Below are 56,592 nucleotides of genomic sequence, written 5' to 3' on the forward strand. Positions count from 1 at the left end.
TGTCGCCGCCCGTGCCGGCCGGTCAGCCGCGCATCGCCGCGTACCGCGACGTGCTCGATAACTGGCGGTGCGACGTCGATGGGTTTCGGCGCTTCGGGCTGTGCTGCGTGCTGCGCCTGCATCCCGAGATCATCGGCACGGCGGGGCGGATCGACCTGCTGCGTGCGTTGCTGGCCCACCTGCGTGATGCCGGTGACGTCTGGTTTGCGACCGGACGCGACGTCGCACGCTGGTGGCGCGAGCACGTGAGCGCCAACGAGCCGGACCATCCGGTCGACGTGTTTGCACGTTGCGTGGCAGAGGAGTCGGCGCGATGACGATGGATAGCGAAACGCGCGCCACGCGGCTCGCGACGTTCGTCGCGCAGACGCCCGCTGCCGCGGTGCCTGACGATGTCGTCGCGAAAACCACGCGGCACGTGCTCGATACGTTCGGTGCCGCACTGGCTGGCACGTCGGCCGTCGAGGGGTATGAACAAGGTAAGCGTAAATTCCTATCATAAGCCTTATAGTTATAAAGATGGCTCTGATTATTACGATCTCGCGCAGTAACGTCTGATTTTTCTTGCGCTAATCTGAGCGGCCCTCTGCGATCCGGACGATCCGCAATGGCTACCCTCGAACGCACCGCGTATCCGCGCTTCCCCGAGGTTCTGGCACCCCGGGAACTGCAAACCTGCTACACCCCACTGCCCGACGAACTCGAATGGGCTCGCCGCTCAACGCGCGGTGAGCGACCGCGATTGGGTCTGCTGGTGCTGCTGAAGGTCTTCGAGCAACTGCACTATTTCCCGCCACTCGATACCATTCCGGCCGCCGTCGTCGAACACATTCGGGCAGCCACCGATATCGGCGACACCGTGCAATTTGGCTACGACACGGCGTCGTCTCCAACGCTCTTCCGGCATTACACCGCGGTACGCACGTGGCTCGACGTGAAGCCCTATTACGGCACCGACGCGAACGCGATCGCGACACGGGCGGCGCACACCGCGTCGCTGACGATGGATCAGCCGGTGGACATCATCAACGCGACGATTGACGAGCTGATCGCGCGCGATATCGAGCTGCCGGCGTTCTCGACGCTCGACCGTCTGACCGAACAGATCCACGCCCGGGCGCAGTCCCGGCTCTTCAAGCGCGTCACGCGACGCTTGACCGATGAACAGAAACTCGCGCTCGACCGGTTGCTCGCGCGCGATCTGTCGAACCGGCAAACTGCCTACAATCGGATCAAGCGTCATGCGAAACGCCCATCGCGCCAGCATCTGGAGCTGCTGATCGACCAGATTTCTTGGCTCGACGAGCTCGGCGATTTCTCACTGGCCATCGCCGGGATTCCGGCCTCGAAGCTGCGCTCGCTCGCCAACCAGGCGATGGCGCTCGACGCGTCGGCGCTCAGGAACGACACACTGCCCGAGAAGCGCTACACATTGATCGTCGCGCTGCTCAACCGCATGCGCGTGCGCGCCCGCGACGATCTTGCTGACATGTTCGTACGGCGCATGGGTGCCATCCACAAGCGTGCAAGCGACGAGCTGGACGCAATTCAGCGCAAACAGCGCGATCAGGTCGAGGATCTCGTCGGTTTGCTTGACGGTGTAGTCGACATCCTTGCCGACGAATCCGACGAGACGGCCATCGCCCGGGCGGTAAGGAAGCTGCTCGCGCCGAAAGGCGATCTGGAGCCATTGCGCGAGAGTTGTGCGGCGATCCGCGCGTTCAGCGGCCGCAACTATCTACCGTTGCTCTGGAAGCACTTCAAGGCGCACCGTTCGGTCATGATGCGTGTCGTCCGTACGCTCGAATGGGATTCGACCAGCCCGGTCCGCTCGCTGCTGAATGCACTCGATGCCGTGCTGGAGAACGAATCGCTGCATCGGGAGTGGATCGGTGCGGACGTCGACATGAGCTTCGCCGCGCCGCGATGGCGCAAGCTCGTGCGGCGCTCGCACGGCGAGGGGCCTCCGACTAATCGTCGGTATCTCGAGCTTTGCGTGTTCTCGTACATGGCCGAGGAACTACGGGTCGGCGATCTATGCGTATCGGGCTCCGACGCATACGCCGATTATCGCGATCACCTGTTGCCATGGCGGCAATGCGAGCAGCAGTTGCCGGACTACTGCGACAAGCTCGGCATGCCCACGACCAGCAGCCACTTCGTGCGCCATCTGCGCCAATGGCTCACAGACGCTTCCCACAAGCTCGACGCCGAATTGCCGCGCAAGCGCGAGCATGTCGTGATCGACCGTCATGGCGAGCCGATTTTGCGCAAGACCGTCGCCAAAGAAATCCCCGCGAGCGCGATCGCCTTGCAGGAGCGGCTGAACGCCCGCCTGCCGACGCGGAACATGCTGGACATCCTCGCGAACATCGAGCACTGGACCCATTTCACGCGGCACTTCGGGCCGTTGTCCGGGAGCGATCCGCAGATTCGCAAGGCCGCCGAGCGCTACTTGTTGACCATTTTCGCGATGGGCTGCAATCTCGGCCCGACCCAGGCGGCCCGCCATCTCGACTCCGATGTCACCGCGCACATGCTGTCGTTCGTCAACCGTCGGCATATGAGCCTGGACAAGCTCGAGACCGCGCAACGCGAGTTGATCGAACTGTACCTGCGACTGGACCTGCCGAAACACTGGGGCGATGGCAAAACCGTGGCGGCCGACGGCACGCAGTACGACTTCTACGACAACAACTTGCTGGCCGGCTATCACTTCCGCTACCGAAAAATGGGCGCGGTCGCGTACCGGCACGTCGCCGACAACTATATCGCGGTGTTCCAGCACTTCATTCCGCCGGGCGTGTGGGAAGCGATCTACGTGATCGAGGGCCTGCTGAAGGCTGGGCTGTCGGTCAAGGCGGACACCGTTCATGCCGACACGCAGGGCCAGTCGGCCGCCGTTTTCGCGTTCACATACCTGCTCGGCATCAACCTGATGCCACGAATTCGCAACTGGAAGGACCTCGTGCTGTACCGGCCGGACAGCAAAGCCAAGTACAAGCACATCGACAAGCTGTTCACGGCGACCATCGACTGGGCGCTGATCGAGCAGCACTGGCAGGAGCTGATGCAGGTCGCGCTGTCGATTCAGGCAGGCACGATCTCGTCGCCGCTGCTGCTGCGGCGGCTCGGCTCCGAAAGCCGCAAGAACCGGCTGTACCTGGCCGCCCGCGAGCTCGGCAACGTCGTTCGCACGGTATTCCTGCTCGAGTGGATCGGCAGTCTCGAACTGCGGCAGGAAGTCACCGCGAACACAAACAAGATCGAGTCGTACAATGGCTTCTCGAAGTGGCTGTCGTTTGGCGGGGACGTGATCGCCGAGAACGAGCCAGAGGAACAGCAGAAGCGGCTACGCTACAACGACCTGGTCGCGTCGGCCGTGATCCTGCAAAACACGGTGGACATGATGCAGGCGCTACGCGAGATGGCGGCAAACGGCGAGAAAATGCGGGCCGAAGACATCGAGTTTCTGAGCCCATATCCGACTCACAACATCCGGCGCTTCGGCCACTACAAACTGCACCTGGATCGTCGGCCGGAAGCCTGGATCCGGGACCCGCTGTTCGGTCAAGCTGCCCGCACCTACGCATCCCGTTCATGACTGCACGCCCGGCCACCACTACGACCTATTTCGGCGATGTCGACACAGCAGCGCTCGAGCGGCTCGAATCGAGCTACGACACAACACGCCTGCTGGCCGCCGTCGATATCGTCGATCGCATCCGCACTCAACTTCATGACCCCGAGGGGCTACGTGACGATCTCCTGGAGATCCACAGCATGGCGCACTCGGTGTTGAACGGCGCACCATCGGTGCCGGCGCGAGGCGAAGGCACACTGCCCGAGCGGGTGCTGGACGCGCTTGACCGGATTGACGAATTCGTCATGGAACTCACACGGGTGAGGACGATCCTCGAGCCGCTCGAAGCGTTGTGCCCGGACGAGGCGTTCGGCGAAGATTGAGTGTGCGTGGGCGAAACGTCTGCAGGGGTGATCGCGGGACTCAAATGACACCGAGCGCCTCGGGCGAGTAAGAGCCGCGTTTGCTGTGGCTCTCAGAATGTGCCCACACTTCCTGGGGTCGTTTCAGGCCGATGCAGGTGACAGAATCAGCCAAGTCGATTCCTTAGCGAAAAAGTCCGTTTCTTGACGGCCCCCCGGCTGGCGGCCGAAGCTGGGCCGCCTGCCGTGACCGGTGAGCCGAAACGGGAGACGACGGCGCGGCTGCCGTGCCGCCTGCGCTGCTCGCAGCTGGAATTTGCCGAGCGCTTTGCAAATAACCGCGCACGCAGCGCCGCCGCCTGCGCCGTCGCCGTACCTGATGCCGCCGTGGGACCAGACGAACCGTGTTGTTAGCTGGTTGTCTTCGTTCCACTCACGTCTGACTCCCTCCTTTCGAGACGCAGATAGGTGTCTGCGGCCACCAGACCGAACACGATGTGAGCAATGAGGGTCATCCAGCTCCTGGCGTCTGCGAACCACGGAAACAACCGGGTCATGCCGTAGAAGTTGACCAGGTACACGGCGACACCGAATAACGCCCCCACCAGCGAGGCCATTCCGATGCTCGAATCGAAGCTGAACGGCGCCATGATCACCGCCAGAATGAGCGCGAAGATGATCGATAGCGCAAAGTGGACGACGAGCGCCACCAGCATGATGCCCGGGTCAAACGTGGCAGGCTGGACAAGCGCATCACGTCCCAAGGCGATTGCCGCGATCATTCGCGGTGGTCCCCATGGACTCTGCCCCGTGACCCACATGGCAAGGAGTTCGAGCACCAGGAAAACCACGCCAGCGACACAGCCGCCGATCACGGCCGCGCGCCAGTCAGGCGTACGGCGAGTGAAATGGTGCGAATGCATGTGAAGTTCCATAGCGACCTCCTTACAATGAAGCGGCTCCCCTGTGCCGCCTGCGCGAGCCATCTTGGACGACAATTTGCGCGCCTGCTCCCCGATTGGACGACAACCTACTGCGGCTGCTCGATCATCAGATAGCGAACGACCAGCGCCGGATCGACGATTTCCAAAATGAGACGGCGAAGAATGCGAGTGCGCATGTGGTCCTCATCCAGCAGCCATGGACCGCCGACGTCGCTCAGATGACGGGAAATCGCATCGCGCATGGCGTCGCCTTCCGAAGGCGCGTCCAGCCGCACCGCCAGCAGCCCGGCGATTACGTCATCAAGCTCAATGCTCAAAGGCATGGAATCAATCGTCAGGTTCAGCTTCATGGTCAACAAAAATGGAAATCGTGTCCGTCGCAACAGCGAACGGCGCGGACTGACTATTACGAGATGTCCGTGCCGTGTATCGGTTCGTCCAAGCCTAGAATCGAGCCGAAGCATGACTTTGCTGCGGCTTACCGCTTTGTCTTCACCTCCTTGAACTCCGCATCGACCACGTCCTCCTCCCTTGTTCCACCACCGGCCTCTTGACTGGCCGAGCCTTCTGAGCCACTGGCTGCCTGCGACTGCACGTCGGCATACAGCTTTTCGCCGAGTTTCTGCGAGGCCGTGGCGAGCGCATGCACCCGGGCGTCGATCTCGGCCTTGTCGGATTCCTTGAGCGCCCCCTCAAGCTCCTTGATCGCGGCTTCGATCTTTTCCTTCTCACCCGCCTCCAGCTTGTCGCCGTACTCGGTGAGTGCCTTCTTCGTGCTATGCACCAGGGCATCGCCATGGTTACGCGCGTCAACCAGCTCACGCATCCGGTGATCTTCAGCGGAGTGAGCCTCGGCATCCCTCACCATCTTCTGTATTTCCTCCTCGGACAGCCCTGAATTTGCCTTGATGGTGATGCGGCTTTCCTTGCCGGTCGCCTTGTCTTTGGCCGACACGTGCAGGATGCCATTCGCGTCGATGTCGAACGTCACCTCGATCTGTGGCACGCCACGCGGTGCAGGCGGAATGCCTTCGAGGCTGAACTCGCCCAGCAGCTTGTTGCCGGTGACCATCTCGCGCTCGCCCTGATAAACCTTGATCGTCACGGCAGGCTGGTTGTCGTCGGCGGTGGAGAAAGTCTCCGAGAACTTGGTCGGGATGGTGGTGTTCTTCTCGATCATTCTGGTCATCACCCCGCCCTGTGTTTCGACGCCGAGCGACAGCGGGGTGACGTCGAGCAGCAGCACGTCTTTGCGTTCGCCTGTAAGCACCGCGCCCTGGATGGCCGCGCCCACCGCCACGGCTTCGTCCGGGTTGACGTCCTTGCGCGGCTCGCGGCCGAAGAACGCCCTGACCTTGTCCTGCACCCGTGGCATGCGGGTCATCCCACCCACTAGAATCACGTCATCGATCCGGTCCACCGCCACGCCGGCATCCTTGATAGCGACGCGGCACGGCTCCATCGTGCGCTCGATCAGATCTTCGACCAGTGCTTCGAGCTTGGCGCGCGTGAGCTTCAGCGTCAGATGCTTTGGCCCACTGGCGTCGGCCGTGACATACGGCAGGTTGATTTCGGTCTGCTGGGTCGACGAAAGTTCGATCTTGGCCTTCTCCGCGGCTTCCTTCAGGCGTTGTAGCGCCAGCACGTCCCTGGACAGATCGACACCCTGGTCTTTCCTGAACTCGCCGATGATGTAGTCGATAACGCGCTGGTCGAAGTCCTCACCGCCCAGAAACGTATCGCCATTGGTCGAGAGCACTTCGAATTGCTTTTCGCCCTGCACGTCGGCGATCTCGATGATGGAGATATCAAAGGTGCCGCCGCCGAGATCGAACACGGCGATCTTGCGGTCACGGTTTTCCTTCTTGTCCAGACCGAACGCGAGCGCCGCCGCGGTCGGCTCGTTGATGATCCGCCGCACTTCAAGGCCGGCGATGCGACCGGCGTCCTTGGTGGCCTGGCGCTGGCTGTCATTGAAATAGGCGGGCACCGTGATGACGGCTTCGGTGACGGGTTCGCCCAGGTAATCCTCGGCGGTCTTCTTCATCTTGCGCAGCACCTCCGCCGAAACCTGCGGCGGGGCAAGCTTCTTGTCCTGCGCCTCGACCCATGCGTCGCCGTTGTCAGCCTTGAAAATTCTGAAGGGCATCAGGCCGATGTCCTTCTGCACCTCTTTTTCCTCGTAGCGGCGGCCGATCAGCCGCTTGACGGCAAACAGGGTGTTCTTTGGATTGGTCACGGCCTGGCGCTTCGCCGGCGCACCGACGAGCACTTCGTCCTCGTCCATGTAGGCGACGATCGATGGCGTGGTGCGCGCGCCTTCCGAATTTTCGATCACCTTGACCTGATTGCCGTCCATCAGCGCCACGCACGAGTTTGTGGTGCCGAGGTCGATGCCGATGATCTTGCCCATGGTGTTCACTCGCTCGATCCGGTTCGGGGAATGCCCTCTTGAATTCCGCTCTGTTGCAACGTGTCCGTACGCCGTGCGTGTCCGGTCAATACTCCATCTCATGTGATGGTACGGCGGCTTGGGTCTCTTCCTTCGGCAACTCCGCCACCACCGCGTCAGTGGTGAGGATCAGCCCGGCGACTGACGCAGCATTCTGCAGGGTCGTACGCGTCACTTTCGTCGGATCGACCACGCCCATCTCCATCAAGTCCCCATAGGTATCGGAAGCCGCGTTCCAGCCGAAGTTGCCGGACTGTTCCAGCACCCGGTTCAGCACAACCGAAGGCTCTTCGCCCGCGTTCGACGCGATCTGGCGCAGCGGTTCCTCCAGCGCGCGCAGCACGATTCTGATGCCGGCATCCTGATCGGTGTTGGCACCTCGCAGCGCCTTGAGCGCCGTGCGAGCGCGCAGCAGCGCGACGCCGCCGCCCGGTACGATACCTTCCTCGACGGCCGCACGCGTCGCGTGCAGCGCATCCTCCACACGCGCCTTCCTCTCCTTCATTTCGACTTCGGTGGCCGCTCCAACCTTGATGACCGCGACGCCCCCCGACAGCTTCGCGATGCGCTCCTGCAACTTCTCCCTGTCAAAGTCGCTCGTCGTCTCTTCAATCTGACGCCGGATCGCCTGAATGCGTCCGTCGATCGTCTTGCGCTCACCCGCGCCGTCGATGATCGTGGTGGCCTCCTTCTCAACCTCCACCCGCTTGGCGCGCCCGAGGTCTTCCAGCGCGACCTTCTCGAGCTGCTTGCCGGTCTCCTCCGAAATCACTATGCCGCCGGTCAGCGTCGCAATGTCTTCCAGCATTGCCTTACGGCGATCGCCGAAGCCCGGTGCCTTCACCGCCACTGTCTTGAGAATGCCGCGCAGCGAGTTCACCACGAGCGTGGTCAGGGCCTCACCCTCGACGTCCTCTGCGATGATCAGCAACGGCTTGCCCGCCTTGGCGACGGCTTCCAGCACGGGCAGCAGGTCATGAATGCTCGAGATCTTCCTGTCATGCACGAGAATGTACGGTTCCTCGAGCACGGCGAGCTGCTTCTCGGGATCGGTGATGAAATAAGGCGAGAGCCAGCCGCGATCGAACTGCATGCCTTCGACCACCTCCAGCTCGCTCTGCAGCGATTTCCCCTCTTCAAGGGTAATCGCTCCGTCCTTGCCGACCTTTTCCATCGCTTCGGCGATGATCCGGCCAATCTCCTCATCGGCATTCGCGGAGATGGCGCCGACCTGGCTGATTTCCTTGCTGGTCGTCACGGCTCTCGAGAGCTTCTTGAGCTCGTCGACGACGACCGCCGTGGCCTGGTCGATACCACGCTTCAGGTCCATCGGATTTAGGCCGGAGGCGACGTACTTCATGCCTTCTCGCACGATGACCTGGGCCAACACGGTGGCGGTGGTCGTGCCATCACCGGCGACATCGGAGGTCTTCGCGGCGACCTGCTTGACCATCTGCGCGCCCATGTTCTCGAACCGGTCGTGCAGTTCGATAGCCTTCGCCACGGTCACGCCGTCCTTGGTGACCGTCGGTGCGCCAAACGATCGCTCGAGCACGACATTGCGTCCCCTCGGACCAAGCGTGACCTTGACCGCATCGGCAAGCAGATTGACGCCCGTCAGAATGCGGTGGCGGGCGAGATCGTGAAACTTGACGTCCTTGGCTGCCATTTTCCGGTTCCTCCCGACATGTCAGACAAAACGCAACGCCGTGCAATGGATCCGCCGCGAGGTTTTCACGGAGCAGAATCCGCGGTCACCACCGCCAGCAGGTCGGCTTCACGCATGACCAGCAACTCATCGCCTTCGACCTTGATGGGGGTGCCGGCGTATTTGCCGAACAGCACGCGGTCGCCCACCTTGACGTCCGGTTCGCAACGGCGGCCATCCTCGAGCCGCGTGCCCGGGCCGACGGCAATCACTTCTCCGTGGTCGGGTTTTTCGGCCGCCGTGTCGGGGATGACGATGCCTGCTGCGGTCCTGCGCTCCTGCTCCTGCCGCCGGACAACGACCCGATCATGCAAAGGGCAGATTTTCATGGTTGGCTCCGTATTGTCAGGTACGATGGGGATTCGGTTGCATGCCGAATCGACTTCATGGCGATTCCGTGCGGGGCGCTCAGCCAGTCCCCGAAGTCAACGCGGAGCGCCTGATCGCAGATCTTCCCCGGCTTGATCGGGTCCCCTGGCCGGGGCCAACAGACGCACTCTTTGCACGTCCCGACGCCCGGCGCGTCTGCAGCTCTCTCGCATCAGGCGCCGGCGTGCACGCAATGGGATCGCTAGCCGGAAAGGTTTCCTGCAGCGCCTCGTCGAGCAGCGCGTCGGCGTCAGCGAGGTCCGAATGTGGTGTCATCATGGTTCATCTCCATGCCGAGCCCTACGCGGGCGCATCCCCCCGCATGGCGTCATCGAACTCCCGGGTCAGCCGGGACGCCGGTGGCGGCATCCCCGTCACGATGTAGTCTCCAGCCACGCCGGCGTCCTGCGGCGTGAGGCGCAGCTCGCCGAGTCGGGCCTTTAGAAACCCTTCGGCGTCCCCGAGCCTGCGCTCGAGTTCCTGCTTGCTGATGCCGAGTACCTGAGCGGCGGAGGCTCGGGGCACGGCTTCCATCCGACACAGCACCAGCGCCTGGCGCCACGACGTCGGCATCTCCGCAAGAAGCGCCGTTACGAGTCGACGCGTTTCCTTTGCGCTCAACTCCTCTTCGGGCGTACCGTCGGCCGCCGGCGTCACGTCCTCGAGTCGCAGCACTTCGTCGGGTTGCCAGTATTCAAACAGAATCTCGTCATCGTCTTCGCGCGGCTCGCGCAGTTGAACCGGCGGCCTGCCTTCCAGGGAAACCCAGCGGCCCTCGTCGGTCTGCCGGCGGCTCACTTCCTCGGCGAGCACCTCGAGCACGATCTGGTAGAGCCACTGTCTCGGCTCGAACCTGCGTGGGCGCCGCGCGAGTCTTTCGCAGGCGCGGGCCAGCGTCTCGTCGACAACCTCATCGACAGCGGGATCCCCCGGTGCGAGATCGCCGCGCGCCTGCCGGTAGGCGAGTTCGCGCTCCGCGAAGCGCTTGAGTTCCGGAAGCAGCGGGCGCGCGAGCTCGCTGAACATCGCCAGCCCGGCGCCGGCGGGAACGGCAGCCGCGCCTTTGAGTCGCCGCAACCCGGCGCGGCGCTCCTTGCGGCGCCAATTGTCCTCGTGACGCAGATGGGCGATGTGGTGCTCGAGCTGCCGCTCCAGTTCCGCGAAGGAGAGTTCGAGGGCTTTGCCGAGCTCGGGCGATTCGTCTGAGCAGGTGAGTGTGGTGTTCGGCAATCCGAGCCGGAGCCTTGCCCGGTAGAGACTGCGATGGCCGCTTCGTTCGAGGGTCGCACGCAACCGGATGAGTTCGGCCGGGAAGTGCGACAGGTGCGGCTGAAGATGTCGGTCGAGGAGATTGCCAATCAGGCCCTTCAGGTCGGGGCGGGCAAGCTCCGAAATGTTCCGGTAACTGATCGCCGTTTTCATGACAGCCCTGCACGTCTTCCGCTGGCCGCCGCGTCGGAGGCGGCCGTCACTCCTTCAGGGGCGGGGATCGCCGGTGGGACCATCGGCCCGACGCTTGCGCTGCGAGGCTCACCGTATCCGGTGACGTTCCGCTTCGCGCCCCTGACTCTGCCCGCTCGCTGTGTTTCCCAGACACTCGTTACGCGACGCCACGGGCATACGCCAATTGCCCTTCATCGCAATACGGGCTGGCAACACAAAATATAAAAACCAGTGCGAAAAAATCAAGGGCCTCGACGCTCTGTTGGGCATCGCGTGCGACCCCGACGACAGCCGCCCGAGCGCGCGGATGTCGTCGCGCAGAAAATGGATGCCCCGCATGGTGGTGCGTGCGCCTTCCAAGCTCTCCCGTCGGATCAGTAGATTGGAAACACGAAGTCCGGCATCGGTGCAAACTGGATCCCGGAAGCCGGGCAGGTGATGCGCCCTCTCACGGCGACCCGCTGGTTCAGATAAGGCAACAGCAGCAAGTGTTCGGTGGTGCCGGTCTGACCGAGCAAGATGTCGGTCACGACCTTGTCGCTGCACGGTGACGCGGCCGGGCGATCCAGCTGGATCTTCGTATAGTCCCCCGGGGCGAACTGCCCGTTGCCCCGCTGGATCGTGCCGGTGATCCAAATGTCCTGCTGTACCGGCAATGCCCGCGGCAGCGGCGCCACAGCAACCACCGCCGCAGGGAAGGTGCCCGCGGCCAGGGCCGCCGCGGCGAGTAACCCGTGTGAACGTACTTTCATGATGGTGCTCCCATTCCGCGACCGGCACCGCCATGCCCGCCCCGCGCCGGCATGGCAGGAGGCGGGAACCGGTGCCGGCCGCACGGCGCGGCGCCGGACCGGTCGATCAGCGGATCGGCGGTGTCGTACCCAGCTTCTCTGACAGCATCCGCTCGTACACGCCAAAGTGCAGATCGACCTCCTTTTGCGTGACGGGGGTGACCGTAATGTTGATCTGGTCAGGCAACAGGCCCAGCACAACCGCAACCGCGGCTTCAAGTTGCGGTGCACAAACCTTGTCCTCCGCCATCGTCGTGCCGACCAGCACGTCGTAGGTCTTTTCCTGCCGGCAGACGACCTCGACGAGTCGCGCCCGCGCGCTCATGTTGTTGTCGATCGCGAGCCGGACGACCTCCGCTACGGTGCGCATCGTCTCGGTCGGAAAGCCCTTCGTCGAGCGCAGCCGGATACGATGCCTGCCAAGGGTGAGCCAGTCCGTGTCGAATTCCATGGGGTCCTCCGTAACGCAGTCCGATTCGCCGCGATGATAGGAGCCGGTGCAAGAATTTCAAGTGCAAAAACTGCTGCCGCCTCTTGAAATTTTCCGCAGAGTTCCTATCTTAGGTTTCGCTCAGGCAGACGCGCGGGTCGCTTCAATTCGCGCGCTGCGTGTTTCGATTTGTTTGCCAACAGTCTGGCAGGCGAACTGGAGCGCGTAGGCCCGTTCGCCTTCCGGCTGCACTCAAGGAGGATACGATCGTGAGCGATCTTTACTTCGGAACCGACCTCTTCGGCGAGTTCGACCGCCTGCAGCAGCAGATGGCGCAACTCTTCGGCGGTTTCCCATCCAGCATCCGCGCCGGCCGGTTCGGCGCCTTTCCTCAGATCAACATCGGTGCGACTAACGAGTCGATCGAGATCGTCGCCTTCGCCCCGGGTATCAACGCCACCGAACTCGACGTATCGATCGACAAGGGCCTGCTGACCATCAGCGGCGAACGCAAATCGACACAACCCGAGGCTGGAAGCGAGACGCGCACCTATGCGCAGGAGCGCTTTGTCGGCACCTTCCGGCGGGTCATCGAGCTGCCCGACACCGCTGATCCCGACAAGGTCCAGGCGCACTACGAAAATGGCTGCCTGTCGATCAGTATCGGCAAGCGCGAGTCGTCCAAGCCACGCGCCATCACTGTCCAGTAACCTGAGGAGCCGATCATGACCGACACGACCCAACTGGCTGAACGCGACCAATCCGCCGTAGCGCGTCGCGACACTGAACAGGCCACGCGCCGAATCACGCTCACCCCGGCCGTCGACATATACGAGGACAGCCAGGGTGTCACGTTGTGGGCAGATCTACCCGGCGTGACGAAGGACAAGCTGGACGTCAAAGTTCACGACAGCAGCCTCTCGATCGAGGCCGAGGCGGTGGTGCCAACGCCGGCAAATCTGCGGCTGCAGCATGCCGAGGTCCGCCAACCGCACTTCGCCCGAACGTTCACGCTGTCACCGGACTTCGATACGTCAAAAATCGAGGCGAGCCTTCAGGACGGGGTGCTGAAGCTGACAATCCCACGCCGCGACGAGGCACGCCCACGGCGCATCGAAATCAAGACCAACTGATGCGTCAGCAGCGGCAGGTCGGCAGCGCGAGCGTCTCCGTTGCCGCGAAACAGGAGCAGGGAGCCCGATGCCTGATATGACGCTGGAGTCTTGGAAAGGGCACGCGATCCACATCCGCACGATCCCCGTGCAACAAATCGTGGCACGCGTGTCCGCACCGGACGGCTACATCGCTATTGTGCGGATCGAACGGAGCGGTGAGGTATTGGCCGACTGGCATCTGCCGTGCTTCAGCGAACGTTGGACGAGCGCGGCCGAAGCACAGCGCGACGCGATCGAGTACGCAGTGAAACTGATCGATCGCGGCGTGCTGGGAGCAGTCGGAGTTCAGGGCGCGCTCGCTACTTGATGGGCCGGCCGCCACGCTCATAACAGATTGAAGCTGAATCGGAGGACGCTATGAACACTGATCTAAAAAAGTGGAACCCCTTCAAGTTCCTTCGCGGCGCTGCCCGCAAGTCCGATGCAGAAAGCCCGGAAAGCCCGCCGGCAAGCGAGCAATGGCGGGCCTCGTGGCCTGACATTCCGCGACTGTTCTCACGTGAACCATGGCGTGCAGTGGAGGACTTCTTTCATGACCCGTTTGCGGGCCGTGGCGCGCTCGAACGATGGTTTGGCGACTTCAGTTCATCGCGCTTCCAGCCGCGCATCGACGTCGTCGATGAAGGGCCGGTGCTACGCGTGACGGTCGAACTGCCCGGGATGGAGCGCGAAGATCTGAAGGTGAGCGTCGAGGATGGGGCAATCGTGCTGCGCGGAGAGAAAAGGCAGGATGTGCGCAGCGAGGAAAACGGCTGCTACCGGCTGGAGCGCGCCCATGGAAGCTTCATGCGCACGATCCCGATGCCGGATAACGCCGATCCCGATCACACCTTGGCAAAGTTTGACAACGGTGTACTCACGTTGACCGTGCCGAAATCGGAGCCGGCGCAGACCGTGAGTCGCACGATCGATATCGGCTAGGGCAAGCACGGAAAAATCCCGTGGCGGGCGGATACCAGACGGTACGCGCCATCACCGCAGGCTGTCTCGACGACACAGGTTCGCGGGCGCTTCTTTGCGTGACGGCGTAGCGCTGCATCGCAGCGCGTCCCCTATGCGGCCTGCCCTACGTGTCGTTTTTCTGCAGCGTTCCCCTGCATTCGGGACCATGGTTTACGGGAGACGGAAATGCTCAGTCCACACGAATTTGCGACCTTGATGCTGCTTCGCCAGGCGCCAGACCAGATCGACATGAATCGCGCCGAGCTTGACGCGCTGCTCGAACGCCAGCTGGTAATGCTGGAACATTGCGCCGCAGGCGCACGCCTCGCGTACCTGACCGAGAAGGGCAAGACGTTCCTCGACGCGCTCCACCCGAGCGACAAAACACGCCGAAGCCGGAAGACCGCCGGCAACGGCGGTGGGGAAAGCGCGGAGACTTCTTCCGTGCCGGGTGGCCGCACGACGGATATCGTGGTGCCTGGACGCGAAGGCTGAATGGCTGTAGATCGCAACGACAAGCTTGTCGTCGCCGCCGTGACGCGCGGGCGCGAGGTTACGGGAACGTCCCGGTAACCTCGCGGCGGCGACAGCCGTCGTGGTAGTGTCCTCGCGCATTATCGGTGACGCGGGGCCCGCGGTGCCATGCGGAATGCCGTGCGCGCCCGGTCGAACTGAAAATCCCGCATCGCCGGGCTCGCTTCGGGCGCAACGCTCTTCAGGAGGTGTCATATGCAAACGGACAACGTCATGGAGTATCACGGCTGCGAGGTCCGGCCGGTGGTAACCGCCACCGGAAAGGGCCGCTATGCAGCAGCGGCCATCGTCACCGACCGGGCCGGCGAAACACGCACGCTCGGCGTCGATGGGGACTTCGCCAACGCCCAGGAGGCACGCGATGAAGCGCTGGAGCTTGCCGTTGCATGGATCCAGCAACGCTCAGTCGTTTCAGAGCGGTATGTCCGACGGATCTAGCGTTCCGGCCGGAAACCGCGGGCCGGACGCGAGGTGGACACCTGCGGAATTTATGCCTGCAACACGTTGGCACTATTCGGCGCACCCTATGGCGGGTGTAGGGGCGCTCTCAAGAAGGAGCGGATTTTATCGACGCCAATGTGGAAACGCTAGCGATTGATTGGGTTGATCAGGCGCAGCGGCTTGGGGCGACGACGCTGTCCGCGAGGGCGCTGGATGCTTCGGCCCGGCGATTTCTGAAAGCCCTTGCACGGGATATAAGGGACGCGCAGAGCGACGCCCAGCAGATTGCAAAAGGCCGGGGCGAGCGTCCGCTCAATGCATCGAACGTTACTCGAGAGGCTCGGCGACACGCAGACGACCACCCCGCGCAAGGCTTTTCCCTCAACGACGTAATAACGGAATACCGGGCATTACGTACCAGCGTGGCGCGTCGCTGGCTGAGCATCGATCCGAACGAAGATCCGCGCCGGCTCACCGAACTGGTGCGTTTGGACGAGGCGGTCGACCAAACACTCAGCGAAGCGGTCGAACGTTATGCTGCCGGACTTGAGCTCAATCTTCACCGCCTCGCTGCCACGCATGCCGCCGCAAGACGCCCCGCGTTGACGATCCCGACAGTGGCTGCTGAGAATCGGCGTCGCGTCGGCGTGTACCTACCGGACTGAAACGATATCCCGTATTCACAAAGAAAGCGTAAGCAGCATGGGCAGTGCTGGACAGATAACGCACATTATCTGTCCATGCTTGTTTCTCGTCTAAACTGGCAATCATGAAAACGCGTGAGACCGAACCCATCACCTTTCCTGACGATGCCGAACTGGCCGCGCTGCGTGCCTGGTATGCCGGGCTCGACGCGCGCGCGGCCGTGGCGCGCTATCTGGGCGAGCGCAAGCCGCCCGGGGTCTCCGCGCGCGGGGTGCTCGGCCGCATCCGGCGCGCGCTGGTCGCGTTCGCGACGAGCCGTCACCGGGTCGATCTGGCCGAAGCCTTCGGCGAGCGGTCCGCCGCGTCGGCCGACACCGTTGCGCGCGCGATCGAGACGTTGCGCAGCCTGCCAGCACCCGTGCCGCACATCGCCGACGAGATTGACCAATGGTTGCCGGCACGCGCGGTGGCCGCGCTGCGGGCGCATGGCATCCGGACGCTGGCCGAGCTGACCGTGCGGATTCCTCGCCGGCGCCGCTGGTGGACGGCGATTGCAGGTCTCGGCGTCGCCAGTGCGCGCCGCGTTGAGGCGTTCTTTGCTGCCCATCCGGCGCTGACCGAACGGGCGCGGGCGCTGATCGTCGCGGCACCGGCCGGGGACATCGTGCCGTGGGAGCAGTTGCGTTTGCCGCACGAAGTCGACGGCTCGCACGGACAGTTCCGCGCACCGCGGGCCGCCTGCCTGCTCAATGCACCCAACGACTACGAGGCGATTCAGTCCTGGCTGTCGCTGCACGAATCTGCCGTCACGCAGCGCGCCTACCGCAAGGAAGCGGAGCGCCTGATCTTGTGGGCGATCGTCGAGCGGGGCCGTGCGCTGTCGTCGCTCACCACTGACGACGCGATCGCGTACCGGGCATTCCTGCGCCGGCCCACGCCGCGCGAGCGCTGGGTCGGGCCGTCGCGGCCGCGGCACAGTGTCGAATGGCGGCCGTTCATCGGCGCGCTGTCGCCCCGATCAGCGGCATACGCACTGAATGTCCTGTCCGCGCTGTTCCGATGGCTCGTCGAGCAGCGCTATGTCCTTGCGAATCCGTTCGCCGGCGTCAAGGTCAAGAGCCACGCGCCGCGCGCGGGACTGGACGTGTCGCGTGGCTTCTCCGAGGGCGAGTGGTTGCTGATCCGCACCGTTGCCAACGGCCTCGAATGGTCCTATGGCTGGAGCGTGCCGGCCGCCCAGCGCCTGCGGTTTCTGCTGGACTTCGGCTATGCGACGGGCCTGCGCGCCAGCGAGCTGGTTGGCGCGACGCTCGCCGACATCCGCCGGGACGAACACGGCGATCACTGGCTGCACGTGCTCGGCAAGGGTGGCAAGCAGGGCAAGGTCGCGCTGCCGCCGCTGGCCCGGACGGCGCTCGACCAGTATCTCGTGCAGCGGGGGCTAGCAGTCACCCCCGCGCGCTGGAATCCGGCGACGCCGCTTGTGGCTAGCCTCGAGGGGGACGCCAGCATCGAAAGCACGCGGCTCTGGCGCGTGCTGAGGCGGTTCTTCGTGCTGGTGGCCGATGCGATTCAGAACGAGCGGCCCGGGACGGCCGAGAAGCTGCGCCGGGCGAGCCCGCACTGGATGCGGCACACACACGCGTCGCATGCGCTGGCGCGGGGCGCCGAGCTGATCATGGTGCGTGACAATCTGCGCCATGCGTCGATCTCGACGACGTCAACCTATCTGCACAGCGACGAAGTGCAGCGCGCCCGGCAGTTCGATCAGGCGTTTGCGGCACGGGACTTCAAGCAGTAGGCCGTTTATACGAATTTCCTCATGAGCCCATCGGTTTTCATGACTATCGCGCTTATGATAGGAATTTACGCTTACCTTGTTCGCCCCCCGTCGAGACGCGCAGCGCACGTGCGCTGACCGGTGCCGTCGCGCGCGGCGGCGCGTCGCTGTGGGGCACGCGGTGCAGGGCAGGGGCACGCGACGCGGCGTTCGTCAACGGGATCGCCGCGCACGCGCTCGAGCTCGACGATGCCGGCGGTTGCGATCATTCGGGCGCGGTCGTGCTGCCGGCCGTGCTCGCCGCGCTGTCGTGCACGGACCGTCCTGTGACAGGTCGGGAGTGCGTGGCGGCGATCGCACTCGGCTACGACGTCGGCCGACGCGTGCTGGAAGCGGCCGGCGGCTACTCGGCCCACAACGGTGCGGGCTGGCACTCGACGCTCAGTTGCGGCGTGTTCGGCGCGGCAGCGGCAAGCGCACGCGTGCTCGGACTCGATGCCGCGCGCACGCGCGACGCGCTCGGCCATGCGGCGAGTTTCTCTGGTGGCCTGTGGGGATTCATCCACGACGGATCGCAAACGAAGCGGCTGCATGCCGGGCGTGCGGCGGAAGGCGGCGTGCTCGCGGCGCTGCTGGCACGCGAAGGCGTAAGCGGCCCGGCAAGAGTATTCGACGATGTATGGGGCGGTTTCTTCAACACGTTCGCCGCTCAATCGCATGCGCCCGACGCATTGACCGACGGCCTCGGTGCGCACTGGAAGATGATGCGCTGCTCGATCAAGCCGCACGCGTCGTGCCGCAGCGCGCATGCGGCGGTTGACGCGGCGTTGCAGCTTGCGGACGGCCGCACGTTCGAGGCCGATGAAATCGAACGGGTGATCGTGCGGGCGAGTGCGTTCGTTGCCCGGATGTGCGGCGGCCGCGACCTGTCGACGCTGTCGTCGGCGCAGATGAGCCTGCCGTACGCGGTTGCGGCGGCCTTTGCGTACGGCGACACGGGGATCGGTGTTTATCGGGATGACAGGCGCACCGATTCGCGCATCACGGCGCTGCTTGCGCGCATCGCGATCGAGATCGATCCCGCGTTACGCGATCTCGACGAGCCGACGGTGATCCTGTATCGCGCGGACGGACGGTGGGAATCGTGTCACGTGCCGATCGCGCTCGGCGACCCGCGCAATCCGCTGTCCGATGCAGCACTGTTGGCGAAGTTTCGTGCGCTGGCGGGTATGACGCTCGAGCGAGCACGGGCCGAAGCGTTGAGCGACACGTGCCTGGCGCTGGAGCGGCAAGTGGACGCGCGCGTGTTGAATGAGCTGCTTGTGGGGGATGCGGGAGGTCGTGGAGATGGAGCGACGATGTGTTGAATGGTGCGGGTGTTGCCGCGGAGACTGTGTATGCCGGAGTACGAACATAATTTTACATAATATGTATGATCAATTTTTTACATACGTGTAGATCCCAAGTTCAGATGCCGCGTTTCCGCTAAATAAAAATGTCGTGTTTTTGGTGTGTAGGTTGATCGCCAGCCCCTTCAAGGAGCGCCGGCGATGAACGCGACTGGGACGATCACGATGACGATGCGCGAGCTGGACAGATTCAAGGTCATACAGGACGTGGCGGACGGCAAGCTGAGGCCATGGCGAGCGGCTGAGCGACTCGGGCTGACTGCTGCCCGGGCAAAGAACCGTCAACGTCAATGAGCATCTGGCGATGATCTCCAATGTATAGGCAAGCTGAGCCCGCGAGGGATGCCACGCAACTCGCCCGTGAACGCCTAGTCAGACTTGCGATTGAGTTGGGTCAACGCCTGCGGGCTTCCGACGTGGTGAGATCGCACTCAAGCTCACCATTCAAGCATCCGCGTCAGTTGAACAAATGTCCAATGAGCAGTCGGTGAAGATACTGAGCACTCGTATATGCAGCATACGGTTGCCATTCGTTATTTTTTGTGGGATCAGCGAAGTCACAAACTGATTTCAAAACCAGCGCAACCGGACGATTCGGTCCCATATAGAACGCAGCGCTCATTACGCCATAGGCCTCCATCTCAATACCAATCGTCTTTCGATTTTGTGACCGAATAAGTTCAACAGTCACTGGATCCTCAAGCACCACGGCCCCGGTGGCGACAGGTCCAACTCTAACGGTCAGGTCGTGAGCTGGACGCTTGCCTTTAAAATTTGCGTAGATTTCGTTCAAATATTCACGGGACACCGCTAATGTGCGAATTTTGGCCGCTACCTCAGGATCCAAAGTCATCTGGGCGGGATCACTCAAGAATACTGGTTTCCCCTTCCTAACAGTCAATTTCCCACTACCCCAATCCCATGATGGATCCGCGACAAGTATGTCGCCCAGTTCGGCCTCTCCGCTCACAGCGGCAGCCACACCGGTCATCGATAAGAAAGCGGGCTTGAACTTTAGACACATTTTGGTGGCGAGCGCCGCAGTCGCAGCCATTCCCATACGCGGCGAACTTGCCGCAATGACCGACTTCTTTCGCCCATCTTTGAGCGTGATCGTGCCGATGTGATATGAGCTTATGTCATCATTAAATCTTGTCGCCCTCCACTCGTATGGGAGCGCAAGCACAGCTTCTAACTCGGTATGTTCCAATGCCGTGATAATGGCGACATCAAACGCGGGATTATCCGATGCAGTTCCCATCAATTGGGCGGCTAACAATGTTTCCAATTCATCTTCTGCCGGGTCGAGCAGAAGTGCCCAACCGCGCGAGCCGAAGAAATCTTTGCACTGCACGTAAGAATCCTTATGTGAGGTCAGCCCTATAACTCGCCCTGGTTTTAAGACGTCATCCTTAAGTTCCAAATATTCGAGAAGCTGCTTACCGCCAGCCACGTCCACATCCATGCCCAGTTCAGATGGAATCTGAAGATCGAGGACAAGCAAATCGACGCGTCGGCTTTTCATGAATTTGAGCGCATCACGAGCGCTTGACACATGAGCCAACTCAGTGTTAGCCATGCCCTTTACCACGTTGGCTAGGAGCTTAGCTTTACCATCGTATTGATCATCGACAACAAGGACTAGCATGATTTAAATCCTGTTTATTATTTCAAATAGCTCACGCTTCCAGCTCTCCACGGAAGTACTGTAGTAAATTGCGCCTTGGAAAATTCCAGGAAATTCACGCGCACATTCCGCCGTTAGCTCACGAAGGTCGACGGTGCCCTTTGCAAATGCTTTGTATTGCGTTATTACAACGACGGGCATGCTGATGTCGCGTAGCTTCATTTGAGCAAGAAGTTCCTTCCCAGCGAAGCCCTCGTGTTCCTCGAACGTCGACGCGCTATCGGACGCATCAACTGGCATGCTCATATCCAGCAGTATGAGGTCAAACGATTGGCCTGAAATAATCTCCCTTAGCCCACCTCGTAGCGATTCACACTCCACTATGTCAAGAGGCGCACTGATGCATGTTCTGACGTGCTCGGATATCGCTCGTCGCTTTGACTCTTCGTCCTCAACCAACAGAATTTTCATTGTCTACACACACTTTTTCGCATTCAATTAAAGGAATCTCGATTTCTACCAAAAAACGATCTTCGCTTACGTATCCAAGCTTGACTACATGCCGGACGTTCAAATCTTTGTCGAACAAACGCCACAATTTGAAGAAACCAGATCCACCTTCGCCTTGCGCTACATTCACTGGAGTCTGCGAATTGGCCGGATCGCGATAGCGCTCAAGCCTAGCATTCTCTGCGCTTACGTCGGCAACTACCGAGCAATTGTTTTCAACTGAAATGACAACCGTATCGTGTAGAATCTTTGCCTCTACCTTGACCATTACGTCATCTCGAGGCAAGCCAGACTTTGAGACTGCGTTCTCGAAAAGAATGTAAAGGACATCGACGAAAGGATTCAGAAATGCCCCCCTCCAGCAAAGACCACTGGCATCACCAAAATTCACCTGTAGATCAACAGACATTTTTGCGATCTGAACCGGAATATCGAGGTCAAAACTCAGGATGTTGGTACCTCTGGCACGCGTGAACCAGCCTAAAACGGTATCAAATGCCTGCATGAGACCAACTCTGGCTCGAGCCAAGGCGTCAGGAAAATCACCGAGATTCTCTATTCCACAATTGTGAATCGCGTGCCTCTCCAATTCTTCAAGCATTGAAATTGCCTTTTCCCTCATTTCCTCGTCGATCTTTCTACGTATTTCGATCAGGTTACCTTCCGTGCGCTCCCACAACCATCTCATTGCAACTGATACAAAATCGGTGTAAATCGCCTTTTGACCCAACTCGCTCTGCAGAGAGTACGCCTCAACTGCGGTCACCGAATAATTGAACAACGACTTCGTAGCCTCGCCGTCCTTACCCAGACCAGATATATCCTGATCGATGGTAAATATTCTGAGCCAGTTATCGTTCACCTCGTCCACTAGTTCGTTCAGTTTGATACTGAACTCCACAATGGCTTGCTCAAGTACACCTACAGCGCTCGCTTTTGGATTCACTCTATCCTGCCAATCACGGCTCATCTTGTATCCAGCCGTGTCGGTAGCTTTGGATGCCAGCAGGAAATTGTCGAGCAGAGGCTTTCTGATAGTGTTCGGAAAATGCCCATGCCGAATGCGCGTACTTAGGTAAACGTTAATCCCCCGCTCGCCAAATGCAAACTGATCACGGGCAAGCTTGATCAACTTCATAAAAACGCTATTTTTTTCGTTCAGAACTATATCCTGAACGTGGATTGTGTGAGCGTTCCGAAACAAAAGCTCGTCTTCCTTCATCAACTTGAGAAACTTGCTAAGCGCCAACTCATCTTCAAAACCGGAAAAATCCTGTGTCCGAATGACAGAGAATCGCTCAAACAGTGTTTTGAACGCAACTGACGGTGAACCTGTCAGCAGATTTGCGTCTGAAAAAATTCTACTTCCCTGCACGTGATTGACAGCTTCTCTCAGTACCAATCTGCGCGTGCGATCCTTGACTTCAAAGATTAACTCCTCATCGCCTTCGTAGCGCTCCAGTAACAATTTACACACTTCGACGCGACACATCTCAATGTCTTTGGGCGTATCGAAATACAAATACAGCTTCATCACTTCTGGGGTACATACATGGCGAAGGAAATAATCCATCTTCACCGACGTGAATCTTTCCGAATTTGCTATATCGATCGGATTGGGCTTCTCATTGTTCACCAAGAAACGTTCAAAGCTGTATTTCAGTGCTGCATCGTACTCGTCTCCGATGTACCGAGAGTGAATACTAAATACGATTGGGATTGAAATTGACCGACTGTCCTTTATGATCTCGCTACACGCCTTAGCCAGACCGGAGCTATCGAACGCACTGAGCAGATTGGCATTTTGCAGAACAGCGTCGACATATACGTCCGCAGCTTTCTCAATCGCGCCCGTCGATCGATAGGCCTCAATGAGCGCCCTACTCGCATCTTGCGCGACACGAACATCGTCTGAACGGAGCAAGGCTTCCAGCAGTGGAATCGCCGCTGCATAGCGATGCCGAGCCAAGTTCCATAAAGCCCTAAACTTAAGCTGACGTGTATCGTCAATTCCGATCATTTCCGTGCTGGTTGGCTCAGCATCGATGGACGATCGCATCCTGTTGAATAGCCTAGCGGTCACCGAGTCCTCTGTCACCAAAAACCGCAGGGTATCGATATCAATATATCCCCTGCGTGCGAGAACTTCAGCTTTTGCGGGAGTGGTAAGTGAAGACAGCAACAATGAGGTCTGTCTTAGCTGTTCGTTTGTTACGGCATCGTAGAAACGCGTCTCCCTCTCGAGTAGGTAGCGAAGTTCGCGAAACCACGTGAACATACCCAAGGCGTGGCAATAGGCGAGCAACATTGCTCTAGATTTTTCGTACTGAGAGGATTTCGTCAGCACATCCCTCAATGGAAGCAGAATGTGCGAAAGGCCGGCTGACGGGCATACGTCAGTGTCTAACCGCGAAAGTGCTTTCGCCCAAATCTCCACCAGGCCAAAGTGCTCTATCAGCGCTTCCTCTTCCACCATGCGTCGACAAACCGTCTCATAGTCACCGGCAGTATATAAATCGACAATTTCGATAGCCGCTGCCGTGATCGTTGGTGGCTCGAGTACTCCCCATGCCACGGCCAAATTGTCTAATGACGAATGTTGCAGATTTCTCCTCAAGTCGACCAATACACGCTTGCACAGCGCTACCGTTGTATCATCTTCGTCATGGAGGTGATTGACGAGAAAATCGACAAGACACTGAAATACGTCAACGGCTGAAGACTCTTTTTCTATTTCTAATATTTTCTCGAAATCGTATTCGAATTCGACATTGAACGGTACCAACTTGTACATCAGAAAATGCAACATGACACCGACAAAGCTGCGCTTTATCTTCATCTCGAAGAACCGACTCTCCGATTGCAACGTCTCCGGATCGTCAAATCGACTAGTCAGATTAAATGCGAGAGCCTTAAAAAATCCGTTGTCTGCAGACTCAGATATAACCTTTGAAAGATAGCCACGGCGTGCATCTGCGTCGATGAGAGAGAGAAGCGTCCCGTGCAAGGAAACGCCCCACGAGCTCAGGCCGACCTTTTCCTCGATAGAATCGACGGTGTGCAACGCAGCAGCATAGTCCTCCGCAAGAATCTGCCCTAAAAGTTGCCCTTGCTCATCAAGAAAATACTGCAACTCTGCTTTGTGTGCCTCAAGCAACCCTAAACACCAAGCGATGCACTTCTCTAAGGATAAATTGTTCGGAGTGTTCCGCGTGTAGATCTTGGACGCCCCTCCGCGATTAGGATGCAAAGCTGCAACAAAATGTCTATGTCTCTTGAGGGTTGGAGTACTACGACGAATTTCCGCTGCACTCAAATTACTAAAGAAACGATTATGCACAATTCGCACATCGCTTGATGACGCGAGGGCCCTCGAGAGGTTTGACTGCTTTCTCTTTTTTTCTCGACCAGACTTCACCATCAATTCCTAAAGAGTAAATTTACGCACGAACTTGGCACTAGTTCTTAATGTCTAGGTTCACCGCACCCGACCAACGCGGCACCAAAAGCTACCGTCAGGATGGGTTTTAACCTCAATGTGCCCGGGCCTTGCGCGGGGTCATGGAGTCGGCCGGCCCGACAGCATCGACAGCCCCGTCAGGCCTGAACGATCACAGGATCAAGAACGTGATTGATCACTACAAGGCCCCTTTCTCGTCTGTGGGAACAACTATCAAAGCGGTTTTACTTTGAACGTTCTGTGTTGCTTGGCTCAATATGCGCCGCGACATCCGTCGCATCGCGACGCCATGTGGTGCGGGCCAACGGATCGCTTAGGACGTAGGGGGCGTGCAATGGTCGGTATTCCAACAGACCGCTTACACGCCCTGGAAAGTGAATCCGTGCTACGCCATAAACATTTTTCTCAGTCTGGCGTGCCGCCCAGTCTTTGACCCGAATAAGCCCCTCGCGCTCATCCGAATTAATCTGGCGATAGGATAGAAGGCAGGAGAACGTCGCCCCGTTCTCCAAAGCGTGCTCGAATATTTTAGTTGATTGACCTATCGGCGCGGCCGCGGACGCATCGCCGCCAATCACGAAGCAATTTATGCATATCGCATCAACACCAGGTTTAAGGTCAAGGATCGAGACTTTCTTCTGGGTAGTTCGATTGTCCGATCGAAGTTCAGATTCTGGTATCAAGATCCGTAGAGCGGGCTTCGACGCATCTATGTGCTTCCATTGAGCGATGTGGCGAGCTCCATTGACGGAAGGTCCACCCGCTTGAAGGTACTCGCTTCTGAGAGACCAGTTGCAGTCGCCTGATTGATGGAGACTGACTTTTGAGCTTTCCTTCATGAGCAGCGGGGTTACGTAAACGTCACTTCTTGACGCTACGATGCTCCAGGTGGTTGAAATTCTCCCGTCTGCCGCACGAACATAAAACCGAAACTCGGCCTTTTTCCCCATTTTTGCTTTCGCCCCGGATCCGACTATAGTCGCATTACTCAGAATTATGCCGCACATTCATTCGCGAGAGGTGACTTGCCGTACCTGGAGATTTGTCAAGCGCTCGCCTGCAAGACCTACCACAGTTGGCGGCCGCCTATCAATTGCGTCTCCACCGTGTTGGCGAGCGAGAAACTGTTACCCGCTCGCCCACTGTCCTAACCCGATTTGCCAGAGGTCCGGCTCTCCCAACGAAGCGGATAAACATCGGTGCGCCCGCGAAACAACCGCCGGAAGAGCTGCACCTTCTGCGGCGGCGACAGCATTGGCATGTCAGGGTTTCGGGCGGCCGCGGATGGCTCGCACGCAGCGATCCGTATGGGTTTGTCCTGCGATCGGACCGGTGATGGCAGCAATGCGGCGAGCCTCGCGTTTTCTGCCTGAAGACGCGCCAGTTCCGCCAGCAGTTCAACACGCGTGAGAGTGTTCCAGTCATCACGCGGTGGTTTTCTCTCGCCCATCACCACGTTATCCGTCAGCGCCTGCATCCCGAGGGCGCTGGCAGGCAGGTGCGCAAGTCCGTTGTCGCATATCGCTATATCCCCCATGCTGATTCGATGATTGTATCGAGCTCGGCCAGGGAGTGATGCATTTCGACCGATGCACTCGTGTCCAACGACTCACGTGGCGGCGCTCACTTTCGCCGAGATGGTGAGCTTTGATTGCGGGGCACCGCACTGAATTCGGCCAATGTATTCCCGCCTCGACACTCACCACTGCATCGTTATCAAAACAGCGAGGTCTGACGCGGATCCCGTGGGGGCGAGCTGGAGTTTCTCACGGGTTTTCCGGACCGCATCGGCTTGCGACGACGGGGCACACGTCGCAGGTGCGCGATGAGACGCACGGATTCGCCGTCTGCTGTGAGGCACAGGCCGAACCTCCCGATCTCACCCGGGGCGCAGGCTTCGCGCGCACGCAACGAGAGTCGCAGGGCATGGCGACGCGCGCGAGCAATGAGTTGCCCCCGGCTCATGTCGCACCCGAGGTGTTCGATTCGCCTCATTTCGCGATGAAAGGCGGTACGGCCATCAATATGTTCGTGCAGGACCTGCCGCGACTATCTGTTGATATCGACGTGGTCATGCGCGCGCATGAACCGAACCGGGACGAGGCACTCAAGATCATCAACGCGGACCTTGCACGAGCCAGGACTGCGATCGAGCGACAAGGCTATGCGGTCACCGTCGCGGGAGCCACGGGCAAGAATAAGGGGGACGACGTCAAACTCCTCGTGTCGTCACATGACGCACAGGTGAAAGTCGAAGTGAACTACGTTTTCCGCGGCACTTTGATGCCAACGGTTACGCGCAGCGTTGTACCACGCGCTCAGGAATTGTTTCGCGTGGATTTCGAGGTACCGACACTTAGCGACGCGGAACTCTATGGCAGCAAGCTGGTTGCGGCGTTAGACCGACAGCACCCTCGCGACATTTTCGATGTACAGCATATGTACGACACCCTAGGAATGCGTGAAGACATCGTGGACGCCTTTGTCGCTTACCTCGCGGGTCACAATCGCCCGATTCACGAGGTGCTCTTCGCGCATCCCCGCTCTCTCGCCGACGATTATGACGCAGGGTTCGTTGGCATGACGGTCGACGAAATTGGTTTGGCGCCACTTGAAGCCGTGCAACAGCGTATGCATGATGAGCTTCCTCAAGCGCTGACTGAAGCCCATCGGAAGTTTCTTTTGTCGCTGGTTAGGCTTGAGCCGGAGTGGTCGGTGATGCCTTACGAACACCTGCAAAAGATGCCAGCGATTCGCTGGAAAATCGAAAATTTGAAGAGACTCAAAGTCAGGGACGAAAAGCGCTTCCTCGATCAGGAGGCGATGCTCAGAGCCCGATTTTTTCCGGTTGAGTTGCAGTAAGAAGCCTCACGAAGCTCTCACACAATCGGAGACAGAGCTTTCCCGCCCGCACTCCAATTAAAAAGGCGGTGACGACCAGCCAGTCTAGGGGGAGTCGTACCTTTCGTGCATTTATAGGCGGTTGCGACAAAAAATCTCTTGTGATTCAACGACTTGCAAATCTGCATGTTTCGTGAAAACCGTAAGGCCGCAAAGCCTTGCAGTAAGCGCCTCTGCGAGCAGTCACCGCCAGATTTCGCACGATTCGAACGATTACCCCCACCTGCCCCCCAAACCGTCCCCATTTCTGCCGCCAAACCTGTATGGATATACAGTTTAGCGAGACACCCGATAGCTTGCCAACTATGCGCCATTGGCGTACAAATGCGCCATATACACAATCATCGAAACCCCGCTGTTTCAGCGCTACGCAGACGAAATATGGCGAGATGGCGAGCGAGAAGCGTTCATCAACTGGCTCGCGGACAACCCTCTGGCTGGCGATGTGATTCCCGGCACTTCAGGGCTGCGCAAGGTGCGTTGGTCGCGCGCCGGGATGGGGAAACGCGGTGGTTCACGCGTCATCTACTACAACCTGCTCGATGATGGCGAAATCTGGCTGCTGATCGCGTACACGAAAGCGAAGTTCGACAACCTGCCGACGAGCTTTCTCAATCAACTTCGTGAGGAAATCGATCGTGGATAAGGAAATGGAACAGTTTCAAGCGGACCTGCTGGAATCGGTCCGCCAAATGAAGGCCGGCGTAGCTGGCCGCGTGACGCGCGTGCAGCCGACAGAGGCCTCCATCGCCCGCGCGAAGGTCGGCATGTCGCAATCAGAGTTTGCCGGCCTGCTCGGCGTGTCGGTGCGCACTTACCAACAGTGGGAACAGGGTCGTCGGAACCCGACCGGGGCGGCGCAGACGTTGCTGCGCGTCGCCGTGCAACATCCCGAAGCGCTGAAGGATCTTCAGCTGGCCGGCTGATTCTAATTCTGGAATTTTTAATGGCGAACGTGATTCGTGAACCCGTAGACGGTTGGCTGATTCGGATGAACGATGAGATCGGCAAGCGAGCCGTTTGCACGACGGACCGTACTCGAAAACAGGTACTGGCTCCGCTCAATGGAGGTCAGGCGATACGTATTGAACCCCGAATTGCTCGGCCAGCTGCGCGAGTCGCCGATCGCGAGTCCAGAGCCAGGTGCTCGGGGTCAACAGCACCGACGCCAACAGAGTGCAATCCACGGCGCCACATCCGCGTCCATACAGCCGTTCCCGCTCGATCCAGTCCGCTACTTCGCTTGGCGTCGCAAGGCGCGTTTGGCGCAATAGCGCGAGATCTCCCAGGGTTCGGGCCCGCGGTTCGGGCGGCGTCCCGCACGTCAGTTCGAGCATCACTAGTGGATGCGTCAAGACGTCATCGACGCGCAGCAGCTGAATAAGCGCCGGTAGCGGCCGCCGGAAATGCTCGATCCAGACGGACGTGTCGACCAGAACGCTCATCGGGCAGCGGCTTCCGGGTTGCGTCGCGGCACATCCGGCATGTCGGGCGCGCGACCGCCAAGCGCTGCAAGGCGTTGGCCAGCCTGGACACGTACGAACGTTTCCAGTGCGGCCCGGAACAGGTCTGCCGGCGGCATACCCGGCTCGGCGAGTTCGAGTGCGCGTGCATAGAGAGCGTCGTCGACGGTGACGGTGGTACGCATGATGACTCCTTTGATGATTTTTCGCATCAATTTTAGCATCAATTTGGCAGCGATCCAGTCGTTGATAAACGGATCACCGTCGGCCTGAAATGGGGCCTGTGACGCTTTCGGCAGAGAGATCCGACTATGAACGCTGGCGAAATTCGTCGCGGCATTGCCGGCGCGCAGATGGGTAGCCGTCTCGATCCGCATGGTCAACACGCTGCCAGCGCATCCGTGCTCGAGCGACTTTTCCGCATACCCAGGCGGCAATGGGGTGTCGTCAAGCTTGTCGCGCGACCACAGTAATTGTGCAACGGGCTGCTGCACAAATTCCGGCCGAGTAAAACGGTAGCGCCCGACGGCAAATTATCTCGACGCAGCCAGAAACCGACATGCGCAGCGGGTGCGAAGTCTTAATTATGACTCCGACCCCAATGTATCGATAATTTAGCTTATTTCAAATTTCAAGTTGGCTCGGCGCACGCACTGCTTCCGGGGTTTCAGCTCGAAAACAATTTCCCTCCACGCTGTACTTGGCCGGTCCGCTCGAAAAACGTTCACAACTTTCGAAATTTTGTCATTTTATAGTCTTCATCAGAACTAGTTTCGAGAAACATTCACAAATTCCCTCGTGCCGGAAACTCAGGAAGCTGCATTGTCTGTTGGTGGTGGACCGTTATTGGCAAAGGACTCTCGGACAACTTCCTCAATTCGCGAGATGACTTCGTCAGGGAGATGGAAGTATTGCTTGCGTTTGTTTGCAGAGAGCTTTCCGCCGTTGGATTTCACCATACGAATTAGCGCCGACAGGTCGGATTGGGGCAGGTCGAACTCTGCGTCCAGTTGCCTGAAGGCTTCGTCATAACCGCTGAGCCAACTCAGCTCCTTCGGTAGCTCTGTCCGGACAGCCTCCACCAGCATCGCGTGCAAAAAGTGCACTTCTCGGCTGGCATCAAAGAAGCGGTATGGCCTGCCGCCCGGATGTTGTGTGACTATTGGGTCCGGATCGCTGATGAAGTAGTTCCACAACTGGGTGGTCGGCACCGAAAACCCCTTGAGGACGTTTGCGTAGTCCTCCTCGTGGCGAAGGATGACCGCCGAGACTGGAACAATGGCGCCGCCTCGTAAGCGTCGCGAGCCATTGAGGACATGATGGATAAGGAACCGATGAATCCGACCATTGCCATCCAGGAAGGGATGCAAGTAGACGAATCCAAAAGCGGCGCAGGCTGCTCTCACCAAGGGCTCCGGGCAGCGAAGGTCGATTTCGTTCACGAAGCGTTCCCAGCCTGCCATGGCCCGCCGGAGGTCTTCAGGAGGCGGCGGAAAAAACGTCACCCGCTGCGCCCCGTCCACAAGCCAGTTCTGCTTCGTACGGTAGGATGCTTCCTGGCTGAAGACGTCGCGCACAATGACGTTTTGCAGCTCGACCAACCAGTTCTCTGTGACCAATTTTTCTTCACCGGCATGTGCCAGCGATCGAACAAACCGCTCGGCTTTGTCGGCGCTGGGTTTTTCCCGCTCAATGCCAAAGCTGCTGCGAGTTTCCGACAGGTAGAGGTAATTCACGGCCCGCGCATAAAGCGTGGGGTTGGTCAGGCGGTCCAGAGCGTGATCCGCTTCGTCGAGCAGTTCATCCAGCGTTGGGCTTTCCGGCAGGGCCGAGCGACGCACGAGCGGACAGAAATCTGGCGTGCCTGGGAGGTTGTCCCGCACGCGAAACTTCGGAATGTTTGTCGGACGCCCGGCCGTGAAATACTCATTGTCAGGAAGCGCGTCGACGTACGCGCCGGTGGGCGCAACTTCTACGGATAAGTTCTTTCCGGTCAGCCATTCCCACAGGAAGCATGCCCGGCGAATATGGGCGCCGTTGGGTGACGCCGAAAGCCTGCGAGCCAGCTCTCCCTCTGGCAGGTGCTCGAACACGGCATCGATGACCTCGAGGTTCACGCCTTCGTGCCGGAGGGCGAACTCAAGATGCCCAACCAGCGTCTCCTCGAGCGCAACGCTGCGAGGAAACCAGAAACCGTTGTGCGCTGGTACCCGGCGGTTTACCGAGCCACTGATGAAGGACGGATGCGTGAGCGGCCGGACGGGCAGGCTCAGCGTTCTGATCAGGTGTTCATAGCCGACCGGCTCCAGTTGGGACATGGTCTCGAAATTTATTCACGGTGCTCGAAATTTTGTCACAAATCTGAGGTTTCGTCTCAATCGCTCGAAAAATTTTCGCCCCGGTTGACGCTCGAGGCCGACGAGCCGGTCGACCGACATGGTCACCGCTTCGGTCCGTGCCAATCGCGTAGCCGTCCGCTCGCGTGCACCATCTCGGTTGCCGCTAGTTGCTGGGTGCCACCGCGTGCGGTCTGATCGTCCCTGCTTGCCCGCTCGATTCAGTCTGCGTGCGCATCGAGCGCCGCCAGACGCGGGTACGTATCCCGCGCATTTGCCTCGGTTGGCTCGGGGCGCAGCTTCCCCACTCGATGAACGCGCCGCCGGCCTTGGCAGGCGGCGCCTCGACGACAGCGGCTGGCGCACGATCCTGGCCGCCGCCCCAATTGTATAAAGATGGATTGCCCATAGAGCCGACCGGTAGCGCCCAGAGTTTCGCCAACAGCGCTATCCGCCCTCTTCCGGCGTGTCCTGAAATATGAAGGAGCGGAACTGCAACTATCCGCCCCTTCAGTTTATCGAGTCGGTATAACAACCCCGATAATGCGCTGTCGGCAAACAGGTCGGTCAATATGCCAATCACGCCGCTGCAACTCGATCAGCAATCCTGGAACGATGCGGCCGAACGTCTGGAGACGGCTTGCCTTCACGCGTTGAACTACGATCATCGTGTGGTGGTGCTGTTCGACACGCCGACACCTGAGGCGCTGCACGAGGACGTCCAGCTCATGGTCACTTCGCGCCCCGGCTATTCGGACGAAGACATTGCACTGATCGGCGTCGTCACTGACGACGCCGACCTGGAAGCCCGTCAGCCGTTCGAAAGACCTTGGCCGCGCATCGCGTTCGCGCCCACCACGGCGACCACGGACGCCTTGCCCGCCTCCGTTGTTGGTCCGCTGCGCAATGCTCTGGCGGCCCGTGCGAACGGCCTTGTTCTGTTCGGCTCGGGCGCTATAGAGGATCATGCAGCGATTCATCTCGTGGCGGCGTTGCTCTCGTTGACAGAGCATGTGGGTCCTGCGGCCCGCGTGATGCCCCGGCACCGGTCCACCCCATCGAAGGATTGGGATGTGCCGGAAGCCATTCGTGCGCTGCCGTACCTTCCGTCGATCGAAAGCGCTTACGCGCAAGGGTATCGACGGATCATCTACGCCCCCGGGCTACACCCGGACCGACCAGCTGCTTGAGGTCAGTAAGGACGCGCTGCTTACAGTGGGACTTACGGCAGTGACCTCTCACAGGTATTCATGGCTTCCGCCCGCTTCGGTGGAGCCACGGGGCAGGAAAGCCTGCTGAACCGTATCATCGCCATTTCGGCCATCGTAGACATTCCTACGAGCGGCGGCATCGAATCGGTCGCTGACCTCTACATCGCGAACGGCGCAAGACGTCGGGGCGCTCAATGGGTTCACGGAGGTTGACGAGTTCCTGACCGCCCATCGCCTGCTGCGTTGGGAAGACGATCTGATCCGTCTACTCGACGCAGGGACGGTCTCGCATGAGGCGGTCACGGAAGCGATCCCGCGTACCCACGGGATCGCGACCTTCCTGGCCAAACACGCTGCAACGCGGCCGGACTAAACGGAATAAGCCACACGGGCCCTGCGTCGCGGTAGGCGGCACAACGGAGAATCGTCGAGGTGCCGCCGACCGCCCTCCGGATTCGTGCCGCCCAACAGCCGCTTGAACCCAGCAGGATAATTTCTCGATAGAGAATTTATTGACCGATTGACCCAGATTGGGTTATTGTTTCTCCAACGGGAAATTACCATGTAATTGCTCGAATATGACCGGATAATTTCCGAATAGAGAAACTATGGCGCGTACCCTCTCGGCGCCCGGACCGCGACCGGGCCCTCAAATTCAGGACCTCAAGGCCTTGGGCGAACTGGTGCGCAGCCGCCGGCTGGAGCTATCGCTTCGCATCGACGACGCCGCGCACGCGTGCGGCGTAGCGTCGAACGTGTTTTCGCGGCTGGAGAACGGCGGGCCGGTCGGAGTCGATCGGCTGCTGCGCGTGCTTTTTGGGCTCGGGCTCACCCTGCTGGTCACTACCAAGGAGGAGGCGATTCGTCTACAACCCGCGCTGCCGATGGTGCACGGTGGTCGGACATCCGAGGCATCGCGTGGAGACAAGGAGACCGACGTATGAACCACGTTCTGCACGTTTCGACGCACGGTGACGCGGTCGGGGTTCTCAATTTCGAGTCGCGTGAGGACCGCTACGGCTTCGGGTATGCCCCGGCGTGGCAGAACAATCCCGCGGCGTACTATCTTTCGCCCGCCCTCCCGCTCGACCGCGCGCCGGATAGCCCCGGTTCCGTCCAGCGCTTTCTGGAAAACCTGCTGCCCGAAGGCCGCGCGCTCGACATCGTGTCGATCGTCAACCAGGTCTCGAAGAACAACATCTTTGCACTGGTCCGCCTGCTGGGTAAAGAGCCGGTCGGAGCGTTCAGTTTCCTCGCAATGGATGCGACGCCTGACGAGGCGGCGCGTATCGCCCACGAGCAGATGGACGAGCCGATGCGTCGGCCCATCACCAATGAAGAGCTAGGGCAGCGTATCCGTGAGCGCGATGCGATTCCGTTTCCGGTCTGGGACGGCAAAGTGCGCCTGTCCTTGGCCGGCTACCAGGACAAGCTGCAGGTCCTCGTCGAGGGCGAGCAGCTCGCGCTTGCCGACGGCTCGCTCAGCTCGACGCATCTGCTAAAGCCCGAAAGCCGGAATCCGCACATGCCGTACATGGTGGCCAACGAGCACTTCTGCATGACCCTGGCCGCACGCCTGAATGTGCTCGCGCGCCTGCAGTTGCCTGTTGCGCCTGTGTCGATTCGTCGCCTGCCGGAGCCCATCCTGCTCATTGAGCGGTTTGACCGCATCGTGCAATGGGATGCCGACGCCCCGGGCCGTGCGAAGCACGTGCTGAGAACGCACGTCATCGACGCCTGTCAGGCCTTGGACCTGCCGTCGACCTTCAAGTATGAGCGCAACCTGGGTGCGGGCGCGGATGTGCGGAACATCCGCGAGGGGGTGAGCTTTGAGCGCCTCTTTACACTGCTCGACAAGATGGTGACGCCGGCGAGTGCGCGGCCCTATCTGCTGCGCTGGTCCATCCTCCAGCTGCTGCTCGGCAATAGCGACGCCCACGGTAAGAACCTCTCGATGCACGTGCGGCCCGCCGGACTCGTACCGGCACCGATGTACGACCTCGTGTCCGTCAACGCTTATGGCGAGCACGTCGAGCGCGACATGGCGATGGCCTATGGCGATGCCTTCCTGCCTGAAGAGGTCACGCCCTACGCGCTTGCGGACTTTGCGCGCCGTACGGGCACGCGTCCCACGCAGCTCGCTCGCGAGATAGGCGTCATGGCTCGCGGCATCCTGCGGCTCGCGCCCGAGCTGGCGGCCTCTGAGGTCTACGTGGGCGGCGAGCGCGACGTCGTGCACCAGGTGTCTGATTTCGTCAGTGCGCAGGCGAATCGACTGCTTGTGCTCGCGCGGGAGGTGCCGCGGGTCGACCCCGGACTCTTCGAATGATGGCCTGCGGGTTTGGTAAATCCGCGCCGGAAATCTCCACTTCCGATCGGGACTAATTCCGGTTCAGGGTCATCTGGATCGAGGATGAACCATCCAATTTCCCGAAGCTTGTTCTCAATCCATTGGAATGGGACGGCAAACTCCCCTATGCGTTGGTAAACGGCTTGTTCGTTGCTCATCGAATGTTCCTGTGGCGTCTAGGTATTCCCGCGCCGAAGACAGCGGGTTCGACCATTTGCTTGCTCCACAGCCATGCGAGCAGCTGTTGCGCCCTGGCCGCTTCCATCGATCTGCCGAGAAACGCAATCAGCTCGAGCGGATGCGTTGCCCGCGTCAGCATATCGAGGAGCGGAAACAGCGCCACGCCATTCCAGAACGCGACGGGTCGATCAAGACTCGGATGCTGCAAGGCGGGATGCGCGGTGACGCGGTCGCCGGTCGCGCAAGGCACCACGACAATGCCCGTATTGCGGGCGAAGCGGATCGGGCTGTGCAAGGGCAACGGAGGCGCGGGCTTGCTGGGCTCGGGCTGGTTCGACGGCACGTGCGCCAATTCGTCTTGCAGCGCGTGCGTCATGAGGTCTACGCGCGCCGCGGTTTCGTCGCCGAGCGAGGACGCCGCAACCGTATCGGACGTCAATGCGGGCGTCGAGCGCAGGCGCCAGAAAGGCGATTCGGCACACCATGTCTGACGGTAATACCCGGCGGTCCATGCGAGGTGACGCGCCGCGCTTTCGATCAGGCGCGATTCGTAAAAGCGCTGCGCCAGCTCGCGCTCCGAGGCATCGCTTGCCCGGCACCACGTGTTGATCGCGATAGCGGCCTGGAGCGAGAAGCGCATCGCCTTCTCGACGCCCGAGGACGAGATCGGGTCGAGCGCGAAGGCCGCGTCGCCGAGCTTGATACGTCCGTTCTGCCAGGAGAGCGCGTCGACGTAGGGCGTCGATACGCACATGCGCGGCGAATCGCACCAAGGCAAACCTGCCATGTCCTTGAACAACGCGCTTCGCGTGCAGGCGTTGCGCAAGACAGACTCCGGCCCGCGTTCGAGCGCGTCGTCCCGCGCGGAGGGATCGAACGTGAACATAACGCGGTAACGGCCGCCCGGCAGCGCGGCGCCCCACATCCATCCGTCATCGAGCGCTTCCACGCGCGTGGCGGCATCGGCATGCGCAGCCGGTGTTTCCATCGCGGCTTCGGCCCATACCGTGGACAGCCGAGGCGCTTGCAAGCGCTGCGGCTCGCGCCGGCTCTGCCGGCCCTGGGCATCGAGCAGCACGTGCGCGTCGACGCTCCGCCGCCCGTCGGGCGTAGCGATTTGCACGCGCCAGGCACCGGCCGCTCCGGCGACTTGCGCGAGGTTCGCCGGCCGCAGCACTTCCACGCCGCGCGCCACGGCCAGGCGCAGCAGCGCCGCATCGAATGCGGCGCGCTCCACGACGGCGCCCTCGTGCGTCACCGTCTCGATCGATTCGCTCGTCCAACGTACGCTCGTGGGCTTGCCTGCGAGGATGGGAACGGAGTCGAGCACCTCGTCCGCGTCGAGGTAGTCGATGATGTTTCTGACACCCGGCGTCAGCGCTTCCCCGATCTGCGGACGAGGCCATAGCGGGCTTCGCTCGACGAGCAGCACGCGATGCCCGAGATGGTTCAAGCGAAGCGCCACGCACAGGCCAGCGGGACCGGCGCCGGTCACGAGCATGTCGAACGTGCGATTCACGCCGTTCCCGCACCACTAGACGACGCGCCAGGCGAACCGGCAAACCAGGCCGGCGCATAGCGCGCGAGCCTGCCGTGCGCGCCGATTGCATAGTGCAGCCAGCCGCGGATGTAATCGCAGGCGCTGCGTCCGCGCTCGAGGACCTCGTGATGGCATCCGCCGCCGCAAAGATAGCGCGCCCAGCATGCATTGCAGGGCTGTTGCTTGTGCACGTGACGCTCGGCGAGCCAAATCGTCTGGCGCGCCTGATCGACGCCCGTGGAGAGATGGCCCATGACGCCGGCCTCGTCGCCGACGAAGCGGTGACACGCCGCCAGCTCGCCATCGGCGGAGACGCCGAAATACCCCGCCCCTGCGCCGCACGGATACGGCCGATGCGTGCCGCGCTGGATTTCGCGTAGCGCGTTCTGCATGTTCGAGAACGGGTAGCGCTCGCCGCGCATGACCTTTTGCTCGAACGCGAGCCCGCAGGCGATCATCCCTTGCAGCATGTCTGCCATATCGTCCGGGCCCATTTCCGCGCGGCCGTTCGACGCGCGCAGCAGCGGCGAGAAGCCAACGCTGTGGAACCCCATGTCGACGAAAGTATCGAGCGTGCTCGGCAAGTCGAGATTGAACGGCGTGACGGTCACGCGCGCCGAGACCTGCATACGCCGCTGGCGCGCAAGCAACGGCGTCACGCGCTCGACGATGTGATCGAACGAACCCATGCCGCCCTTGAACGGACGCAAGCGGTCATGCACGGGCGCGGGGCCGTCGAGGCTGACGGTGACAGCGAAGCCGTGCTCTTCGAAGAACGCCCCGTCGTCTTCCTGCAGCAGACTGCCGTTCGTCGTCACTGAAAATTGGCATCGGATTCCGCGGGCATCGGCGCGCTTGCGCGCGTGGTCAGTCGCCGCGCGCAGCACCGCGCGATTGGCGAGCGGCTCACCGCCCATGAATGCAAGATTGATCTTGCCGCCCTCGCTCGCCTGCTCGATCAGCAGGTCGACTGCCGCAAGCGCGGTTTCGAGCGGCATGTTCTTCGCCTTGCCGCCAAATTCCCCTTGCTGGGCGTAGCAATAGGTGCAGCCGAGATTGCATTTCTGCGCGACGGCAAGCGACAACGCGTGCACCGGCATCTCGGTCAACGGCTCGTCGTCGATCGCCGGACGCATGTCGAGCCCGCGGCTCGCGACCAGCGAGGCGACGGCCTGCGCATCCCCGTCCTCGAGCGCCGCCTGAAACGCGTCATGCAGATCGTGCGGCACATGAAACAGGCGGCTGCCGTTCACGAGCAACAGTTGCGCGCCCTCCGCATCCTCGACCACGTGGATCCCGGGATGCCGCGGGCGCGACGCCTCGACGATGCGCGCCGCCATCGCCGATGCCAGCGGCGCGAGCCGCGCCGCCGCGCGCGGCTCGACGGCGGGTTCAGGTTTCATCGGCATCCTTGCCTCGGATCACGAACTGAAGATCTTCCTGCCAGGACCGGAACAGATCGTCGTAGGACCACAGCCGCGTGTCGACGCGATTGTCCGGCACGTACGTGCCCGTGCGGCGCTTGGAGAGCCACATGTCGCCGCGCGCCAGCCCGTCGTCGCCCGGCTCGACATTGACGAAGTCGGGCCGCGACGCGGCCCAGTAGTAGCACGCGCATTCGCGATAGTCGTTCTGCCAGGGCGCGCAGAGGCCTTGCGTCAGCTCGCCCGGTTTCAGCATCTCGCGGTTGAAGCTCGCGGTGTCGCCCTCGAAAAAGCGCCTCAGCGTGAGCGTCGCCTTCAGGGTCTCGGTTTTGCCTTGGTGGTAGTACACCTCTTCCAGGGCGTTCTCGTGAGCCGTGAATTCGCATTCGACCGACTGGCCCTGCAAATGCACGATGCGGGCGATGGAGTTCGACCACTCCATGAACGACACCGCATGGGGATTGGGCTTGCTCGCCAGCGTGACGGGATCCCCGTCAGGCAGCACCGGCCCTTTCGTGAGGACCATCGTGCCGACCTTGTGGCCGTCGAAGCTCAGCAGGCGGCGCGACTTGAGATGCTCGTAGCCCGGCTCCGCATCGACGACGTAGTTGTTGTTCTCGACCAGCGTGATGCCGACGAATGCGCGCCGCCAGAGATTGCGGAAATCGAACTCCAGGCCCGGGAAGCAATTCGAAATCGCCGTGCGCGGCAGCATCGAGGCCGGATTGCCCACGCCGCGATGGTGAATCTGCGCGGTCAGGTTGGACGCGCGGATCTCCCCGTTGCCGGGCTGCTCGAGGTCTTTCGGAACGTTCGGATCGTTAGCCGACATGCTTGTCTCCCTTCGGATCAGGTTGTCCGAACATCGCGTCTCGCGCCGCCTTGATCACAAGGTTGATGTGGCGGCGCGTGAGCGTCAGGCTACGGCCATCCGCCCCGCGCATCAGGGCCGGCATCTTGCGCAAGCCCTCGGCGGTCAGGTCGCCGATGTCCTCGGGCTGGCGCAGCAGCTTGGCGAACCACGGCGCGCCACCCGCCGCCAGCGTGCTGAACACGCGCTCGTGCAGCGCACGCAGCGCGAGATTGTCGACGATCGATTCGGCGGCGATCGGCTCGTAATAGCGCTCGAAGTCGGCCGTGTTCTGCCGCACCATCGTGCTCGCGACGTTGAGCCTTCCGTTGACCGGGTTGCCGTTCATGACGGCGGTGTTCATGAGGCGGATCGTTTCGAGCGCACGCAGGACGATCTCCGTGGCTTCGTCGATCGATACGCTCTCTTCCGGGACGTGGATCCCATGGAGAATCTGCTCCATCTCGTCGGACACCACGCGCACCGGCATGGTATCGGGCGCATAGGCCGGCGGCCCGGCGCCGATATAGCCGTGCGCACGCAGCGTGGAGCCGTCCCTCCTCGTCAGCACGACTTGCACGTAGCCATCGCATTCGTCGTCGAGATAGCCCCAGCTGACTTGATTGCCATCCTTGTCGGCGTATCCGGCAAAAATCTGCGCGGGGTTGGTCGGCGCGGGATGCGCCTCCGTGGGGCCGCCCGCCTCCCTGAAGCCGAGCCACTTGCCCGGCGTCTCGGCGTAGAGCAGGAGATCGTCGCGATCGATGACGGGATCGAGCTTCAGCTCGTCTTCGCGTTCCTTGTCCGAGGTGCGGCGCACCAGCCGCGTGCCGTACACGATACCTGCGGCAGGCGTGTAGCGCAGGCGGATCTCGGGGAACTGCGCGGTCGGCTTGACGAACTGGACGTGGCCGAGCGGAAGATACCGCCCCGGGCGAAAGTGCTCGCAATGGCCTTGCATCGCGTGCCGCTTGTGATCCTTGAGGCCGGTCAGGTTCGCGTGGATCTTGTCGTTCGCGTCGTTGGTGCGGCGGTAGATCTTGATGTTGCCCAGATGGATATCCCAATGTAAGGCGTCGAGATCGAGATGTTCCGCCGCGAGCAATTGCAGCGTGAGCGGCTGCAGCGTATGGGGCGCCTCGCTCGTGCGCGCAAACACTTCGAGAAAAGGCGCGACAGGCCGCACCTTCTTGTTCTCGTCCTTGAAGCGAATCGTGTCGGGCACATAGGCCTTCACGATCTCGCCGCTTTCGGGGTCCACCTCCAGCGTGGTGCACGGCACGATGCGTCGAAAGTCGAGCGGGTTGTCGGGATCGACGACGAGGTCGAACGCTTCCAGCGGCGTCGCCGCGGCGCCCAGCCTGCCGACCGCGATGGGCGGCAAAATCCGGAGTTCCAGTATCGGCATGTGCGGCTCCTAGAGTAGCGCCAGGTCGACGTCGCCGGACAGGATGCGGCCGGCGACGGCGGCCAGGTTCCTGTCGGCTTCGCGCAGACTGAGCAAATACGGATGGCGCGCGGCATCGGTCTTGGCCAGCAAGGCCGCCACGAGGTTCTCCGAGGCTGCGAGCAGATCGAGGTGCCCGCGCCAGCGGTTCGCCTCACCGAACGGGCTGTCGAGCGTATAGGGCATCTGGAACGGCGGCCCCGCGAGCGACGCCTCCGACTCGCTCGACACGCGTGACTGCATCAGGATCTCCGAGAGCGCGCGCAGGTTGTACATCTCGCCGAACGCCGCATTGACGATCGTGCCGCGCGGCGTGAACTGCCCGGCCGCATTGAGCCCGCCGTAGAGCGTGAAGCTGTGGATCAGGTACTGCAGCAGCATGCGGTAACGCAGGTTGAACAGCGACGCCCACAGCTGGGTCACCGGCTCGGTGATGGGCGTCACGGGTGCGCCGCCCTGCTCCGGCTCGAGCTCGGGGTCGAGCGCCACGTAGGGATTGACCGCGACAGGCCGCGAAGGCCGCCAGGTGGCGTCTACCTTCGCCGCGTGCAGCTCGGCCGCCGCTGCCGGATAGGCGTCCGTCCAGGCTTCTTCGAGAAAGTCGTCGGGGCGTGCGGCAAGCCAGATGTCGACGCCGCACAGCTCGCCTTCGACGACCGCAAGCATCTCGACATAGATCCGCAAAAAGCGCACGAAATGCGATGGATCCTTGCCGTGGGGCGCCTCCCCTTGCTTGGCGATTTTATCCAGCGCGTTCACCGCGTCGTCGCGCGAGGTGGCGGGCATCACGAGCACGTCCGGCGTTCCGCCTAGCGCGCGACCGCCGCCGCCCCTGTGGCCGCCCTTGTACCCGCGTCCCCATTCGGCGAAATCCGCCTGGCAGCGGTAGGTGTCGGCCTGGAAGACGTCATCGGGCAGGTGGTCCCTGACGAGCGGAATCAGCGTATGAAACAGCTCGGCGACCTGATGAGGCCTGGATGCCTGCTCGCCGACGCGCCGGCGGATATCCTTGCCCAGCTCGCCGCCGTCCCAATCGAGCGGCGCCTCCGTATAGACGTATTTCGCGAGCGAATCCAGCGTCAGCGGTTCGAGCATGAAAGGGAACGGATAGAACGGCGTATCCCACGGGTAATCGTCACGCTCGAAATGCAAGGGCGAGCCGATCAGACGCAGCACGTTCTGCACCGTGATCAGGTGGCCCATCTCCTCCTTGGCGATGCCGAGGATGGTTTCCTGCCAATTGCGGACCGTGTCGCGAAACGCCTCCGGCACCTGCGGCCCGCCCAGCGAATAGCCGGCGTACAGATACTGCACCATCAGGCAATGTTCGATTTCCGCGTCGATGGACAGCAGATAGGTGACGTAGTCGCGCGTCGACAGCTCATGCTTGAGCAGAGGCTCGATGGAAGTGTCTTCGGCGACCGGCTCGCCAAGCGCAAGCCGCTCCAGGGATGAACCGCCGGGCGCGAGATGCCGCCACAGTCTGAGAGATTGCATTGCCGCTCCTTATTTCCTTATTAACTACGTCTGAAAAAGAGGGTCGTGCAGAACGACAGGGAATGGCTGGTCTTTCGGTATTGATGCGCGCCAACCGTCTTTCGACTGGCCGCGCGGTCGTTCGAGCGGGCGCGTCACCGCCCGTCCCGCTCGCTTTCCCCGGCTCCAGCTCGCCTGGAGATCCGCGCCACGTTCAACTGCGACCGCATGCGCCGAACAATCAGCGTGGCTGGCAGATGAACGGGTATTCCGAATCATCAATCAACGGCTCGATGTCGAAGAAATCGTTGAGCACCGATTCCGCCGTGCAATAGGCGCCTTCCACCCAAGCCTGATCGTTTGAATAGCATTCCCCGACGATAAAGATGGGCGCATCCTTGCCGTCAATCAGCTGCGACGGCTTGCGGATTTTTTGCTGGACGTCGGCAACGTCGTAGTGCGCGGCCCACGCGTGGTAGCCGGCACGGAACGGCGGCAGCGACCAGTCGACATAGGCCGCCTCGAGCGGCTCGGGCACGTCCGCATAGTTCGAGTTCGGCCCAAAGTGCAATTCCGCCAGCTGCTTTCGCAGCATCTTGACCATTCTGTCGGGCACCTTGCGCGGCCCGATCAGCGGCTGGATATCGTCGGCGATCGGCACATGCCGCTCTTCGTTCGGCCCGAGCTCCAACTCGCGCCAAAACGTGGTGAAGGTTTCGTCGTCGTAGGAGGCCAGCAGGCCGTAGACCGGCTTTGCATTTTTGTCAGCCGCGTTATTGCCGAAGTAGACCACCATGCGGATCGGCGTGTCGGTCACGCTCGGTCCCATGGTGTTGCGCGTTGCGGCGATGAGCAGCGACGTTTCCTGCTTGACGGTCATCCGCTCGTCGGCCGCTTCTTCCACGGCCTTGACCAGCGCGTCGGCGCTCGCGAACTGGACATTCAGGATCTTGTGCGAACCGGACATCGCGTGCAGGAACACGGGCGGAAAGTCCTGCTCCTTGAGCGACGCGATCACGGCATCCGTTACTTCATAGCCGTTGATCCTGGGCGGATAGGTCGTCGCCGGGTCCAGCCACCACTCCTTCTCGAAGAACATGCCGACCTTGTAAGACGGCTGCATGATGGCCGACTCGAGATAGAGCTTGACCTTCCGGTCGTTCAGGACGTCCAGTCCGCCCCGATCGTCATAGCGGGAGCCCTGGGCAACCTGTTCGAGCGCCGCGCGCGGCATGGCCAGCCAGGCGGCCGCCGTGGCCCGACGGGCAGCCTCCCGGTAGGGATCTTCCCGCGTCGCGATCGTGTAATGGACGACACCGTTCTCGACATGGATGGAGCGCAGCCGCTGGTTCGGGTAATACTGAAGCGTGACGCCTCGCTGCCTCGCCAACTGCTCGATGGCCGCAAACAATGCGTGAAACATGCCCGAGTAGCCGGTCGTCAGCGTCATGTACTGATTGCCCGGCGTGAATTCGTTGTTCGCCTCGAAGGCGACCGCGGTATTCCAGTTGATCACGTTGGACGAGTATCCGTTGCCGTCCGCGGCGTACTGATAGCCTTCCGAGCCGAGTTGGTCGTACATCAGGTTCCAGTAGCCGATGTCCTTGAGCAGATCGCCTTTCTGGAAGATGGAGCTCGACGGCAGTTCGGCCGTGATGCGGCCATCCTGATAAAACGCGTCCCACTGCTTGCGCGTACTCGGACCACTGGTGCTCGTGACCGATACCGCCTCGACGACGGCGAAGCCCTGGTCGGGCGTGGTCGCGGCACCGAAGTTGTTGGCCGCGTACGGCGCCGGATTGCGCGAAGAAATATCGCTTTGATAGAGATTCCTGGCGCGCAGGTAGTAGAGGGGATCGCTCGATTCGTTGAAAGGCACGGCATAGCGGTCGAGCCCGAGCTTGGCGATCACCGTCGTGACCAGCCGGTGGCCCTGCGCTTTACCGTCGTTTTTGCCGTTCCATTGCGAATAGCGCATGCCGCCCAACTCGAGGTACGAATGGTCGGGATTGTTCTTGTAGTGCCAGGTGCAGACCCGGGCACCGGGCGCACGGGTACCCTGAAATTCCTGCGAAAAATCGTACTTGCCCCAGTCGAAGAGTTCCAGGACGTCGCCCTGCTGCAACTGCCGATGCGGATCGCCCCCCGTTCGCGCCTGGCCGTTCAACAGTCGCCAGGCCGTGTACAGGCCGGCGGCACCACACCCGAAGATCGAATAGGTCTTGCTTGCCATGGTGTCCTGCTCCCGTAGATGCGCGGCCTGTGCTCAGGCCAGCTTGTTGAAATAGCGGCTACCGGTGGAGAAGTGCGAGATGTCGAATGGGGTATGACCGTCGAGGGTCAACTGGCAAAGAATTTCGCCTAGCAGCGGAACGAACTTTCCGGCCCAGCCGGTCGCATAGATGACGATGTCGCGGTGGTTCGGCACATAGTCGGGCGCGAAGTCGATCAGCAATTCCTTGTTCGCGATCTTGCTGAGTGCAACGAGGCAGGTCGACGTGAAGCGCGGAACCGGCTCGAGACCCTCCATGTGCTCGCCGACCCATTCGGCCGTGAACGCGAGCTCCTGGGGATTCGGAATGGGTGTGCGCTGATCGGGGGACGTCAGCGGCGCGAGGACGAAATCGGACGCGACACGGATATAGCCCGGGTAATTCCAGGCGACCTCCGGGAAGCCGTAGAACTGGTTGCCGTTGTCGCCCACCGGGTTCTGGAAAACGAACCAGGTGGGGTACTGGATATCCGGCCGGGTCTTGCGGTAGTAGGCCGAGGCCATGTTCCAGTAGGTCGCCGCGATACGGAACCCCAGCAGCCTGAACACGTCGTCGGCATAGGGGCCCGGCGTCAGCACCAGCTTTTCGGCACTGAAGGTCCCAAGCGGCGTCTTCACTTCAAAGAGGCCCTGCCGACGCTCGATGCCGATGACCGGCGCCTCCTGCAACAGCTGCACGAAGGGAGAACGCTGATTCCAGTCGAGCAGCGTCCGCTGCGTGGCCGCGAGATCGATGCTGGCGCCCTGGGCCTGAAAGAGTCCCGTATACGTCGATGGCAGATTGCGAAAGTGAAAGCGCTTCTCCAACTCGCTCGCGTCCAGCGTTTCATAGGCAACCCCTTCAGCCTTCAGCGCTTGCTCGGCGGCGGGGATATTGCCCTCTGTCGACTTGACTGACGGATCGCCGAACCACAAGGTGCCGACCGTGTCCATGAGCGACACCGGCGTCAAGCCTTGCAACTCGTCCCAATAGGGGATCGACTGCTTGACCAGCTTGACCATGTACGCGTCGGGATAGGGAATGCGGAACTGGCGCGACACGCCGGCCGAGCTGCCAAGCTGGTTCACGAAGGTGAACTGCTCGAGCACCAGCGTCCTGGCCTTGCGCTTGCCGAGATGGTAAGCGGTCGACAGGCCCATGGGCCCTCCACCGACAACGATGACGTCATAACGATGCGTTGTGTCGTGCATGTTGGGGCTCCAGGGCATCCGGAAGCACATCGATTTCAGCGATCCGCGAGATCACGGTCCCGATTGATGCAGCGACGGCCGCGTCGCTAAGTCGAGCTTTAGAGAGGCTTTGAAAAGCGGAATTGATTACGCCAATTTCAAGCTTGGCGATGCGTCGTCGCCCGTATCACGCTTAGCCAGCCGCGCGGTCAAATTACATCCCTAGCGACGGTATGTGAGCAAGCTGGCAACTCTGACAGGAGGTTGAGATCTCAATCCCGGTTCGTCGCGACGAATCAGGTTTTCCGCCTATGTTCTTATAGCCGATGTAGATGTGGTACAGATCCGCAGAGATTTGGCTTCCAGCCGGGCTACTTCGAAGCCCGCCCGGCGGAAGCAGGCCACGGGGAAAAACGGCGGCCGAGAACACGACATCCGGTGTGATGCGGACAAGGGTTGCCGTCGTTGCGTCACGCAGCGCGCACCATCGTCAGCCGAAAATCCCGAGGCCATTCTTCTCCACAAGCTGGAGCATACGCGCGGCGATCCCGCTGGGCTGGTGGGCGAGTTCGCGCCGAATTAGTTCGTCGGCTTGGCGCGACAGTGCGCTCCGCTCGAACAGCATCGACTGCATCCGTTCTTGGGGGGCGAACAAGGTAAGCACAATTTTCTATCATAGGCGACCAAGTTATTATGACTTGGTCAAGTCGCCGAAAATTGGCATATATACTGGGCCAACTGGGCTCAGAGTTCATCCCAGATTTGCGGAAATGATTCAGCAGGTCAGGCCAGGGAGTCTAAGACTTGGGTTGCCACAAATACCCCGCTTTTTGCAGCCGGGCAAGCCAGGCTCCCCGCTTGCCATGACTCGACATCAATTGCGCCAGACGACGCCGGAATACGGCATCCCGCCTGGCGTTTTCATACGCTTCGGCGAGATCCTGCAACTTCTGGAATACTTGATCGTAGGCGCTGCCCGTTGTGCGTCGCAGTTGTGCATCGATGCTTGACCACGCCGCGTCTTCCTGTTCGAGAAGTGATGTGAGGTACCGTGTGCGTTCCTTACGACGGCGGACCTCGGCCGCCTGGCGTGCTTCCTGTTCCCTTCTTTCACGGATGGCGCGATGAGAGGCGACCCTTGATTCGATCTCGGATATTCGACGGCGCTCGGGAAAATTCAATTGATTTGCATTCCTACCTTTCTCCCATTTGAGAAAAGCGTTTCGAAGCGCTCTCTCCGCTTCGCGGCTGCGTCCTTGTAGCAGCATGCGCAGTTGCGCCCGCATTTCATCAACCGGCAACTCACGTAGCCAGGGATCAAAGCGACAGTCTTCGCTCCCGCTGGATTCCGGGGCCAATAATGACGGGCTGGCCTCCGCGGCGGCGGCGAGCCAATCCGCATCCAGCATCAGAAACTCGGCCAGTGCTACCTGTGCGGGCGTCAACGCCTGTAGGCCCGCAGGCACCGGTGGTTCGATTTCGTCATCGTGTAGCTCATCATTCCCGAGGCGGGCAAGCCACCCAAGATAAAGCGGGCGAGCATCGCCGCCGAGCAGCTCGTCGCGTACTGGCAGCAGGCGCGTCATCCACCCCGCACCATCCATCTCCTCCGAGAAGCGGGCGTGTTCACCTGAGTCATCGTTGAACGACCAGTCGAGGATGCACCAGTCATCGACGTCCATGGCCTCGAATGCTTTCTCGAAACGGGAGCGCCTCTTTCGTCCAGCCTTGACGTAATCGCGGATGGTCGCCGCATCAAACGTCCCGCGCGGCAGGCGAAGAAGCAGGCGGCAGCTGCCCCAGTTGGAGGAGTAGACGTGGGCATCGAAATATTGCTGTACCCACTCGAGCGGGTCGCCCTTGAGGTTTCCCCAGTGATATTCGTTGACGAAGCTTGAGGCGGTGATCGTGGCCCGCGTGGAGAGACTGCGCAACTCTGCCTGCTGGGTCGCCGTAAGCAGCTGGTCGACGCATGCAAACTCGTAGTATTGGTATTCGCTCATGCCAGATTCCCGCAGCGAAGCGCATGGAAGAGAAGAAGGTGGATGTACTGGTGCGCAGCCCGCCGGAGCCATGAAACTCCGGGCCGACGTGAAAGCCGGATTGCTTCATGGCAAGCGCCGAAAGGCGTGCTCGTTGCCATTGTGACGTCCTTTCGGCACGCGATGCGATGCTTTCAGCCAGCCGCGTCCGCGCCGCCCAGTCGCATCCGGTAGTCCATCAGGAGCTGCTGTTGTGCTTCGAGCTGCGCGGCCAGCTTCGTGAGGTCCGCGCGGAGCGAGTCACGGGCCTCGCGAACCTGGAGCAACTCGACTGCCCGCGCATCGGCTGCCGCCTGCGCTGCGTCGCGCTCGGCCTCGGCGCGCGCCCGATCGGTGAGCGCACGATTGAGGGCGGACTGCAGCGCCTCGCCATGTGCCTGCTGATCGCGTGCGAGCCGGGTCGCGGCCGTCGCTTCTGCGACGAGCCGCGCGTTGTCCCGGTTTAGTTGCGTGATCTCGTTCTGCCGGACGATGGCCGACTGGTTCGCCTGGCGTAGCTCAGCCTGCACCTGCTGGACCTGCTGCTCATGTCGGTGGGCTTCCTGTTCGCGCTGCTCGCGCGCAGCCGTACGGAAGTGCTCAAGGGCATCGCGCGCATGCACGAGCTTGGCCTCAAGCGACAGGCGGAAGCCTTCCTGCTCGGCAAGGCGCTCGGTCTGGTCGCGTACCTGCTGGGTGAGCCGCTCTACGTCCAGGTCGCGCTGATGCAGCGCCACGCGAGTCCCGGCGTGCGCCTCCTGCTCCCCGGAAAGGGCGGCGGTCGCGCCAGCGAGTTGCTCTCGCACCGTGGCCAGCTCAGCGCCGAGCCTTGCGATTTCGGACTGCGCCTGCTGCTGTTGCGCGGCCGCAGCGGCGGCCTGCTGGTCGACGAGGGCTTGTGCTTCCTCGTGCAGGCGGGCTGCGAGCCGGGCCACCAGATCCTGGATCGCGTCCGAGAGCGACCCGGCGCGTGTGAGTGACGCGCCCTCATCTTCCTCCAGTTCCTTCAGGTACCGGTGGATCGTGGTTTTCGAGCCCGTATTGCCGAGCGCGATACGTATCGCGTCGATCGATGTGTGCTGCCCCTGCGCGAGCAATGCGTCGCGGGCGCGCTTAACGTCCATGCGCGTAAGACCGGTGCGGGCCATCTGCTTCCTCGCTCGAATATCGTACTGTATTACGTACCATGTATATACGTATTACAGTACGCGGTCAATGGCAGTTTTATGTGAGCGTTGATGGCATACGATAAAGGAGGATTATCCAGTGTGATGGTCCGAATCCGACTTGTCCCGCCGCACAACCGGTACGAAATATGGAAATTGACGATCTCCGGGGGATTGCTGGTCAAATTGGGATGTTGCAACCCAGAGCGTGGACCACAAGCGTTTGATGTGTATAATTCAATTGTTTTATACACATTTACGAGGCGCGCCATGCGTACCAATATCGAGATCGACGACCGGTTGATGGCCGAAGCGCTTGCCGCAACGGGCGTCCGGACCAAACGTGAAGCGGTCGAGCTTGGCCTGAAAACGATCATCCGGCTCAAGCAGCAGGAGCAGATTCGCCAGTTCCGCGGCAAATTGCCGTGGGAAGGGGACCTGGATGCCATGAGGCGCGACCAGTGATACTCGTCGATTCAAGCGTGTGGATCGACTACTTCCGGGGGCTGGCTTCACCCCAAGCCAGCCGACTGGATGCCCTGCTGGGCCGGGAGGTGCTGGTCACCGGCGACCTGATCGTCGCCGAGGTGCTACAGGGATTTGCCGCCGAGTCGGCGTTCAATACGGCCCGGCAGCTGATGACGACGCGATTCGATGTCGTCTCGCTGGTGGGGCCGGATAACGCCATTCAGGCGGCCCGGAATTACCGCATCTTGCGAGCGCAGGGCGTAACGATCCGCAAAACCATCGATACGCTGATCGCGACGTGGTGCATTGAAAACGGTGCGCCGCTGCTCTTCAGCGACCGGGATTTCGATCCGTTCGTCGAGCACCTCGGTCTTCAGTCTGCAATGCGCGACGACTAACGTGCCGGTGACAGCAAACAGCAAGAAACGATACGGAATACGAATTCACCACGGGTTTCAGGCCAGCTGCAGCTGGAGATCTTCTCCGGGCGTGCGGACCTGATAGCCCATCGCCCGGTAGCCGCGCTGGCGTTTCTCCCACATGCGCTGCAGTGCCGGATGGCCACCATCCACATAATCGATCACCCGTACGCCGGTCTTGCCCGCATGCTCGCGGTGCAGCCGGCCGGCATACTGCTGCAGCGTGCCCCTCCACGCAACCGGCATGGCCAGCACCAGGGTGTCCAGCGCCGGATGGTCGAAGCCTTCGCCTACGAGCCTGCCGGTCGCCAGCACCACGCGGGGCGTGTCACCGGCCAGCGCGTCAAGGGCAGCCAGCTGCGCCACCCGCGCTTTCCTGCCGAGGCGGCCGTGCAGCACGAACAGCGGTTGCACGGTGTCTTCCAGGGCCTGCTGCAGGCTTTCGAGATGGTCTGTGCGCTCGGTGAGCACCAGCACGTTGCGTCCCCGCGCGTATTGCTCATGGATGGCCGTGGCGATCATGCGCGTGCGCGACGCATCTTGGGCGAGACGCGCGAACACTTCCTGGATCGGCGCGTCGGCAGTAACGTCCACTGCGGCGGTGAGCCTTTGCGGGAATACCTCGAGCATCTGGGGCGCGCTGGCCGGGGATTTCGCCGCATGCCGGATCGGCCCGCACAGCATGAACATCACCGGTTGCTGGCTGTCGCGCCGCACGGGCGTGGCCGTCAGACCCAGCACGTAACGGGCATGGACGGCCTTGAGCACCGCCTCGAAGGAATCCGCCGAGACGTGGTGACATTCGTCGACAATGACATGGCCGTAACGCCGCAACAGCTCGCCGCGGGCACCATCGGGCGCCACCGACTGCAGCATCGCGACGTCGATCCGGCCGGTCGCTTTCGACTTGCCGCCGCCAATCGTGCCGATCGCGCGCGCGTCGAGTGCGAGAAACGACTGCAGGCGTTCACGCCACTGGTCAAGCAGCTCCCGGCGGTGCACAAGCACGAGCGTGTTGACGCCACGCTGCGCGATCATCGCGGCCGCCGTCACGGTCTTGCCGAACGCCGTCGGCGCATGCAGGATGCCGGTGTCGTGTCGCAGCAGGTCGGTAACGGCCGCCTGCTGGTCATCGCGCAACGTGCCGGCAAACGGAACTGCAAGCGGCTCGCCGGTGCAGCGCTCGTCGCGGATGTCGCAGGCGATGTCGTTATCGCGCAGTAGCGTCACGACGTCGTCAAGGCATCCGCGCGGCAATGCAATGTGGCGCGGGCAGTTCTCGGCGCGCCCAATGATGCGTGGCTTGTCCCATACGCTGAAGCCGCGCGCCTGGGCCCGGTAGAACTCCGGATTCTGGAAGGCGGCCAGCCGGATGAGCCGGTTGAGCAGTGCCTGCGGAAGCTGCGCCTTTTCAAGATAGAGCTGGTTCGCGAGCGTCAGCGTGAGCGACGCCGGCATCGTTCCAGCCAGCCGCTTCGGCTGCGCGGGCGGTGGCTTCCATGGTTCGGCCTGGTCCTCCTCGGCGATGAACGCGACGTCGAGCGGGTGCGCACCGCCCGTGGCGCGAAAGATCACCCCCTCGATGTCGCGGCTGTCCATGGTTTGCACGGACGCGAGATACGACCACTGGTCAGCGTACGGCTGAAAGCCCTCATCGACAAACACGCTCCAACCATGCTCGCGTGGCTGCTTCTGCAGCGGCAGGGCAATGAGGTTACCGAAGCCGCCCTTGGGCAGCACATCCTGGTTCGGGAAGAGCCGGTCGTAGGACGTCAGTTCGAGCTGACGGGTCCGGGTACAGGTGTGGCTGATGATGGCTGAGCCCATCCGTCGCGCGTCACGTGCAGCAACGGCCGACGAGAAGAAGATCCACGCGTGAGCGCCATTGCCTGAACGCGAGATTTCGAGCGATACGGGCACGTCCATCTCGAGGCAGGATTGCCGGAACGCCTGCGCATCTTCACGCCAGCCTTCCTCGTCGAAGTCGACAGCGAGCAGGTAGCAGGTGCCATCCGGCATCAGTGGATAGAGGCCCACTGTGCGATCGCCAGCCAGGTGCGTATAGACGACCTGGTCGTCCAGCGTCAGCAGTACACGATGCCCGCAGTCGGCACACCGGATGCGGGGCTTTTCGCAGATCCCGGCGCGCCATTCGTTGGCGCACGCCGGCGCGTAGCCGGATTTTCCGGAATTGCGGCTTTCCCAGCGTAGCGGATAGACATCCGTGCGGCCGCGAAACAGCCGCCGGAAGAGCTGTACCTTCTGCTCGGGCGAAAGTACGGGGGCGCCCGTGTTTCGCACTGCTGGCGATGGTGCGCTCCGGGCCACCCGCACGGGCTTTGCCTGTGCCTGCAGCGTTGCCGGCAGCAAGGCGGTGAGCCGCGCGATTTCGGCCTGCAGGCGGGCGAGCTCCGCGAGCAGCTCCTCGCGTGTGAAATTTTCCCAGTCTGCCTGTAGCAGCTTGCCTTCGTTCATTGCTTCACCGGCCGAAACCCTGGCTCCCATCGAGCACGCCGGCTGGCGCACGCGTTCGTTGTTGCATATCATCGTCTCCGATACAGATCACCTGATTTTACCCACGAGCCATGTCTGCCATCGATCGCTACGTCCAAGCCGCGACGCGCGAAAACACCCGGCGCAGTTACCAGTCGGCGCTCCGGCATTTCGAGCTTGAATGGGGCGGTTTTCTGCCCGCGAGCGCTGACATGATCGCGCGGTACCTTGCCGATCACGCAGAAACCCTGTCTATCAATACCCTGCGCTCGCGGCTTGCAGCGCTCGCGCAATGGCATCAGACGCAGGGTTTTCCGGATCCGACGAAGGCCCCACATGTGCGCAAGGTCCTCAGAGGTATCGTCGCGCTGCATCCTGCAAGCGAGAAGCGGGCGAAGCCCATGCAGCTCGCGCAGCTCGAAAAGCTCACAGCCTGGCTCGATGAGCAGATCGCCAGGGAAGCCGACGAGCGCGAGCGCCTCGCGTGCATTCGCAACCGGGCCCTGGTGCTGCTGGGCTTCTGGCGCGGGTTTCGCTCCGACGAACTCAGTCGGCTGCGGATCGAGCACGTTGCCGTTGAGGCGGGCCGCGGCATGACGCTGTACCTGCCCCGCACGAAAGGCGACCGCGCGCAGCTGGGCACGACCTTCAAGGCCCCTGCGCTTTCACGCCTGTGTCCGGTGACGGCTTACGAGGCGTGGATTGCGGCGTCCGGCCTGACGGAGGGGCCCGTGTTCCGGGGCATTGACCGCTGGGGAAACATCAACGACGAGGGACTGCATGCGGGCAGCTTCGTGCCGCTGTTGCGTGCGCTTTTCCAGGCGGCAGGCCTGGCCGCGCCGGACAGCTACAGCAGCCATTCGCTACGGCGGGGCTTCGCAACGTGGGCCAACTCGAACGGCTGGGATCTGAAAATGCTGATGCAGTACGTGGGCTGGAAAGACGTACGTTCGGCGATGCGCTACATCGACGCCGCCGATCCGTTCGCGCAACACCGCATCGAATCGGCACTTGCAACGCCAGGCACGGCCGTGCAGGAACGACCCGTCATCGCATCGCCTGCAGCATAGTTGCTGGATCGGGGCGTCACTCCACGCTCCTCTGACGGATACGTACCGGGGGAGATTCGCTTTCAGCTCAATCGCGATCCGGGCCTGCCATATCTTCATGACGGAGCGCTTCGAGCGGGCGCAATGCATCACGGATGGATAAAAGCCCGGCGACAAAGTGATCGATCCGGTCGAGCACATCCTCGATCTGTTCGACAATCGACGCGCCCCGGGTTGTTGCCGCGAAGCTCGCACCGTTGACGAGCGCATGCGCCATACCGTGCAGGCGCAGCAGATCGTCCCGCAGGCCTTCCGGATCGTTAAGGCCGGTGCGCAGTTCGTCGAGCGTATCTACCGCATCGAGCACCCGCGTCGGGTCATAGCGCGACTGCAGCCCTTCCAGTGCGGCGGCATCAACTTCACCGTACGGCATGGTGGTCACCGCGGCTCTTGAACTCATCCAGCGTTACCTCATTTCGTCGTGAGGCCGGGCCGCCCGGCCAAACAGGGCATCGTTGATCCAGCTTTCGGGCGGACGTTCCAGATGCAGCCAGTAGCGCCCGAAGCGGCGAATGTTGTGCGTCGCATATGGGCTCACGAATTCAACGTCCTCGGTGCGGACCTTCGCCCTCGGCCACCATGTCGCGCAGGGCTCGCATCCTGTCCACCGTGTTTTGCAGGATCACGGCCAGCGCTCGACTCGGCAGAGCTCGAGGTAGAAGTCGCGTTTGAGCGGGTCGTCGACATACATCAGCGTCTTCAGGTGAGTCCAACTCAACTCTCTCCGCAGCGCGGAGAGAATTGGTTCGTCGGGAAACACCTCGGCCGCGCGAACGCAATGGCGCAACTGCTGCTCGCTCCAGCCACGCCCATACTCGACCGTTAGTCGCTGGGCAAGCGCAGCGAGGATGTGCTGCCCGTAAGCGGCGCGTGCACCGCGCAACACGCGCCGTCCCGAATGCGGCGACCAACCTGCCAGTAGAGCAGCGTCAATTCCGAGTTGACGGCGGCGGCCGCGCGGGTGCGGGCCATATCGATCATCTGTCGGACGTCGTTCGGCAGGGACGCAGGAATCAGGTCGGTCATGTTGTCGGGTATCGCGGAAATCAGTTGCCGGCGCGCAGCGCCGGGTAACGAAACTGGGGCTTCAGACGTTGCCGACGTTGTCGCTGACAGCGTTCCGGTTTGCCGTGGCGGTGCCTCTACTGCTGGCCTTTGCCGTGGGGCGCCATGCGCTGCCGTGGCGGGCAGTGCCACGAGTAGCTGCGCTCGGCATTCTCGGCATCGGTGTGGGGCAGGTTGCCCAGACCTTCGGCGTTACCGGTACGTCGGCGTCCGTCGGCACGATCATTTCCGCAACCATTCCGGTATTCATCGTTTTCTTCGCAGCCGTACGGCTCAGGCAGCACGTCTCAGCCTTACAGCGAGTCGGCCTGCTCGCCGCATTCGCGGGAATTGCGCTCGTCGCGCTTGGGCATGGTCATGGTGCGACGGCCACCGCGCCAACGACACTGGCCGGAGCGGGATGGCTTCTGTCGTCCGCTATCGCGATTGCGTTCTACTACGTCTGGAGCGTCGAACTGACCAGTGCGTACGGTACCGGCACGGTGGTGGCGTGGAGCAGAGCACACTGTTCGGTTTCATAGCCGTGCTGCCCTGGAGTATCAGTGAATTCAGGCACGTACCGATCAACATCACCACGCAAGGCGTCGCGGCTGCCGTATATCTAGGTGTCGTGGTGACCGTTGCAGGTCTACTCCTGTGGTTGAACCTCTTGCGCGTCGTTCCGGCGCGCGTCGCCGCGAGCGTTCAGTGCCTCCAGCCTTTGGTCGGCATAGTCGCGGGGTCTGCGAAGTTTGGCGATACGCTCGGGGCGTCGTTCGTAGGCGGCGTGCTGCTCGTCCTGACCGGACTCGTACTGACGATGAGCACGGGGAAGACACCTCGTTAGGCGGGGGGCAACCGAACGGCCGCAGGCTGTGGTACCGAAGCGACACCTCAGCATCGCGACGCGGCGGAAACGAATGTCCCAAACTGGCGGATCCCGTCGGAACAATGCCGTATCGCCGCTCGGCGGCTGCGGAGGTCGCAGCCCGACCCGTGTGAGTCATTCAGGTGCGACCCACCTCCTCCGCTTTCAAGCCGACTTCGGCTGATCATCGCAATCGAGCCTTTGTCGCTGGCTGCAGCGTAACCATTCTTCAGATTTGCGGGCGGGTCCATTTCCAGCGCGTTTGTGCTTGGAGCGCCACCGAGATTGGGAAGAAAGGTTACGAAGCCTCAAGCGGGCGCGTAAGGCGAGTTCCTGCACCATCGCCACCCGAATCGCCTGGGCGAAGCGCAGCAATGCATCCTTTGACCCGGATACGCTGCTGTATTCCTGCTGGCCGATACGCCCCTCCAGAAGCACTGCCAATCCCGCTTCCTGCGCCATTCTCAACATGTCCATTTTGATAGCCCCCGGCGTCGTCGCAACCTGGCGCCTTATGACTCGATACCACTACGTGCGCATTTTCCATACCGCGTCGATATCTGGAAAATGTATCGATTGGTTGTCCGGTGGCGGATGCGAACCGGCCACGTCTGTTCATGGCCGGTTTCTGTCTTTTATCGATCGCTTACCGATGGGACGACGAGTCCGGCATCCAAGGCCATGCGTATTCGGGGTCAGGAGTCCTTGCAGCTCCTTGCAGCTCTCAGGGCGCGAGCGCACAGGAGATATTGCCTCGAGCAATCAGCCTGCGCCGTCGGCGGTGCACGGAGTGTCACGTCGATGTCGCATCCTGGCTCCACTGCCCGGATTACTACTCCCTGCGGTAGTGCCCTACACTAGAACTTCCACGTTCCGCGGGCTCGGTTGCAGCTTTGATGCAATGCAGTGTTGCCGCCGGCCGATTGAAGCGAGCGACTGGCGATACCACGGGCAACGCCGGAGTTAGCTGCTGCCTGAGCGCATCTGGAACCGACGTTCAAGGAGGCGTTCATCATGTTGCAAGCCAGTGAAATCCAAAAGCGCTTTACCCATCTGCAGCAAACCGTGAGCGAGGCATCACGTACCTGCCACGCCGACAGGACGATTCCAAAGGACCTGATCAACTGGGTGGATGAGTTGGACAAGGAATGCAAATCGGCGAAGAAGCTCATGGCGTCCAACGATGAAGATCGTATTCGGCAATGCGTCGACGATCTCGAACGAATCGGTGATCGTGCAGAGCGTGCTTGCCAACAGGCCGGCAGTCTTGATGCCAAGATCATGAATGCAGTAAGTACGATGCATTCGGAACTTTCCGATCTAAAGCGACAACTGCATTGACGTACCCGACAGCCCCGGTTTCATGTGTGTTTCACGCCGGGGCTGTTTGCCCTTCGGCCCGCACTTTGACACGCCGATAGGCAATATCAACGACTGGACCTTACCGGCACCCGCTGTTTGTGAACACGCGGTGCAACAGTTCGAGCACTTGCACGCGGGTCCTGAAGCAAGGGCATTTTATGCGCTGATGCGATGGGTCGAGGGGCTTGATCCGTCCTTTCGGGAGTGATCGCAGCCGTGGTGGTCGCGCCCATGCGAGCGCGATTGGGCAAGCCCACCCCTAATCTGTGCTCGCGCTCGCAGATCATCAGCGGACCGGAGTCGACCCGAAGCGGTCGGGCGCAATTCCCCAAATCGGTCATTCAATGTGCCGCTTAACTTGAGTCCGCATCGTCCGGCCCAGGGACGAATCGCTGCCAGATAGCAGGCATTCGTTGG

54 protein-coding genes and 2 pseudogenes (1 of these 56 only partly in view) are annotated in these 56,592 nt (G+C 61.3%); 25 read left to right on the top strand and 31 right to left on the bottom strand.

Annotated elements, in window-relative coordinates:
* The 4 genes from DIE15_RS13805 to tnpC (DIE15_RS13820) all read left to right on the top strand — a co-directional run.
* Positions 1-317, top strand: partial view of a polysaccharide deacetylase gene (locus DIE15_RS13805; protein WP_124833541.1) — the final stretch only. It extends 592 nt beyond the left edge of the window; 317 of the gene's 909 nt are visible here — the last part of the coding sequence; the start codon falls outside the window, past its left edge; it ends in the stop codon at positions 315-317.
* A complete protein-coding gene (locus DIE15_RS13810; RefSeq protein ID WP_260428251.1) occupies positions 314-502 on the top strand; it encodes a hypothetical protein in 189 nt (62 codons plus the stop codon). Before DIE15_RS13805 ends, DIE15_RS13810 begins: the two co-directional genes overlap by 4 nt.
* Before the next feature lie 105 nt (positions 503-607).
* Positions 608-3,604, top strand: coding sequence for a Tn3 family transposase (locus tag DIE15_RS13815; RefSeq protein ID WP_124833542.1), 2,997 nt, complete (start codon positions 608-610; stop codon positions 3,602-3,604).
* The gene (gene tnpC / locus DIE15_RS13820) at positions 3,601-3,966 is read left to right on the top strand and encodes a Tn3 family transposase post-transcriptional regulator TnpC (RefSeq protein WP_124833543.1); all 366 of its coding nucleotides are present in this window, start codon (positions 3,601-3,603) and stop codon (positions 3,964-3,966) included. Before DIE15_RS13815 ends, tnpC (DIE15_RS13820) begins: the two co-directional genes overlap by 4 nt.
* A 389-nt stretch (positions 3,967-4,355) precedes the next feature.
* Here tnpC (DIE15_RS13820) and DIE15_RS13825 read toward each other — a convergent pair whose 3' ends face one another.
* From DIE15_RS13825 to DIE15_RS13865, 8 genes are all read right to left on the bottom strand, one after another.
* Complete coding sequence (locus tag DIE15_RS13825) at positions 4,356-4,880, bottom strand: hypothetical protein (protein WP_124833544.1); 525 nt, start codon at positions 4,878-4,880, stop codon at positions 4,356-4,358.
* A gap of 95 nt (positions 4,881-4,975) precedes the next feature.
* Entirely contained in the window at positions 4,976-5,239 is a 264-nt protein-coding gene (locus DIE15_RS13830; protein ID WP_124833545.1) for a hypothetical protein, read from the bottom strand.
* A gap of 128 nt (positions 5,240-5,367) precedes the next feature.
* On the bottom strand, positions 5,368-7,302 hold the full coding sequence (gene dnaK, locus DIE15_RS13835) for a molecular chaperone DnaK (RefSeq protein ID WP_124833546.1): 1,935 nt from the start codon (positions 7,300-7,302) through the stop codon (positions 5,368-5,370).
* A gap of 85 nt (positions 7,303-7,387) precedes the next feature.
* Entirely contained in the window at positions 7,388-9,010 is a 1,623-nt protein-coding gene (gene groL, locus DIE15_RS13840; protein ID WP_124833547.1) for a chaperonin GroEL, read from the bottom strand.
* Between the two features lie 65 nt (positions 9,011-9,075).
* On the bottom strand, positions 9,076-9,378 hold the full coding sequence (locus tag DIE15_RS13845; protein ID WP_124833548.1) for a co-chaperone GroES: 303 nt from the start codon (positions 9,376-9,378) through the stop codon (positions 9,076-9,078).
* 340 nt (positions 9,379-9,718) lie between these two features.
* Positions 9,719-10,840: an RNA polymerase subunit sigma-28 gene (locus DIE15_RS13855; RefSeq protein ID WP_124833550.1), complete on the bottom strand. Its 1,122-nt coding sequence runs from the start codon at positions 10,838-10,840 to the stop codon at positions 9,719-9,721.
* A 395-nt stretch (positions 10,841-11,235) separates the two neighbouring features.
* Positions 11,236-11,613: a hypothetical protein gene (locus DIE15_RS13860; protein WP_124833551.1), complete on the bottom strand. Its 378-nt coding sequence runs from the start codon at positions 11,611-11,613 to the stop codon at positions 11,236-11,238.
* Between the two features lie 106 nt (positions 11,614-11,719).
* Entirely contained in the window at positions 11,720-12,103 is a 384-nt protein-coding gene (locus tag DIE15_RS13865; RefSeq protein WP_124833552.1) for a hypothetical protein, read from the bottom strand.
* A gap of 248 nt (positions 12,104-12,351) precedes the next feature.
* Between DIE15_RS13865 and DIE15_RS13870 the strand changes: the two genes are divergently transcribed.
* The 9 genes from DIE15_RS13870 (at position 12,352) to DIE15_RS13910 (ending at position 18,966) form a co-directional block, all read left to right on the top strand.
* Positions 12,352-12,792 (top strand): Hsp20/alpha crystallin family protein, encoded by a 441-nt coding sequence (locus DIE15_RS13870; RefSeq protein ID WP_124833553.1) that lies wholly within the window; start codon positions 12,352-12,354, stop codon positions 12,790-12,792.
* Between the two features lie 15 nt (positions 12,793-12,807).
* Positions 12,808-13,215, top strand: coding sequence for an Hsp20/alpha crystallin family protein (locus DIE15_RS13875; protein WP_124833554.1), 408 nt, complete (start codon positions 12,808-12,810; stop codon positions 13,213-13,215).
* Positions 13,216-13,282: 67 nt separating this feature from the next.
* Complete coding sequence (locus DIE15_RS13880; protein WP_124833555.1) at positions 13,283-13,564, top strand: DUF6566 family protein; 282 nt, start codon at positions 13,283-13,285, stop codon at positions 13,562-13,564.
* Between the two features lie 50 nt (positions 13,565-13,614).
* Positions 13,615-14,178 (top strand): Hsp20/alpha crystallin family protein, encoded by a 564-nt coding sequence (locus DIE15_RS13885; RefSeq protein WP_124833556.1) that lies wholly within the window; start codon positions 13,615-13,617, stop codon positions 14,176-14,178.
* Between the two features lie 207 nt (positions 14,179-14,385).
* Positions 14,386-14,694, top strand: a complete 309-nt coding sequence (locus DIE15_RS37655) for a hypothetical protein (protein WP_260428252.1) — start codon at positions 14,386-14,388, stop codon at positions 14,692-14,694.
* Positions 14,695-14,928: 234 nt separating this feature from the next.
* A complete protein-coding gene (locus tag DIE15_RS13895; RefSeq protein ID WP_085039076.1) occupies positions 14,929-15,171 on the top strand; it encodes a hypothetical protein in 243 nt (80 codons plus the stop codon).
* A 140-nt stretch (positions 15,172-15,311) separates the two neighbouring features.
* Positions 15,312-15,839, top strand: a complete 528-nt coding sequence (locus DIE15_RS13900) for an RsbRD N-terminal domain-containing protein (RefSeq protein ID WP_185734449.1) — start codon at positions 15,312-15,314, stop codon at positions 15,837-15,839.
* A 104-nt stretch (positions 15,840-15,943) separates the two neighbouring features.
* The gene (locus DIE15_RS13905) at positions 15,944-17,620 is read left to right on the top strand and encodes a phage integrase family protein (protein ID WP_124833558.1); all 1,677 of its coding nucleotides are present in this window, start codon (positions 15,944-15,946) and stop codon (positions 17,618-17,620) included.
* Between the two features lie 29 nt (positions 17,621-17,649).
* Positions 17,650-18,966 (top strand): MmgE/PrpD family protein, encoded by a 1,317-nt coding sequence (locus DIE15_RS13910; RefSeq protein ID WP_311771974.1) that lies wholly within the window; start codon positions 17,650-17,652, stop codon positions 18,964-18,966.
* A 499-nt stretch (positions 18,967-19,465) separates the two neighbouring features.
* Here DIE15_RS13910 and DIE15_RS13915 read toward each other — a convergent pair whose 3' ends face one another.
* The 5 genes from DIE15_RS13915 to DIE15_RS13935 form a co-directional block, all read right to left on the bottom strand.
* Positions 19,466-20,656, bottom strand: a complete 1,191-nt coding sequence (locus DIE15_RS13915) for a response regulator (protein ID WP_124833559.1) — start codon at positions 20,654-20,656, stop codon at positions 19,466-19,468.
* Positions 20,657-20,659: 3 nt separating this feature from the next.
* Positions 20,660-20,935 carry a hypothetical protein gene (locus DIE15_RS36985; protein ID WP_185734451.1) on the bottom strand — a complete coding sequence of 92 codons (276 nt, stop codon included), beginning with the start codon at positions 20,933-20,935 and terminating at the stop codon, positions 20,660-20,662.
* Between the two features lie 151 nt (positions 20,936-21,086).
* Entirely contained in the window at positions 21,087-24,566 is a 3,480-nt protein-coding gene (locus tag DIE15_RS13925) for a tetratricopeptide repeat protein (RefSeq protein ID WP_124833561.1), read from the bottom strand.
* A 263-nt stretch (positions 24,567-24,829) separates the two neighbouring features.
* On the bottom strand, positions 24,830-25,555 hold the full coding sequence (locus tag DIE15_RS13930) for a hypothetical protein (protein WP_124833562.1): 726 nt from the start codon (positions 25,553-25,555) through the stop codon (positions 24,830-24,832).
* A gap of 197 nt (positions 25,556-25,752) precedes the next feature.
* Positions 25,753-26,142 (bottom strand): TOTE conflict system archaeo-eukaryotic primase domain-containing protein, encoded by a 390-nt coding sequence (locus DIE15_RS13935; protein ID WP_124833563.1) that lies wholly within the window; start codon positions 26,140-26,142, stop codon positions 25,753-25,755.
* Between the two features lie 389 nt (positions 26,143-26,531).
* Between DIE15_RS13935 and DIE15_RS13945 the strand changes: the two genes are divergently transcribed.
* The 3 genes from DIE15_RS13945 to DIE15_RS13955 all read left to right on the top strand — a co-directional run bounded on the left by DIE15_RS13945 (position 26,532) and on the right by DIE15_RS13955 (position 28,432).
* Entirely contained in the window at positions 26,532-27,467 is a 936-nt protein-coding gene (locus tag DIE15_RS13945; protein WP_124833565.1) for a nucleotidyl transferase AbiEii/AbiGii toxin family protein, read from the top strand.
* Between the two features lie 352 nt (positions 27,468-27,819).
* Complete coding sequence (locus tag DIE15_RS13950) at positions 27,820-28,152, top strand: transcriptional regulator (RefSeq protein WP_260428253.1); 333 nt, start codon at positions 27,820-27,822, stop codon at positions 28,150-28,152.
* On the top strand, positions 28,145-28,432 hold the full coding sequence (locus tag DIE15_RS13955) for a DNA-binding transcriptional regulator (protein WP_057928706.1): 288 nt from the start codon (positions 28,145-28,147) through the stop codon (positions 28,430-28,432). The genes DIE15_RS13950 and DIE15_RS13955 overlap by 8 nt, the downstream gene beginning before the upstream one ends.
* A 135-nt stretch (positions 28,433-28,567) precedes the next feature.
* Here the strand turns inward: DIE15_RS13955 and DIE15_RS13960 are convergent, their stop codons facing one another.
* The 3 genes from DIE15_RS13960 to DIE15_RS13970 all read right to left on the bottom strand — a co-directional run bounded on the left by DIE15_RS13960 (position 28,568) and on the right by DIE15_RS13970 (position 31,287).
* Positions 28,568-28,951: a type II toxin-antitoxin system VapC family toxin gene (locus tag DIE15_RS13960; RefSeq protein WP_124833566.1), complete on the bottom strand. Its 384-nt coding sequence runs from the start codon at positions 28,949-28,951 to the stop codon at positions 28,568-28,570.
* Entirely contained in the window at positions 28,948-29,154 is a 207-nt protein-coding gene (locus DIE15_RS13965) for a type II toxin-antitoxin system VapB family antitoxin (protein WP_124833594.1), read from the bottom strand. Before DIE15_RS13965 ends, DIE15_RS13960 begins: the two co-directional genes overlap by 4 nt.
* Before the next feature lie 624 nt (positions 29,155-29,778).
* The gene (locus DIE15_RS13970) at positions 29,779-31,287 is read right to left on the bottom strand and encodes a Fic family protein (RefSeq protein WP_124833567.1); all 1,509 of its coding nucleotides are present in this window, start codon (positions 31,285-31,287) and stop codon (positions 29,779-29,781) included.
* A 590-nt stretch (positions 31,288-31,877) separates the two neighbouring features.
* On the opposite strand from DIE15_RS13970, the gene DIE15_RS37660 reads away from it, so the two are divergent.
* From DIE15_RS37660 to DIE15_RS13985, 3 genes are all read left to right on the top strand, one after another.
* Positions 31,878-32,495, top strand: coding sequence for a hypothetical protein (locus DIE15_RS37660; RefSeq protein WP_260428254.1), 618 nt, complete (start codon positions 31,878-31,880; stop codon positions 32,493-32,495).
* 692 nt (positions 32,496-33,187) lie between these two features.
* On the top strand, positions 33,188-33,460 hold the full coding sequence (locus tag DIE15_RS36990) for a helix-turn-helix transcriptional regulator (RefSeq protein ID WP_185646513.1): 273 nt from the start codon (positions 33,188-33,190) through the stop codon (positions 33,458-33,460).
* Entirely contained in the window at positions 33,457-34,845 is a 1,389-nt protein-coding gene (locus DIE15_RS13985) for a HipA domain-containing protein (protein WP_124833568.1), read from the top strand. Before DIE15_RS36990 ends, DIE15_RS13985 begins: the two co-directional genes overlap by 4 nt.
* 175 nt (positions 34,846-35,020) lie before the next feature.
* On the opposite strand, the gene DIE15_RS13990 is transcribed toward DIE15_RS13985, so the two are convergent.
* The 10 genes from DIE15_RS13990 to DIE15_RS14030 all read right to left on the bottom strand — a co-directional run bounded on the left by DIE15_RS13990 (position 35,021) and on the right by DIE15_RS14030 (position 48,394).
* Positions 35,021-36,565: an NAD(P)/FAD-dependent oxidoreductase gene (locus tag DIE15_RS13990; protein WP_124833569.1), complete on the bottom strand. Its 1,545-nt coding sequence runs from the start codon at positions 36,563-36,565 to the stop codon at positions 35,021-35,023.
* Complete coding sequence (locus DIE15_RS13995) at positions 36,562-37,989, bottom strand: radical SAM/SPASM domain-containing protein (protein WP_124833570.1); 1,428 nt, start codon at positions 37,987-37,989, stop codon at positions 36,562-36,564. Before DIE15_RS13995 ends, DIE15_RS13990 begins: the two co-directional genes overlap by 4 nt.
* Positions 37,979-38,743 (bottom strand): hypothetical protein, encoded by a 765-nt coding sequence (locus DIE15_RS14000; protein ID WP_260428255.1) that lies wholly within the window; start codon positions 38,741-38,743, stop codon positions 37,979-37,981. Before DIE15_RS14000 ends, DIE15_RS13995 begins: the two co-directional genes overlap by 11 nt.
* An 88-nt stretch (positions 38,744-38,831) precedes the next feature.
* Positions 38,832-40,268, bottom strand: a complete 1,437-nt coding sequence (locus DIE15_RS14005; protein WP_124833572.1) for a hypothetical protein — start codon at positions 40,266-40,268, stop codon at positions 38,832-38,834.
* Positions 40,269-40,277: 9 nt separating this feature from the next.
* On the bottom strand, positions 40,278-41,804 hold the full coding sequence (locus DIE15_RS14010; RefSeq protein ID WP_124833573.1) for a ferritin-like domain-containing protein: 1,527 nt from the start codon (positions 41,802-41,804) through the stop codon (positions 40,278-40,280).
* A 220-nt stretch (positions 41,805-42,024) separates the two neighbouring features.
* The gene (locus tag DIE15_RS14015) at positions 42,025-44,016 is read right to left on the bottom strand and encodes a hypothetical protein (protein WP_124833574.1); all 1,992 of its coding nucleotides are present in this window, start codon (positions 44,014-44,016) and stop codon (positions 42,025-42,027) included.
* Between the two features lie 33 nt (positions 44,017-44,049).
* The gene (locus DIE15_RS14020) at positions 44,050-45,276 is read right to left on the bottom strand and encodes an FAD-dependent oxidoreductase (RefSeq protein ID WP_311771973.1); all 1,227 of its coding nucleotides are present in this window, start codon (positions 45,274-45,276) and stop codon (positions 44,050-44,052) included.
* Between the two features lie 439 nt (positions 45,277-45,715).
* The gene (locus DIE15_RS36995; protein ID WP_185734460.1) at positions 45,716-45,859 is read right to left on the bottom strand and encodes a hypothetical protein; all 144 of its coding nucleotides are present in this window, start codon (positions 45,857-45,859) and stop codon (positions 45,716-45,718) included.
* Positions 45,860-46,022: 163 nt separating this feature from the next.
* Positions 46,023-47,228: a hypothetical protein gene (locus DIE15_RS14025; protein ID WP_124833576.1), complete on the bottom strand. Its 1,206-nt coding sequence runs from the start codon at positions 47,226-47,228 to the stop codon at positions 46,023-46,025.
* A gap of 173 nt (positions 47,229-47,401) precedes the next feature.
* Entirely contained in the window at positions 47,402-48,394 is a 993-nt protein-coding gene (locus DIE15_RS14030; RefSeq protein WP_124833577.1) for a DNA-binding protein, read from the bottom strand.
* A gap of 288 nt (positions 48,395-48,682) precedes the next feature.
* Here DIE15_RS14030 and DIE15_RS14035 point away from each other — a divergent pair, with 288 nt between their 5' ends.
* Positions 48,683-48,877 carry a type II toxin-antitoxin system VapB family antitoxin gene (locus DIE15_RS14035; protein WP_124833578.1) on the top strand — a complete coding sequence of 65 codons (195 nt, stop codon included), beginning with the start codon at positions 48,683-48,685 and terminating at the stop codon, positions 48,875-48,877.
* Complete coding sequence (locus DIE15_RS14040) at positions 48,874-49,278, top strand: PIN domain nuclease (RefSeq protein ID WP_027820332.1); 405 nt, start codon at positions 48,874-48,876, stop codon at positions 49,276-49,278. Before DIE15_RS14035 ends, DIE15_RS14040 begins: the two co-directional genes overlap by 4 nt.
* 57 nt (positions 49,279-49,335) lie before the next feature.
* Here DIE15_RS14040 and DIE15_RS14045 read toward each other — a convergent pair whose 3' ends face one another.
* Complete coding sequence (locus DIE15_RS14045; protein ID WP_124833579.1) at positions 49,336-51,774, bottom strand: TOTE conflict system archaeo-eukaryotic primase domain-containing protein; 2,439 nt, start codon at positions 51,772-51,774, stop codon at positions 49,336-49,338.
* Positions 51,775-51,884: 110 nt separating this feature from the next.
* Between DIE15_RS14045 and DIE15_RS14050 the strand changes: the two genes are divergently transcribed.
* Complete coding sequence (locus DIE15_RS14050; protein WP_260428256.1) at positions 51,885-52,862, top strand: site-specific integrase; 978 nt, start codon at positions 51,885-51,887, stop codon at positions 52,860-52,862.
* Positions 52,863-52,929: 67 nt separating this feature from the next.
* Here DIE15_RS14050 and tnpC (DIE15_RS14055) read toward each other — a convergent pair whose 3' ends face one another.
* The 3 genes and pseudogenes from tnpC (DIE15_RS14055) to DIE15_RS37360 form a co-directional block, all read right to left on the bottom strand.
* Positions 52,930-53,301 (bottom strand): Tn3 family transposase post-transcriptional regulator TnpC, encoded by a 372-nt coding sequence (gene tnpC, locus DIE15_RS14055; RefSeq protein ID WP_124833580.1) that lies wholly within the window; start codon positions 53,299-53,301, stop codon positions 52,930-52,932.
* Between the two features lie 6 nt (positions 53,302-53,307).
* A pseudogene (locus tag DIE15_RS38130) lies at positions 53,308-53,536 on the bottom strand (Tn3 family transposase); the annotation flags it as partial.
* Positions 53,530-53,927: pseudogene (locus DIE15_RS37360) on the bottom strand (DUF1016 N-terminal domain-containing protein); the annotation flags it as partial. The pseudogenes DIE15_RS38130 and DIE15_RS37360, both read right to left, overlap by 7 nt.
* A gap of 77 nt (positions 53,928-54,004) precedes the next feature.
* On the opposite strand from DIE15_RS37360, the gene DIE15_RS37665 reads away from it, so the two are divergent.
* Positions 54,005-54,487, top strand: coding sequence for a DMT family transporter (locus DIE15_RS37665; RefSeq protein WP_260428257.1), 483 nt, complete (start codon positions 54,005-54,007; stop codon positions 54,485-54,487).
* Between the two features lie 2 nt (positions 54,488-54,489).
* On the top strand, positions 54,490-54,792 hold the full coding sequence (locus DIE15_RS37670) for an EamA family transporter (RefSeq protein ID WP_260428260.1): 303 nt from the start codon (positions 54,490-54,492) through the stop codon (positions 54,790-54,792).
* Positions 54,793-54,978: 186 nt separating this feature from the next.
* Here DIE15_RS37670 and DIE15_RS14080 read toward each other — a convergent pair whose 3' ends face one another.
* Positions 54,979-55,275, bottom strand: coding sequence for a hypothetical protein (locus tag DIE15_RS14080; protein WP_175825103.1), 297 nt, complete (start codon positions 55,273-55,275; stop codon positions 54,979-54,981).
* A 552-nt stretch (positions 55,276-55,827) separates the two neighbouring features.
* On the opposite strand from DIE15_RS14080, the gene DIE15_RS14085 reads away from it, so the two are divergent.
* Entirely contained in the window at positions 55,828-56,154 is a 327-nt protein-coding gene (locus DIE15_RS14085; RefSeq protein WP_124833583.1) for a hypothetical protein, read from the top strand.
* Positions 56,155-56,592 lie beyond the last annotated feature (438 nt).

It is taken from the genome of Burkholderia sp. Bp9031 (assembly GCF_003857965.1).
In the GTDB taxonomy this organism is placed as follows: Bacteria; Pseudomonadota; Gammaproteobacteria; order Burkholderiales; family Burkholderiaceae; genus Burkholderia; species Burkholderia ambifaria_A.

Bases quoted from the DNA above. Each gene is read 5' to 3' on its own strand.
- DIE15_RS13810 (WP_260428251.1), top strand. From the start codon at position 314: ATGACGATGGATAGCGAAACGCGCGCCACGCGGCTCGCGACGTTCGTC.
- DIE15_RS13815 (WP_124833542.1), top strand. From the start codon at position 608: ATGGCTACCCTCGAACGCACCGCGTATCCGCGCTTCCCCGAGGTTCTG.
- tnpC (WP_124833543.1), top strand. From the start codon at position 3,601: ATGACTGCACGCCCGGCCACCACTACGACCTATTTCGGCGATGTCGAC.
- DIE15_RS13825 (WP_124833544.1), bottom strand. From the start codon at position 4,880: ATGGAACTTCACATGCATTCGCACCATTTCACTCGCCGTACGCCTGAC.
- DIE15_RS13830 (WP_124833545.1), bottom strand. From the start codon at position 5,239: ATGAAGCTGAACCTGACGATTGATTCCATGCCTTTGAGCATTGAGCTT.
- dnaK (WP_124833546.1), bottom strand. From the start codon at position 7,302: ATGGGCAAGATCATCGGCATCGACCTCGGCACCACAAACTCGTGCGTG.
- groL (WP_124833547.1), bottom strand. From the start codon at position 9,010: ATGGCAGCCAAGGACGTCAAGTTTCACGATCTCGCCCGCCACCGCATT.
- DIE15_RS13845 (WP_124833548.1), bottom strand. From the start codon at position 9,378: ATGAAAATCTGCCCTTTGCATGATCGGGTCGTTGTCCGGCGGCAGGAG.
- DIE15_RS13855 (WP_124833550.1), bottom strand. From the start codon at position 10,840: ATGAAAACGGCGATCAGTTACCGGAACATTTCGGAGCTTGCCCGCCCC.
- DIE15_RS13860 (WP_124833551.1), bottom strand. From the start codon at position 11,613: ATGAAAGTACGTTCACACGGGTTACTCGCCGCGGCGGCCCTGGCCGCG.
- DIE15_RS13865 (WP_124833552.1), bottom strand. From the start codon at position 12,103: ATGGAATTCGACACGGACTGGCTCACCCTTGGCAGGCATCGTATCCGG.
- DIE15_RS13875 (WP_124833554.1), top strand. From the start codon at position 12,808: ATGACCGACACGACCCAACTGGCTGAACGCGACCAATCCGCCGTAGCG.
- DIE15_RS13880 (WP_124833555.1), top strand. From the start codon at position 13,283: ATGCCTGATATGACGCTGGAGTCTTGGAAAGGGCACGCGATCCACATC.
- DIE15_RS13885 (WP_124833556.1), top strand. From the start codon at position 13,615: ATGAACACTGATCTAAAAAAGTGGAACCCCTTCAAGTTCCTTCGCGGC.
- DIE15_RS37655 (WP_260428252.1), top strand. From the start codon at position 14,386: ATGCTCAGTCCACACGAATTTGCGACCTTGATGCTGCTTCGCCAGGCG.
- DIE15_RS13895 (WP_085039076.1), top strand. From the start codon at position 14,929: ATGCAAACGGACAACGTCATGGAGTATCACGGCTGCGAGGTCCGGCCG.
- DIE15_RS13905 (WP_124833558.1), top strand. From the start codon at position 15,944: ATGAAAACGCGTGAGACCGAACCCATCACCTTTCCTGACGATGCCGAA.
- DIE15_RS13915 (WP_124833559.1), bottom strand. From the start codon at position 20,656: ATGCTAGTCCTTGTTGTCGATGATCAATACGATGGTAAAGCTAAGCTC.
- DIE15_RS36985 (WP_185734451.1), bottom strand. From the start codon at position 20,935: ATGCCAGTTGATGCGTCCGATAGCGCGTCGACGTTCGAGGAACACGAG.
- DIE15_RS13925 (WP_124833561.1), bottom strand. From the start codon at position 24,566: ATGGTGAAGTCTGGTCGAGAAAAAAAGAGAAAGCAGTCAAACCTCTCG.
- DIE15_RS13930 (WP_124833562.1), bottom strand. From the start codon at position 25,555: ATGGGGAAAAAGGCCGAGTTTCGGTTTTATGTTCGTGCGGCAGACGGG.
- DIE15_RS13935 (WP_124833563.1), bottom strand. From the start codon at position 26,142: ATGGGGGATATAGCGATATGCGACAACGGACTTGCGCACCTGCCTGCC.
- DIE15_RS13945 (WP_124833565.1), top strand. From the start codon at position 26,532: ATGGCGACGCGCGCGAGCAATGAGTTGCCCCCGGCTCATGTCGCACCC.
- DIE15_RS13960 (WP_124833566.1), bottom strand. From the start codon at position 28,951: ATGAGCGTTCTGGTCGACACGTCCGTCTGGATCGAGCATTTCCGGCGG.
- DIE15_RS13965 (WP_124833594.1), bottom strand. From the start codon at position 29,154: ATGCGTACCACCGTCACCGTCGACGACGCTCTCTATGCACGCGCACTC.
- DIE15_RS13970 (WP_124833567.1), bottom strand. From the start codon at position 31,287: ATGTCCCAACTGGAGCCGGTCGGCTATGAACACCTGATCAGAACGCTG.
- DIE15_RS37660 (WP_260428254.1), top strand. From the start codon at position 31,878: ATGCCAATCACGCCGCTGCAACTCGATCAGCAATCCTGGAACGATGCG.
- DIE15_RS13985 (WP_124833568.1), top strand. From the start codon at position 33,457: ATGAACCACGTTCTGCACGTTTCGACGCACGGTGACGCGGTCGGGGTT.
- DIE15_RS13995 (WP_124833570.1), bottom strand. From the start codon at position 37,989: ATGAAACCTGAACCCGCCGTCGAGCCGCGCGCGGCGGCGCGGCTCGCG.
- DIE15_RS14005 (WP_124833572.1), bottom strand. From the start codon at position 40,268: ATGCCGATACTGGAACTCCGGATTTTGCCGCCCATCGCGGTCGGCAGG.
- DIE15_RS14010 (WP_124833573.1), bottom strand. From the start codon at position 41,804: ATGCAATCTCTCAGACTGTGGCGGCATCTCGCGCCCGGCGGTTCATCC.
- DIE15_RS14015 (WP_124833574.1), bottom strand. From the start codon at position 44,016: ATGGCAAGCAAGACCTATTCGATCTTCGGGTGTGGTGCCGCCGGCCTG.
- DIE15_RS14020 (WP_311771973.1), bottom strand. From the start codon at position 45,276: ATGTGCTTCCGGATGCCCTGGAGCCCCAACATGCACGACACAACGCAT.
- DIE15_RS36995 (WP_185734460.1), bottom strand. From the start codon at position 45,859: ATGCAGTCGATGCTGTTCGAGCGGAGCGCACTGTCGCGCCAAGCCGAC.
- DIE15_RS14025 (WP_124833576.1), bottom strand. From the start codon at position 47,228: ATGAGCGAATACCAATACTACGAGTTTGCATGCGTCGACCAGCTGCTT.
- DIE15_RS14030 (WP_124833577.1), bottom strand. From the start codon at position 48,394: ATGGCCCGCACCGGTCTTACGCGCATGGACGTTAAGCGCGCCCGCGAC.
- DIE15_RS14035 (WP_124833578.1), top strand. From the start codon at position 48,683: ATGCGTACCAATATCGAGATCGACGACCGGTTGATGGCCGAAGCGCTT.
- DIE15_RS14045 (WP_124833579.1), bottom strand. From the start codon at position 51,774: ATGAACGAAGGCAAGCTGCTACAGGCAGACTGGGAAAATTTCACACGC.
- DIE15_RS14050 (WP_260428256.1), top strand. From the start codon at position 51,885: ATGTCTGCCATCGATCGCTACGTCCAAGCCGCGACGCGCGAAAACACC.
- tnpC (WP_124833580.1), bottom strand. From the start codon at position 53,301: ATGAGTTCAAGAGCCGCGGTGACCACCATGCCGTACGGTGAAGTTGAT.
- DIE15_RS14080 (WP_175825103.1), bottom strand. From the start codon at position 55,275: ATGGCGCAGGAAGCGGGATTGGCAGTGCTTCTGGAGGGGCGTATCGGC.
- DIE15_RS14085 (WP_124833583.1), top strand. From the start codon at position 55,828: ATGTTGCAAGCCAGTGAAATCCAAAAGCGCTTTACCCATCTGCAGCAA.